The organism is Microbacterium hominis NBRC 15708, assembly GCF_001592125.1.
Classification (GTDB): domain Bacteria; phylum Actinomycetota; class Actinomycetes; order Actinomycetales; family Microbacteriaceae; genus Microbacterium; species Microbacterium hominis.
This window is the reverse complement of the sequence record NZ_BCWI01000021.1, coordinates 1-57245: the sequence shown is the minus strand read 5'-3', so window position 1 is coordinate 57245 and position 57245 is coordinate 1. Positions and strand designations below refer to the sequence as shown.

General features: G+C 71.0%; 54 protein-coding genes (1 of these 54 running past the window's edge). 36 read left to right on the top strand and 18 right to left on the bottom strand.

From position 1 onward, the window contains the following. The 4 genes from thrB to MHO01S_RS14170 form a co-directional block, all read left to right on the top strand. Positions 1-192: the 3' portion of a homoserine kinase gene (gene thrB / locus MHO01S_RS14185; RefSeq protein WP_060959191.1), read on the top strand. The gene continues 750 nt to the left of window position 1, outside the view; the window shows 192 of its 942 coding nt (coding positions 751-942); its start codon lies beyond the left edge, outside the window; it ends in the stop codon at positions 190-192. Between the two features lie 165 nt (positions 193-357). Continuing rightward, positions 358-2442 (top strand): transcription termination factor Rho, encoded by a 2085-nt coding sequence (gene rho / locus MHO01S_RS14180; protein ID WP_061782499.1) that lies wholly within the window; start codon positions 358-360, stop codon positions 2440-2442. Between the two features lie 8 nt (positions 2443-2450). Then, a complete protein-coding gene (gene prfA / locus MHO01S_RS14175; protein ID WP_060958901.1) occupies positions 2451-3527 on the top strand; it encodes a peptide chain release factor 1 in 1077 nt (358 codons plus the stop codon). 45 nt (positions 3528-3572) lie between these two features. Further along, entirely contained in the window at positions 3573-3977 is a 405-nt protein-coding gene (locus MHO01S_RS14170; RefSeq protein ID WP_060958900.1) for a phage holin family protein, read from the top strand. 7 nt (positions 3978-3984) lie between these two features. Here MHO01S_RS14170 and epsC read toward each other — a convergent pair whose 3' ends face one another. Then, on the bottom strand, positions 3985-4590 hold the full coding sequence (gene epsC / locus MHO01S_RS14165) for a serine O-acetyltransferase EpsC (RefSeq protein WP_060958899.1): 606 nt from the start codon (positions 4588-4590) through the stop codon (positions 3985-3987). Between the two features lie 8 nt (positions 4591-4598). Then, on the bottom strand, positions 4599-5537 hold the full coding sequence (gene cysK / locus MHO01S_RS14160) for a cysteine synthase A (protein ID WP_061782498.1): 939 nt from the start codon (positions 5535-5537) through the stop codon (positions 4599-4601). A 176-nt stretch (positions 5538-5713) separates the two neighbouring features. On the opposite strand from cysK, the gene prmC reads away from it, so the two are divergent. From prmC to MHO01S_RS14095, 13 genes are all read left to right on the top strand, one after another. Next, the gene (prmC, locus tag MHO01S_RS14155; protein WP_060958897.1) at positions 5714-6610 is read left to right on the top strand and encodes a peptide chain release factor N(5)-glutamine methyltransferase; all 897 of its coding nucleotides are present in this window, start codon (positions 5714-5716) and stop codon (positions 6608-6610) included. Between the two features lie 112 nt (positions 6611-6722). Next, positions 6723-7421, top strand: a complete 699-nt coding sequence (locus tag MHO01S_RS14150; RefSeq protein WP_061782497.1) for an L-threonylcarbamoyladenylate synthase — start codon at positions 6723-6725, stop codon at positions 7419-7421. Continuing rightward, a complete protein-coding gene (locus MHO01S_RS14145) occupies positions 7418-8605 on the top strand; it encodes an MraY family glycosyltransferase (protein ID WP_060958895.1) in 1188 nt (395 codons plus the stop codon). Before MHO01S_RS14150 ends, MHO01S_RS14145 begins: the two co-directional genes overlap by 4 nt. Next, a complete protein-coding gene (locus MHO01S_RS14140; protein WP_060958894.1) occupies positions 8602-9138 on the top strand; it encodes a Cg1360 family ATP-synthase-associated protein in 537 nt (178 codons plus the stop codon). The genes MHO01S_RS14145 and MHO01S_RS14140 overlap by 4 nt, the downstream gene beginning before the upstream one ends. Before the next feature lie 45 nt (positions 9139-9183). Next, complete coding sequence (gene atpB, locus MHO01S_RS14135) at positions 9184-10053, top strand: F0F1 ATP synthase subunit A (protein ID WP_082734090.1); 870 nt, start codon at positions 9184-9186, stop codon at positions 10051-10053. A gap of 49 nt (positions 10054-10102) precedes the next feature. Next, a complete protein-coding gene (atpE, locus tag MHO01S_RS14130; protein ID WP_060958893.1) occupies positions 10103-10336 on the top strand; it encodes an ATP synthase F0 subunit C in 234 nt (77 codons plus the stop codon). Between the two features lie 26 nt (positions 10337-10362). Further along, positions 10363-10899, top strand: a complete 537-nt coding sequence (locus MHO01S_RS14125) for a F0F1 ATP synthase subunit B (RefSeq protein WP_060958892.1) — start codon at positions 10363-10365, stop codon at positions 10897-10899. Then, positions 10899-11687, top strand: a complete 789-nt coding sequence (locus MHO01S_RS14120) for a F0F1 ATP synthase subunit delta (RefSeq protein ID WP_061782496.1) — start codon at positions 10899-10901, stop codon at positions 11685-11687. The genes MHO01S_RS14125 and MHO01S_RS14120 overlap by 1 nt, the downstream gene beginning before the upstream one ends. 15 nt (positions 11688-11702) lie before the next feature. Further along, a complete protein-coding gene (gene atpA, locus MHO01S_RS14115) occupies positions 11703-13343 on the top strand; it encodes a F0F1 ATP synthase subunit alpha (RefSeq protein ID WP_061782495.1) in 1641 nt (546 codons plus the stop codon). Positions 13344-13372: 29 nt separating this feature from the next. Beyond that, entirely contained in the window at positions 13373-14287 is a 915-nt protein-coding gene (locus MHO01S_RS14110; RefSeq protein WP_060958889.1) for a F0F1 ATP synthase subunit gamma, read from the top strand. A 24-nt stretch (positions 14288-14311) separates the two neighbouring features. Next, positions 14312-15766, top strand: coding sequence for a F0F1 ATP synthase subunit beta (atpD, locus tag MHO01S_RS14105; protein WP_060958888.1), 1455 nt, complete (start codon positions 14312-14314; stop codon positions 15764-15766). A gap of 1 nt (position 15767) precedes the next feature. Beyond that, positions 15768-16031 carry a F0F1 ATP synthase subunit epsilon gene (locus tag MHO01S_RS14100; RefSeq protein ID WP_060958887.1) on the top strand — a complete coding sequence of 88 codons (264 nt, stop codon included), beginning with the start codon at positions 15768-15770 and terminating at the stop codon, positions 16029-16031. Positions 16032-16119: 88 nt separating this feature from the next. Continuing rightward, on the top strand, positions 16120-16872 hold the full coding sequence (locus tag MHO01S_RS14095) for a YaaA family protein (RefSeq protein ID WP_061782494.1): 753 nt from the start codon (positions 16120-16122) through the stop codon (positions 16870-16872). A 14-nt stretch (positions 16873-16886) separates the two neighbouring features. On the opposite strand, the gene MHO01S_RS14090 is transcribed toward MHO01S_RS14095, so the two are convergent. After that, positions 16887-17357 (bottom strand): DUF4282 domain-containing protein, encoded by a 471-nt coding sequence (locus tag MHO01S_RS14090; RefSeq protein WP_060958885.1) that lies wholly within the window; start codon positions 17355-17357, stop codon positions 16887-16889. A 177-nt stretch (positions 17358-17534) separates the two neighbouring features. On the opposite strand from MHO01S_RS14090, the gene MHO01S_RS14085 reads away from it, so the two are divergent. The 5 genes from MHO01S_RS14085 to MHO01S_RS14065 all read left to right on the top strand — a co-directional run bounded on the left by MHO01S_RS14085 (position 17535) and on the right by MHO01S_RS14065 (position 25865). Then, a complete protein-coding gene (locus tag MHO01S_RS14085) occupies positions 17535-18218 on the top strand; it encodes a DUF5684 domain-containing protein (RefSeq protein WP_060958884.1) in 684 nt (227 codons plus the stop codon). A gap of 133 nt (positions 18219-18351) precedes the next feature. After that, positions 18352-20085 (top strand): ABC transporter ATP-binding protein, encoded by a 1734-nt coding sequence (locus MHO01S_RS14080; protein ID WP_061782493.1) that lies wholly within the window; start codon positions 18352-18354, stop codon positions 20083-20085. Between the two features lie 35 nt (positions 20086-20120). Beyond that, positions 20121-22070: an ABC transporter ATP-binding protein gene (locus tag MHO01S_RS14075; RefSeq protein WP_060958903.1), complete on the top strand. Its 1950-nt coding sequence runs from the start codon at positions 20121-20123 to the stop codon at positions 22068-22070. 21 nt (positions 22071-22091) lie between these two features. Then, a complete protein-coding gene (locus tag MHO01S_RS14070; RefSeq protein WP_060958882.1) occupies positions 22092-22880 on the top strand; it encodes a PP2C family protein-serine/threonine phosphatase in 789 nt (262 codons plus the stop codon). Positions 22881-22946: 66 nt separating this feature from the next. After that, positions 22947-25865, top strand: a complete 2919-nt coding sequence (locus tag MHO01S_RS14065) for an FtsK/SpoIIIE domain-containing protein (protein ID WP_157553795.1) — start codon at positions 22947-22949, stop codon at positions 25863-25865. On the opposite strand, the gene MHO01S_RS14060 is transcribed toward MHO01S_RS14065, so the two are convergent. Beyond that, positions 25746-26771, bottom strand: coding sequence for an asparaginase (locus MHO01S_RS14060; protein WP_061782492.1), 1026 nt, complete (start codon positions 26769-26771; stop codon positions 25746-25748). The two genes, MHO01S_RS14065 and MHO01S_RS14060, sit on opposite strands and share 120 nt — an antisense overlap. A 62-nt stretch (positions 26772-26833) precedes the next feature. On the opposite strand from MHO01S_RS14060, the gene MHO01S_RS14055 reads away from it, so the two are divergent. Next, positions 26834-27358 (top strand): OsmC family protein, encoded by a 525-nt coding sequence (locus tag MHO01S_RS14055; RefSeq protein WP_060960501.1) that lies wholly within the window; start codon positions 26834-26836, stop codon positions 27356-27358. Here MHO01S_RS14055 and MHO01S_RS14050 read toward each other — a convergent pair. Further along, complete coding sequence (locus tag MHO01S_RS14050; protein WP_060960507.1) at positions 27327-28160, bottom strand: lysophospholipid acyltransferase family protein; 834 nt, start codon at positions 28158-28160, stop codon at positions 27327-27329. The two genes, MHO01S_RS14055 and MHO01S_RS14050, sit on opposite strands and share 32 nt — an antisense overlap. Before the next feature lie 94 nt (positions 28161-28254). Here MHO01S_RS14050 and MHO01S_RS14045 point away from each other — a divergent pair, with 94 nt between their 5' ends. Then, the gene (locus MHO01S_RS14045) at positions 28255-29211 is read left to right on the top strand and encodes an FKBP-type peptidyl-prolyl cis-trans isomerase (RefSeq protein ID WP_061782506.1); all 957 of its coding nucleotides are present in this window, start codon (positions 28255-28257) and stop codon (positions 29209-29211) included. A 29-nt stretch (positions 29212-29240) separates the two neighbouring features. Beyond that, positions 29241-30323, top strand: a complete 1083-nt coding sequence (dxr, locus tag MHO01S_RS14040) for a 1-deoxy-D-xylulose-5-phosphate reductoisomerase (RefSeq protein WP_060960500.1) — start codon at positions 29241-29243, stop codon at positions 30321-30323. Between the two features lie 156 nt (positions 30324-30479). Here dxr and pflA read toward each other — a convergent pair whose 3' ends face one another. From pflA to MHO01S_RS14015, 5 genes are all read right to left on the bottom strand, one after another. Next, positions 30480-31406, bottom strand: a complete 927-nt coding sequence (gene pflA / locus MHO01S_RS14035; protein ID WP_060960499.1) for a pyruvate formate-lyase-activating protein — start codon at positions 31404-31406, stop codon at positions 30480-30482. A gap of 22 nt (positions 31407-31428) precedes the next feature. After that, entirely contained in the window at positions 31429-33690 is a 2262-nt protein-coding gene (gene pflB / locus MHO01S_RS14030) for a formate C-acetyltransferase (protein ID WP_060960498.1), read from the bottom strand. 194 nt (positions 33691-33884) lie between these two features. Continuing rightward, on the bottom strand, positions 33885-35534 hold the full coding sequence (locus MHO01S_RS14025; RefSeq protein WP_061782505.1) for a Mur ligase family protein: 1650 nt from the start codon (positions 35532-35534) through the stop codon (positions 33885-33887). Between the two features lie 130 nt (positions 35535-35664). Further along, complete coding sequence (locus MHO01S_RS14020; protein ID WP_061782491.1) at positions 35665-36366, bottom strand: DUF1775 domain-containing protein; 702 nt, start codon at positions 36364-36366, stop codon at positions 35665-35667. Between the two features lie 87 nt (positions 36367-36453). Further along, a complete protein-coding gene (locus tag MHO01S_RS14015) occupies positions 36454-37044 on the bottom strand; it encodes a hypothetical protein (RefSeq protein WP_255266105.1) in 591 nt (196 codons plus the stop codon). Positions 37045-37115: 71 nt separating this feature from the next. Here MHO01S_RS14015 and MHO01S_RS14010 point away from each other — a divergent pair, with 71 nt between their 5' ends. Then, positions 37116-38429, top strand: a complete 1314-nt coding sequence (locus MHO01S_RS14010) for a M50 family metallopeptidase (protein WP_060960495.1) — start codon at positions 37116-37118, stop codon at positions 38427-38429. 18 nt (positions 38430-38447) lie between these two features. Here MHO01S_RS14010 and MHO01S_RS14005 read toward each other — a convergent pair whose 3' ends face one another. After that, positions 38448-40364: a chorismate-binding protein gene (locus tag MHO01S_RS14005; protein ID WP_061782490.1), complete on the bottom strand. Its 1917-nt coding sequence runs from the start codon at positions 40362-40364 to the stop codon at positions 38448-38450. 231 nt (positions 40365-40595) lie between these two features. Between MHO01S_RS14005 and ispG the strand changes: the two genes are divergently transcribed. Together ispG and MHO01S_RS13995 are read left to right on the top strand one after the other, a co-directional pair. Then, positions 40596-41726 carry a flavodoxin-dependent (E)-4-hydroxy-3-methylbut-2-enyl-diphosphate synthase gene (ispG, locus tag MHO01S_RS14000; protein WP_060960504.1) on the top strand — a complete coding sequence of 377 codons (1131 nt, stop codon included), beginning with the start codon at positions 40596-40598 and terminating at the stop codon, positions 41724-41726. A gap of 112 nt (positions 41727-41838) precedes the next feature. Then, positions 41839-42906, top strand: a complete 1068-nt coding sequence (locus MHO01S_RS13995; protein WP_060960493.1) for a hypothetical protein — start codon at positions 41839-41841, stop codon at positions 42904-42906. A 19-nt stretch (positions 42907-42925) separates the two neighbouring features. On the opposite strand, the gene MHO01S_RS13990 is transcribed toward MHO01S_RS13995, so the two are convergent. Next, the gene (locus MHO01S_RS13990) at positions 42926-44122 is read right to left on the bottom strand and encodes a trans-sulfuration enzyme family protein (RefSeq protein ID WP_060960492.1); all 1197 of its coding nucleotides are present in this window, start codon (positions 44120-44122) and stop codon (positions 42926-42928) included. A 114-nt stretch (positions 44123-44236) separates the two neighbouring features. On the opposite strand from MHO01S_RS13990, the gene MHO01S_RS13985 reads away from it, so the two are divergent. Next, on the top strand, positions 44237-44764 hold the full coding sequence (locus MHO01S_RS13985) for an Lrp/AsnC family transcriptional regulator (protein WP_060960491.1): 528 nt from the start codon (positions 44237-44239) through the stop codon (positions 44762-44764). On the opposite strand, the gene MHO01S_RS13980 is transcribed toward MHO01S_RS13985, so the two are convergent. The 3 genes from MHO01S_RS13980 to MHO01S_RS13970 form a co-directional block, all read right to left on the bottom strand. Beyond that, positions 44718-45755 carry a 1-aminocyclopropane-1-carboxylate deaminase gene (locus MHO01S_RS13980; protein ID WP_060960490.1) on the bottom strand — a complete coding sequence of 346 codons (1038 nt, stop codon included), beginning with the start codon at positions 45753-45755 and terminating at the stop codon, positions 44718-44720. The genes MHO01S_RS13985 and MHO01S_RS13980 overlap by 47 nt on opposite strands. After that, the gene (locus tag MHO01S_RS13975; RefSeq protein WP_082808090.1) at positions 45752-46426 is read right to left on the bottom strand and encodes a GntR family transcriptional regulator; all 675 of its coding nucleotides are present in this window, start codon (positions 46424-46426) and stop codon (positions 45752-45754) included. The genes MHO01S_RS13980 and MHO01S_RS13975 overlap by 4 nt, the downstream gene beginning before the upstream one ends. A gap of 65 nt (positions 46427-46491) precedes the next feature. After that, complete coding sequence (locus MHO01S_RS13970; RefSeq protein ID WP_061782488.1) at positions 46492-47940, bottom strand: RNB domain-containing ribonuclease; 1449 nt, start codon at positions 47938-47940, stop codon at positions 46492-46494. A gap of 117 nt (positions 47941-48057) precedes the next feature. Here MHO01S_RS13970 and MHO01S_RS13965 point away from each other — a divergent pair, with 117 nt between their 5' ends. The 3 genes from MHO01S_RS13965 to MHO01S_RS13955 are packed head-to-tail and all read left to right on the top strand — an operon-like array spanning position 48058 to position 51517. Further along, a complete protein-coding gene (locus tag MHO01S_RS13965) occupies positions 48058-48537 on the top strand; it encodes an RNA polymerase sigma factor (RefSeq protein ID WP_060960487.1) in 480 nt (159 codons plus the stop codon). Further along, positions 48528-49730, top strand: coding sequence for a hypothetical protein (locus tag MHO01S_RS13960; protein WP_061782487.1), 1203 nt, complete (start codon positions 48528-48530; stop codon positions 49728-49730). The genes MHO01S_RS13965 and MHO01S_RS13960 overlap by 10 nt, the downstream gene beginning before the upstream one ends. A gap of 29 nt (positions 49731-49759) precedes the next feature. Beyond that, complete coding sequence (locus MHO01S_RS13955; RefSeq protein ID WP_060960503.1) at positions 49760-51517, top strand: proline--tRNA ligase; 1758 nt, start codon at positions 49760-49762, stop codon at positions 51515-51517. Positions 51518-51551: 34 nt separating this feature from the next. Here the strand turns inward: MHO01S_RS13955 and MHO01S_RS13950 are convergent, their stop codons facing one another. Beyond that, positions 51552-52901 (bottom strand): HNH endonuclease signature motif containing protein, encoded by a 1350-nt coding sequence (locus MHO01S_RS13950; RefSeq protein WP_060960485.1) that lies wholly within the window; start codon positions 52899-52901, stop codon positions 51552-51554. A gap of 97 nt (positions 52902-52998) precedes the next feature. Here MHO01S_RS13950 and MHO01S_RS13945 point away from each other — a divergent pair, with 97 nt between their 5' ends. After that, a complete protein-coding gene (locus MHO01S_RS13945) occupies positions 52999-54054 on the top strand; it encodes an LOG family protein (protein ID WP_060960484.1) in 1056 nt (351 codons plus the stop codon). Between the two features lie 18 nt (positions 54055-54072). Here MHO01S_RS13945 and MHO01S_RS13940 read toward each other — a convergent pair whose 3' ends face one another. Next, entirely contained in the window at positions 54073-54573 is a 501-nt protein-coding gene (locus MHO01S_RS13940; protein ID WP_060960483.1) for a pyridoxamine 5'-phosphate oxidase family protein, read from the bottom strand. A gap of 103 nt (positions 54574-54676) precedes the next feature. Further along, positions 54677-55339, bottom strand: a complete 663-nt coding sequence (locus MHO01S_RS13935; protein ID WP_082734237.1) for an acetate uptake transporter family protein — start codon at positions 55337-55339, stop codon at positions 54677-54679. Positions 55340-55447: 108 nt separating this feature from the next. Between MHO01S_RS13935 and nusA the strand changes: the two genes are divergently transcribed. The 3 genes from nusA to MHO01S_RS13920 form a co-directional block, all read left to right on the top strand. Next, positions 55448-56434, top strand: a complete 987-nt coding sequence (gene nusA, locus MHO01S_RS13930; protein ID WP_060960482.1) for a transcription termination factor NusA — start codon at positions 55448-55450, stop codon at positions 56432-56434. A 64-nt stretch (positions 56435-56498) separates the two neighbouring features. After that, positions 56499-56750 (top strand): YlxR family protein, encoded by a 252-nt coding sequence (locus MHO01S_RS13925; protein WP_060960481.1) that lies wholly within the window; start codon positions 56499-56501, stop codon positions 56748-56750. Positions 56751-56842: 92 nt separating this feature from the next. After that, on the top strand, positions 56843-57245 hold a 403-nt coding region (locus MHO01S_RS13920), incomplete at its 3' end, for a translation initiation factor IF-2 N-terminal domain-containing protein (protein WP_255266104.1).

The following is a 57245-nucleotide window of genomic DNA, read 5'->3' as shown; positions in this document are numbered from 1 at the left end:
GCCCGTGGCTTCGCGGCGGTGGTGTCGGGAGCCGGACCGAGCGTGCTCGTGCTCGCCGACGGTCCCGGTCAGCGTCTCGCGGCCGCGGAGGTGGCGGCCACCGTCACGGACACTCCGTGGGAGCCGCGCATGCTCGCCGTCGACGTCAGGGGTGGTACAGTGAGGAACCATACGGAGGGTGCCACGGCGTGACCGTGAATCTGGCCTCCGTCGCAATTCTGCGAACCACCGCATAACCCTCACGTTGCACCATCGCGCGTCTGAGCTAGACGTGCATGCGCGCACGAGAGCGGTAGCGCCTGTCGTGGACGGCGCGATGCGGACGGTCCCCGTCCACATGCCTACGAAGGAGAACTCGTGGAGTCCCTCTCCGAGATCCAGACCGAGAACATCGAGAACGTCGAGAACACGGAAGCCGCCGGCGACGCCGCCGCGACCGAGGTGACCGACGCCCCCACCGCCGAGGAGACCCCGGCGGAGGAGACCCCCGTCGAGGAGGCCGCCGCCGAGGAGGCTCCCACCGAGGAGGCTCCCGCGGAGGAGCCCGTCGCGCCGGAGGAGCCCGCCGCCGAGGCCGTCCAGAGCGAGGCCCCCGACGTCGAGGTGCCCTCGGATGCCGAGGCCCCCGCCGCCGCGAGCGAGGAGGCGCCGGTCGTCGAGAAGCCCGTCAAGGCGCCGCGCAAGCGTGCCCCGCGCCGTGCGAAGAGCACCGACGTGCCGGCCGCCGAGGCGACGGATGCCGAGGCCCCCGCCGCCGAGGCCCCCGCCGCCGAGACCGCCGCCGTCGTCGAGACCGCCGACGCGCCCGTCGCCGAGAGCGCGGACGCGCCCGCCGAGACCGCCGCGCCGGCGGAGACCCCCGACACCGCGGCTGCGGCGACCGACGCCGTCGCCCCGTCCGGTGAGGGCGAGACCGCTCCTGCCCAGGACGAGACGGGTGCCGACGCTGCAGCCGCCGACGCCACGGCATCCGGCGAGAACGCGGCCGAGGGCGAGACCCCCAGCCGCAGCCGCAGCCGTTCGCGCAGCCGCAGCCGCAACCGCGGCCAGCGCGGCGAGAACGCCCAGGCCGCGCAGAACGCCCCGGCCACGCAGGGCGGTCAGAACGCGCCGGCCGCTCCCGCGGCCCCCGCCGAGGACAACACGTCGAACGACGACGCCGACGAGCAGGGTCAGGGACGCGGTCGTCAGCGCAACAAGCGTCGCGGCGGACAGAACCAGAACGGCGACGAGTTCGAGACCGAGATCGGCGAGGACGACGTCCTCATCCCGATCGCCGGCATCCTGGACGTGCTCGACAACTACGCGTTCGTGCGCACGACGGGCTACCTGCCGGGCGCCAGCGACGTCTACGTCTCGCTCGGCCAGGTCAAGAAGTACAACCTGCGCAAGGGCGACGCCGTCGTCGGCGCCATCAAGCAGCCGCGCGAGGGCGAGCAGTCGAGCCGCCAGAAGTACAACGCGCTGGTGAAGGTCGACGCCATCAACGGCCTGTCGGTCGACGACGCCGCCGAGCGCGTCGAGTTCGGCAAGCTCACGCCGCTCTACCCGCAGGAGCGCCTGCGCCTGGAGACGGCGCCGGAGAAGCTCACGCAGCGCATCATCGACCTCGTCGCCCCGATCGGCAAGGGCCAGCGCGGTCTCATCGTCGCGCCGCCGAAGGCCGGCAAGACGATCGTCCTGCAGCAGATCGCGAACGCGATCGCGACGAACAACCCCGAGGTCCACCTCATGGTCGTGCTCGTCGACGAGCGCCCCGAAGAGGTCACCGACATGCAGCGCACGGTCAAGGGCGAGGTCATCGCCTCGACCTTCGACCGCCCGGCCGAAGACCACACGACCGTCGCGGAGCTCGCCATCGAGCGCGCCAAGCGCCTCGTGGAGCTCGGCCGCGACGTCGTCGTGCTGCTCGACTCGATCACGCGTCTCGGCCGCGCCTACAACATCTCGGCGCCCACCAGCGGCCGCGTGCTCAGCGGTGGCGTCGACGCGTCGGCCCTGTACCCGCCCAAGCGCTTCTTCGGTGCCGCCCGCAACATCGAGAACGGCGGATCGCTCACCATCCTCGCGACGGCGCTCGTGGAGACCGGCTCCAAGATGGACGAGGTCATCTTCGAGGAGTTCAAGGGCACCGGCAACAGCGAGCTGCGCCTGTCGCGTCAGCTGGCCGACAAGCGCATCTTCCCGGCCGTCGACGTCAACGCCTCGTCCACGCGCCGCGAGGAGATGCTGCTGAACCCCGACGAGGTCAAGATCACCTGGAAGCTGCGTCGCGCCCTCGCCGGCCTCGACCCGCAGCAGGCTCTCGAGGTGGTCCTCGGCAAGCTCAAGGAGACGAGCTCGAACGTGGAGTTCCTCTACCAGATGCAGAACGTGCAGATGAAGTCGGTGTCCACGACCGCCGGCGGCCACAGCCACGGACACGAGAACAGCATCCGCTGAGCGGGACCGTGTTCGAGTCCGTCCAGGCGCTGATCGACGAGCACCGCGCGGTCCAGGAGGAGCTCTCCGACCCCGCGGTGCACGCCGATGCCGCCCGCGCGAAGCGCGTCAACCGTCGCTACGCCGAGCTGTCGAAGATCGTCGCGGCGCACGACGCGTGGCGTGCGGCGGACGACGACCTCGCCGCCGCGCGTGAGCTCGCCCGTGAGGACGACGCCTTCGCCGACGAGGTCCCGGTCCTCGAGGAGCGGGTCGCCGCCGCGCAGGAGAAGCTGCGGCGCCTGCTCATCCCGCGCGACCCCGATGACGCGCGCGACGTGATCCTCGAGGTCAAGGCGGGGGAGGGCGGCGCCGAGTCGGCCCTGTTCGCGGCCGATCTCCTGCGGATGTACCTGCAGTACGCGGCATCCATGGGGTGGAAGACCGAGCTGCTGGAACGCAACGAATCCGATCTGGGCGGCTACAAGGACGTCCAGGTCGCGATCAAGGGCAGCTCGACCGACCCCGCGCAGGGGGTGTGGGCCCACCTCAAGTACGAGGGCGGCGTGCACCGTGTGCAGCGCGTCCCCGCGACCGAGTCGCAGGGGAGGATCCACACGTCGACGACGGGTGTCCTCGTCTTCCCGGAGGTCGACGAGCCCGAAGAGGTGCAGATCGACGCGAACGACCTCAAGATCGACGTGTTCCGCTCGTCGGGTCCGGGTGGACAGTCCGTCAACACGACCGACTCCGCGGTGCGCATCACGCACCTGCCGACCGGCATCGTCGTCTCGATGCAGAACGAGAAGAGCCAGCTGCAGAACCGCGAGGCCGGCATGCGGGTGCTGCGTGCCCGGCTGCTCGCCAAGCAGCAGGAGGAGCGGGATGCCGCGGCATCCGACGCCCGCCGTTCGCAGATCCGCGGCATGGACCGTTCCGAGCGCATCCGCACGTACAACTTCCCCGAGAACCGCATCGCCGACCACCGCACCGGCTACAAGGCCTACAACCTCGATCAGGTCATGGACGGGGCCCTCGGGCCCCTCATCGAGTCGGCCATCGCCGCCGACGAAGAGGCGCGGCTGGCGGCGCTCGGCGGCGACTGACCGCGTGGGTCGTCGCGCGCCGACGGATGCCGCTACGCTCGCGTCATGATCACGTTCCTCCTGCGCGCCCTCGTCTTCCTCGCGTCGGCGGCGGTCGGCCTCATCGTCGCCGACATCGTGCTGCCCGGCTTCACGATCGACTGGCGCAGTCCGTTCGGGTTCATCCTGGCGATCGTGATCTTCGCGGTGCTGCAGAGCGTCCTCGCCCCGTGGCTCGCGCGCGTCGCCCAGCGCAACGCGCCGGCCTTCCTCGGCGGCATCGGCATCGTGTCGACCTTCGTCGCGCTGCTCGTGACGGCGATCATCCCGGGGGCGGGGCTCACGATCGGATCGCCCTGGTGGACCTGGGTGGTCGCCCCGATGATCGTGTGGGTCGTCACCGCGATCGCGGCGTTCCTGCTGCCCGCGGTGCTCCTCAAGAAGAAGGTCGAGAGCCGCCGCGCGTCCTGACGATGCGTCAGATGTAGTACTCCGGCGTCGTCAGCAGCGCGCGGGTGTCTTCGCCCGCGCGGCGCGTGCGCGCCTTCGCGGGAACGCCGACCAGCACCGAGTCCTCCGGTGCGTCGCGCGTGACGACCGCGTTGGCCCCGATGACGGATCCGGCGCCGATGCGCACGGGGCCGAGGATCTTCGCGCCGGCGCCCACCGCCACGCCGTCGCCCAGGGTGGGGTGGCGCTTGCCCGCGTCGCGGGTGCGTCCGCCGAGGGTGACGCCGTGGTAGAGCATGACGTCGTCGCCGATCTCGGCGGTCTCGCCGATCACGACGCCCATGCCGTGGTCGATGAAGAAGCGGCGCCCGATGGTCGCGCCGGGATGGATCTCCACCCCGGTCAGCCAGCGCGTCAGCTGCGACAGGGCCCGGGCCGGGAAGCGCCAGCCGCGCCGCCACAGGGCGTTCGCCAGGCGGTAGGACCAGATCGCGTGCAGGCCGGAATAGAGCACGGCGATCTCCGCCGCGCCGCGGGCTGCGGGGTCGCGCAGCTTCGCGGCCGCGATGTCCTCGCGGACGCGGGCGAACGCCCCGAGTCGCGGCGCGGCGGAGGGGCCGGTGGTGCGGGTCACGTCGGGGATCAGTCCTCGCGCAGGTGCTCGTAGAGCGCCGTCGAGAGGTACCGCTCGCCGAAGGACGGGATGATCACGACGATGTTCTTGCCCTCGGCCTCGGGGCGGGCGGCGATCTGCAGCGCGGCCCAGATCGCGGCGCCGGAGGAGATGCCGACGAGGATGCCCTCCGTGGTTGCGACCTCGCGGGCGACGCGGATCGCGTCGTCGAACTCGACGTCGACGACCTCGTCGATGACGCCCTGATCGAGGATCTCCGGGATGAAGTTCGGTCCGATGCCCTGGATCTTGTGCGGCCCGGGCGTGCCCTTGGTCAGCAGCGGGGAGTCGGCCGGCTCGACGGCGATGACCTTCGCCTCCGGCACCCGCTCCTTCAGCACCTGGCCGACGCCGGTGATCGTGCCGCCGGTGCCGATGCCGGCCACGAAGTAGCCGATCTCGCCGTCGGTGTCGCGGAGGATCTCCTCGGCCGTCGTCTTGCGGTGGATGGCGGGGTTGGCCTCGTTGGCGAACTGCTTGGCGAGGATGGCGCCGGGCGTCGCGGCGGCGATCTCCTCCGCCTTCGCGACGGCGCCCTTCATGCCGAGCGCGGGCTCGGTGAGCACGAGCTCGGCACCGTAGGCCTTCAGCAGCAGACGACGCTCGACCGACATCGACGCGGGCATCGTGAGGATGACCTTGTAGCCGCGTGCGGCGCCGACCATCGCCAGCGCGATGCCGGTGTTGCCGCTCGTGCCCTCGACGATCGTGCCGCCCGGCTGCAGCGCGCCCGCCGCTTCGGCGGCGTCGACGATCGCGATGCCGAGGCGGTCCTTGACGGAGGACGCCGGGTTGTAGAACTCGAGCTTGGCGAGCACCGTTCCGGGCAGGCCCTCGGCGATGCGGTTCAGACGCACCAGGGGAGTGTTGCCGAATGCGCTCGTGATGTCGGGGTGGATGCCGGACATGGCCTGCCTTTCGTGCGGTCGGGTGCCGCCCGGTCGTGCGTGATCGCGTCGCCGTCGGCGTCTCGCACCAGCCTAAGCGCCCGATCTGCTCCGGAGTCGATTGTGACGATTCTTCACGGGTGCACGGGCCTCCCGCGCGGCATCCGCCGGCGGGCGCGACTAGGGTGGGAGGGCTCATGATCCCCCCGCACGATTCCGGCGCGCCCGCACGACGCGCTGCCACCGGCCTGTCCGACCTGCTCCGACGGGCGACGCAGACGCTCGCCGCCGCGGGGGTGCCGACGCCCGACGTCGATGCGGAGCTGCTGGCGGCGCACGTCTGGGGCCGCACGCGCGGAGAACTGCTCGCCGCGGCTCTGCGTGGCGACGACGTCCCCGATGACACGACGGCGTTCGAGGCGCTGATCGCCCGCCGCGCCGCCCGTGAGCCGCTCCAGCACCTCACGGGCACGGCTCCTTTCCGCCATCTCGAGCTGCGGGTGGGTCCGGGAGTCTTCGTGCCGCGGCCCGAGACCGAGATGGTCGCCCAGCTCGCCATCGACGCGCTGCGCGCCGTGCCGGATGCCGAGCCCGTCGCCGTCGACCTGGGCACCGGCTCGGGCGCCATCGCGTTGGCGATGGCCACGGAGGTGCCGCACGCGCAGGTGCACGCGGCGGAGAACGCGCTCGACGCGTTCGTGTGGGCGAAGGAGAACTTCGCCCGGCACGCGCCGCAGGCGCGCCTGGCGTTCATCGACCTCGCCGACGCGTTCCCGGAGCTCGACGGCTCGGTGGCCGTGCTCGTCTCCAACCCGCCCTACGTCCCCGACGCCGCCGTGCCGCGCGACCCGGAGGTGCGCCACTGGGACCCGCCGTCGGCGCTGTACGGGGGAGAGGACGGCCTGGACGTCGTCCGCGTGCTCTCCCGGGTCGGCCGGCGTCTGCTGCGCCCCGGCGGGACCCTCGTGATCGAGCACGGGGAATGGCAGGGCGGCCCCATCCGCGCGCTGCTGGAGGCCGACGGCTGGCGCGCGTGCGCCACGCATCCCGACCTCACCCTCCGCGACCGGGCGACGACGGCCCTCCGCCCCTGACCTTCCGGTCGTCGAGCGAGCGCAGCGAGTCGAAACGTCGCGTGCCTTCCGGTCGTTGAGCGAGCGCAGCGAGTCGAAACGTCGCGCGGGTCAAACGTAGACTGGACACGATATGTCTGAGTTCTTCGACGCCCGCGACACGGAGCAGCTGCTTCCGGGTCTGCGCAAGGCACGGCAGGCGATCGGGCGCGGTGAGCTCATCGTCATGCCGACGGACACCGTGTACGGCATCGCAGCCGACGCGTTCAGCGCCAGCGCCGTCGCCGCGCTCCTGGCGGCGAAGGGGCGTGGGCGCCAGTCGCCCCCTCCGGTCCTGGTCGCGGGCCTGTCGACGATGCGCGCCCTGGTCTCGGACGTTCCGGCTCCCGTGGAGCGACTGGTCGAGGAGTTCTGGCCGGGCGGGTTGACGATCGTGCTGCCGTCGCAGCCCTCCCTGTCGTGGGACCTCGGCGACACGGGCGGCACCGTGGCGGTGCGCATGCCCGCCGACCGCATCGCGCTCGAGCTGCTCGAGGACTGCGGCCCGCTGGCGGTCTCCAGCGCCAACCTCACCGGCAAGGCCGCGGCCGTCGACGTGCACAGCGCCTACACGATGCTCCGCGACAGCGTCTCCGTCTACCTCGACGGGGGACCGTCCTCGCACGGCGTCGCGTCGACGATCGTCGACGCGACGGGACTCGCCGTCCCGGGAGGGCGTCCCGTCCGGGTGCTCCGCGAGGGCGCCGTCCCGCGCGACCGGCTCCGCGAGGTGCTGGGCGAGCTGCTCGAGCCCGACCCCGAGCCGCTCGGCGACGACGCGCCCGCGCCATGAGGTTCTATCTGCTCACCGTCGCCGTGACGGCCGTGGCGACCCTCGGCTTCACCTGGGTCGTCTGGCGGATCGGGATGCGGCTCAAGCTGTACCCCGAGATCCGTGAGCGTGACGTCCACACCACGCCCAAGCCGCGCGTCGGCGGTGTGGCCATGTTCCTCGGCGTGCTGGTGGCCTTCGGCATCTCCTCGCAGATCGGCTACTTCCAGATCTTCTGGGCCGATCCGGCGGTCATCTGGTCGCTGCTCGGCGCGTCCGCCCTGATCGTCGTCGTCGGTGTGCTCGACGACCTGTGGGATCTGGACTGGATGATCAAGCTGGGTGCGCAGTTCCTCGCCGCCGGCATCGTGGTGGGCTTCGGCGGCATCCAGATCTTCTTCATCCCGTTCGGCCAGCAGTTCGTGGTGTCGAGCTTCGCGAGCTTCGCGATGTCGGTGATCGCGATCGTCATCGTCATGAACGCGGTCAACTTCATCGACGGACTGGACGGTCTCGTCGCCGGGGTCGCTCTCATCGCCAACGCGGTGTTCTTCGTGTACACCTACCTCGTCGCGCGCGACACGGGCGCATCGAGTTACTCGAGCCTCGCCTCGTTCATCGCCGTCGCCCTCATCGGTGTGTGCGTCGGCTTCCTGCCGCTGAACTGGAACCCGTCGAAACTGTTCATGGGAGACTCGGGGGCGCTCCTGCTCGGTCTTCTCATGGCGTCGTCGGCGATCGTGTTCACGGGCAACCTGCCGCCGGCGCTGCTCGGCGACAACGACGTGTTCGGCCGCTCGCAGCTGCTGGGTGCGTTCATCCCCATCCTGCTGCCCGTCGTCGTCGTGCTGCTGCCGCTGCTGGACTTCGGGATGGCGATCGTGCGCCGCATGGCGCGCGGGAAGTCGCCCTTCTCTCCCGATCGCAAGCACCTGCACCACCGCATGCTCGACATGGGGCACAGCGACCGCGACGCCGTCCTCATCTTCTACGCATGGACGGCCGTGGTGTCGGTGGGCGTGCTGCTCATGTACATCGGGACGACCCAGAACTGGCCGGGGGACTACGCGATCGGCGGGGTGTTCGTCCTCGTCGGCATCGCGGCCTGCCTCGTCGTCACCTTCATGCCGTCCCGGCGTTCCGCCCCCACCGCTGCCGACGGCGCCGCGGCGCCCCCGTCCGATCCGACCCCGAGGACCTCATGAGCTCCCTGTCCAGCACCACCGTCCTGCGCACGACCCTCCTGTGGTCAGCCCTCGCCACCGGCATCCTGGCCGTCGTCGGCGCGCTGATCGGCTTCGCCGTGGCCGGGACCTCCGGTCTGTGGAGCGCGCTGGTCGCGATCGTCCTCGCGGCGGTCTTCCTCGGGTTCACGGCGGTCACGATCCTCGTGTCCAACCGGTGGTTCGGCGATCCGCTGTACGTGCCGATCTTCTTCGGCGCCGTGATGGGCGGATGGCTGCTGAAGTTCGTCGTCTTCCTCGTCGTGCTGTTCCTGCTGCGGGGTCAGCCGTGGCTGAATGCCGGCGTGTTCTTCATCGCGCTCGTCATCAGCGTGGTGGTCTCGCTCGCGATCGACGCGATCGTGATGGTGCGCATGCGCGTGCCCGTCGTCAGCGACGCCTCGCTGCCCACGCTCGCCGACGTCATCGACGAAGCGCGACGCCCGGCGCCCCCGGAAAGGGGGGATGCCGAGGACGGTCCGCAGCCCGCGGACGATAACCCCTCCCGGGGCTGATAGGCTGTCTCTGCGCCCGTTCGCGCTCCGCGAAACGCGTGCGCAGTGACGCTCACACCGACCATCGTCGCACCGGTTGCATCCGGTGCCCCGAAGCTGGAGCCAGCGCTGTTTACCCAAGCTGCGACACTGATCGCCAAGACCGCCGAAGACGGCGGCTTCCACGGCCCGTCCATCGATGAGTTCTTCCCGGACGTCCTCTTCAGCGTCCTGGGCGTCCCCGTCACGCGGATCCACCTCATCCAGTTCGTCGCGACGATCGCTCTCGTGCTGTTCCTGTGGGCCGGAACCCGTCGCATGCGGATCGTGCCGGGCCGTTTCCAGAGCATCGCCGAGATGGGCCTGGACTTCGTCCGCGTGAACATCGCCGAAGACCTCCTGGGCAAGAAGGACGGGCAGCGCTTCCTGCCGATCCTCACCACGATGTTCTTCATGATCCTGTTCTTCAACATCACAGGCATCATCCCGTTCATGAACCTCGCCGGGACGAGCATCATCGCCGTCCCGCTGATGCTCGCGGTGATCAGCTACGTGACGTTCATCTACGCGGGTATGAAGAAGAGCCCGAAGAACTTCTTCAAGAACGCGCTGTTCCCCTCGGGCGTCCCGCCGTTCCTCTACATCATCGTCACGCCGCTGGAGTTCCTGTCGACGTTCATCATCCGCCCGGTGACGCTCACCCTGCGACTGCTGATGAACATGATCGTCGGTCACCTCATGCTCGTCCTGTTCTTCTCGGCGACGCAGTTCTTCCTCATCACCCTCGGCGGCTGGTGGTCGGCTCTGGCGGCGGGCTCGCTCGCCTTCGGTCTGGCCTTCACCCTGTTCGAGATCCTGGTGGCCTTCCTCCAGGCCTACGTCTTCACCATCCTCACCGCGGTCTACATCCAGCTCGCGGTGGCAGAAGAGCACTGAGCGGGCGAGGCTCCCGCCTCTCCCACCCAACCCCGAAAGGAAAAACCCCGTGGACGCAACTACGGTTCTCGCCGAGCTTTCCGGCAACGTCGCGACGATGGGCTACGGCCTCGCGGCCATCGGCCCCGCCATCGGCGTGGGCATCGTCGTCGGCAAGACGATCGAGGGCGTCGCCCGTCAGCCCGAGCTGGCCGGCCGCCTGCAGGTCCTCATGTGGATCGGTATCGCCTTCACCGAGGCGCTCGCCTTCATCGGCATCGCTGCCGGCTTCATCTTCGTCTGATCGCCCGCACCAGTTAAGGAGACAGGATGCGCAATCTTGTCGCGTACGCCGCGGAGGAAGCGGGCCACAACCCGCTCATCCCCGCCTGGTACGACATCATCTGGTCGGGTGTCTGCTTCATCGTCATCCTCGTCGTGGTGTGGAAGGTCGCCCTTCCCAAGATGAAGGTGCTGCTCGACAACCGTGCCGCCGCCATCGAAGGCAACATCGCGAAGGCCGACGAGGCGCAGCGCAAGGCCGAAGCCGCGCTCGAGGAGTACACGGCGCAGCTCGCCGAGGCTCGCAAGGAGGCCGGTGAGATCCGCGACGCCGCCCGTGAGGACGGCAAGAAGATCGTCGCCGAGGCGAAGGACACGGCATCCGCCGAGGCCTCGCGCCTGACCGCCGCCGCGCACACGCAGATCGAGGCGGAGCGCCAGACGGCGCTCGTGTCGCTGCGCAGCGAGGTCGGCACCCTGGCGCTCGACCTGGCCGGCGGCGTCATCGGCGAGTCGCTCTCGGACGACGCCAAGGCGAAGGGCGTCGTGGACCGCTTCCTCGCCGACCTCGAGAAGGCGAAGTAATGGGCAGCGCGACCACTCAGGCACTGGCGACGACCACGGCGGAGCTGACGGCAGCCGGCGTGGGCGACCTCACGGTCGCTCGCGAGCTGTTCGCGGCCGCGCGCGAGATCGCCGACTCGGCGCAGCTGAGCGGCGCGCTCTCCGCATGGGGCGCGCCTGCCGAGGCGCGCGCCCAGGTCGCCCGCGCCGTGTTCGCCGGGTACGGTCCCGTCGCCGTCCGCCTGCTGACCTCCGCGGTCTCGCAGCGCTGGTCGTCGACGCACGACCTCATCTCCGGCATCGAGGAGCTCGCGATCCGCGCCGCCGCGATCGGGGCTCCCGGCACGGACGTCGAGGGCGAGCTGTTCCAGGTCGCACGCCTCGTCGCGGCCAACCCCGAGCTCGAGCTGGCGCTCGGCAGCAGGCGGGGCGACGCGTCGGCCAAGGGCGCGCTGATCGAGAAGCTGCTCGGCGGTCGGGCGGGAGAGGCCACGGCCCTCATCGCCTCGCAGCTGGTGCAGCAGCCCCGGGAGCGCCGTGTGCGCTTCCTTCTGAACCGCGCGCTCCAGCTCGTCGCCGACCAGCGCGGCAAGAAGGTCGCCACCGTGCGGGTGGCCGGCGCGCTCGACGCCGCGCAGCAGGATCGCCTCGCGGCCGCGCTGAGCGCCCGCTACGACGCCGACGTCACCGTGAACGTCGTCGTCGACCCGGAGGTGCTGGGCGGAATGCGCGTGGAGATCGGTGACGACGTCATCGACGGGACCGTCTCCTCCCGAATCAACGACTTGCGCCAGCGCCTCGCTGGCTAGAACAGAAGGAACACCATGGCAGATCTGACCATCAGCCCCGACGTCATCCGTGACGCGCTGAAAGACTTCGTCGCCGCCTACGAGCCGGCCGGCGCCGCCGCCACCGAGGTGGGCACGGTCGTCGACGCCGCCGACGGCATCGCGCACGTCGAGGGTCTTCCCGGCGTCATGGCGAACGAGCTCGTGCGTTTCGACAACGGCGTGGAGGGCCTCGCGCTGAACCTCGACGAGAACGAGATCGGCGTCGTCGTGCTCGGCGAGTTCTCCGGCATCGAGGCCGGCCAGAAGGTCACCCGTACCGGTGAGGTCCTGTCGGTCGCCGTCGGCGACGGCTACCTCGGCCGCGTCGTCGACCCGCTCGGCAACCCGATCGACGGCCTCGGCGAGATCGCCACCGAGGGGCGCCGCGCCCTCGAGCTGCAGGCGCCCGGCGTCATGCAGCGCAAGAGCGTGCACGAGCCCATGCAGACCGGCATCAAGGCCATCGACGCGATGATCCCCGTCGGCCGCGGTCAGCGTCAGCTCATCATCGGCGACCGTCAGACCGGCAAGACGGCCATCGCGATCGACACGATCATCAACCAGAAGGCCAACTGGGAGTCGGGCGACGTCAACAAGCAGGTCCGCTGCATCTACGTCGCCATCGGTCAGAAGGGCTCCACGATCGCCTCCGTCAAGGGTGCGCTCGAGGACGCCGGTGCCATGGAGTACACGACGATCGTCGCGGCCCCGGCATCCGACCCCGCCGGCTTCAAGTACCTCGCGCCCTACACGGGCTCGGCCATCGGCCAGCACTGGATGTACGGCGGCAAGCACGTCCTGATCATCTTCGACGACCTGTCGAAGCAGGCCGAGGCCTACCGCGCCGTCTCGCTCCTCCTGCGCCGCCCGCCGGGCCGTGAGGCGTACCCCGGCGACGTGTTCTACCTGCACTCGCGTCTGCTGGAGCGTTGCGCGAAGCTGAGCGACGAGCTCGGCGCCGGCTCGATGACGGGTCTTCCGATCATCGAGACGAAGGCCAACGACGTCTCGGCCTACATCCCGACCAACGTGATCTCGATCACCGACGGCCAGATCTTCCTGCAGTCCGACCTGTTCAACGCCAACCAGCGTCCCGCGGTCGACGTGGGCATCTCGGTCTCGCGCGTCGGCGGCGACGCCCAGGTCAAGTCGATCAAGAAGGTCTCGGGAACGCTCAAGCTCGAGCTGGCCCAGTACCGCTCGCTCGAGGCGTTCGCCATGTTCGCCTCCGACCTCGACGCGGCATCGCGCCGTCAGCTCGAGCGCGGTGCGCGTCTGACCGAGCTGCTCAAGCAGCCGCAGTACGACCCGTACCCCGTCGAGGAGCAGGTCGTGTCGATCTGGGCCGGCACCAACGGCAAGCTCGACACGATCGCGGTCGAGGACGTGCTCCGTTTCGAGCGCGACCTGCTCGACTACCTCAAGCGCAACACGACGATCCTCGACACGCTCCGCGACACCAACGTGCTCGACGACGCGACGGTCGCCGAGCTCGAGAAGGTCACCGACGCCTTCATCCTCGAGTTCCAGGGCGGCAAGGGCCAGGCCATCAACAAGCCCGGTCACGAAGAGGTCGCCGCCGCGCACGAGGAGGACGTGAACCAGGAGCAGATCGTCAAGGGCCGCCGCGGCTGACGCCCGGCGCGATCTGAGACAGAGAATCCATGGGAGCACAACTCAGGGTCTACAAGCAGAAGATCTCTTCTGCTCAGACGACCAAGAAGATCACGAAGGCGATGGAGCTCATCGCGGCTTCGCGCATTCAGAAGGCGATGGCGCGCGTGCGCGCCTCCTCGCCCTTCGCGCGCGCCGTGACACGGGCCGTCTCCGCCGTGGCGACGCACTCGAACGTCCAGCATCCCCTCACGACGGAGCGGGAGACGATCCGCCGGTCGGCGGTCGTCATCTTCGCCTCCGACCGAGGGCTCGCCGGTGCCTTCAACTCGCAGATCCTGCGCGAGGGCCTGCAGCTCGGTGAGCTGCTGCGCTCCCAGGGCAAGGAGGTCGAGTACTTCCTCGTCGGACGCAAGGCGGTGGGCTACTTCCAGTTCCGCCGTATGGCGTCGGCCGGCGAGTGGGTCGGCGACACCGACACCCCGCACTTCAACACCGCCGAGCAGATCGCGGGCGCCGTGCTGGACGCCTACGACCGCGGCGGCGAGGAGGAGGGCGGCGTGGACGAGATCCATCTCGTCTTCAACCGCTTCGTCAGCATGATGACCCAGGAGCCGCAGACCGTTCGTCTGCTGCCCCTCGAGGTCGTCGAGGCGGACGAGGTCGTCGAGTCCGCCGGCGCGGGCACCCAGGTCTACCCGCTGTACGAGTTCGAGCCCAGCCCCGAGGTCGTCCTCGACGCGCTGCTGCCGGTGTACGTGCAGAGCCGCGTGTTCAACGCGCTCCTGCAGTCGTCGGCCGCGAAGCACGCCGCGACCCAGAAGGCGATGAAGAGCGCCAGCGACAACGCCGACAAGCTCATCACCGACTACACCCGCCTGCGCAACAACGCGCGTCAGGCCGAGATCACTCAGCAGATCGCCGAGATCGTCGGCGGTGCCGACGCCCTGGCATCCGGCAAATAACGCCCACACCGAAAGAGACAGACAATGACTGCCACCGCCACCGCCGAACAGGCCGAGACGACGGTCGTCGGGCGCGTCGCACGCGTCACCGGCCCGGTCGTCGACATCGAGTTCCCGCACGATGCGATCCCCGACATCTACAACGCGCTGAAGACGACCATCACGATCGGCGACGACGCGACGGAGATCACCCTCGAGGTCGCGCAGCACCTCGGCGACGACCTGGTGCGCGCCATCTCGCTCAAGCCCACCGACGGCATGGTCCGCGGCCAGGAGGTGCGCGACACCGGCGGCCCCATCACGGTCCCGGTCGGCGACGTCACCAAGGGCAAGGTGTTCAACGTCACCGGCGACATCCTGAACCTCGAGCCCGGCGAGACCGTCGAGATCACCGAGCGCTGGGGCATCCACCGCCAGGCGCCGAACTTCGACCAGCTCGAGTCGAAGACCGAGATGTTCGAGACCGGCATCAAGTCCATCGACCTGCTGACGCCCTACGTGCAGGGTGGCAAGATCGGCCTGTTCGGCGGCGCCGGTGTCGGCAAGACCGTCCTCATCCAGGAGATGATCCAGCGCGTCGCGCAGGACCACGGCGGTGTGTCGGTGTTCGCCGGTGTCGGTGAGCGTACCCGTGAGGGCAACGACCTCATCGGCGAGATGGAGGAGGCGGGCGTCTTCGACAAGACCGCGCTCGTCTTCGGCCAGATGGACGAGCCGCCGGGGACGCGTCTTCGCGTCGCGCTGTCGGCGCTGACGATGGCGGAGTACTTCCGCGACGTGCAGAAGCAGGACGTGCTGCTGTTCATCGACAACATCTTCCGCTTCACGCAGGCGGGCTCCGAGGTGTCGACCCTTCTCGGTCGCATGCCGTCGGCCGTGGGCTACCAGCCGAACCTCGCCGACGAGATGGGTGTGCTGCAGGAGCGCATCACCTCCACGCGCGGTCACTCGATCACCTCGCTGCAGGCGATCTACGTGCCGGCCGACGACTACACCGACCCGGCGCCGGCCACGACCTTCGCGCACCTCGACGCGACGACCGAGCTCTCCCGCGAGATCGCGTCGAAGGGCCTCTACCCGGCCATCGACCCGCTGACCTCGACCAGCCGCATCCTGGACCCGCGCTACATCGGCGAGGACCACTACCGGGTGGCGACGGCCGTGAAGCAGATCCTGCAGAAGAACAAGGAGCTGCAGGAGATCATCGCGATCCTCGGTGTCGACGAGCTGTCCGAAGAGGACAAGATCGTCGTCTCGCGTGCCCGCCGCATCCAGCAGTTCCTCTCGCAGAACACCTACATGGCGAAGAAGTTCACCGGTGTCGAGGGCTCCACGGTCCCGATCAAGGAGACCATCGAGTCGTTCGACGCCATCGTCAAGGGCGACTTCGACCACGTGGCCGAGCAGGCCTTCTTCAACGTCGGTGGCATCTCCGACGTCGAGGAGAAGTGGGCGAAGATCCAGAAGGAGAACAGCTGACATGGCGCTGACCGTCACCCTCGTCTCCGCGGAGGAGGAGGTCTGGCACGGCGAGGCGAATCTCGTCGTCGCCAAGACCGTCGAGGGCGAGATCGGCTTCATGACCGGTCACGAGCCCGTGCTCGCGATCCTCGCCGAAGGTCAGGTGCGCATCACGCAGCCCGACGGGACGAAGGTCGTCGCCAGCGCGCAGGATGGATTCCTGTCGATGGAGGGCGACGAGCTCACCATCGTGGCCGGCCACGCCGCACTCGCGTCTCGCTGAAAACCTCGAGAAACCACTTCCCTCTCGACAAACCACCGCTCCGGTGGTTCGTCGGAAGGGGAGTGGTTTCTCACTGTTGGGAGGCGTGATGCTGATCCTGCTGCCGCCGTCGGAGACGAAGCGTCCCGGCGGACGGGCGTCCCGGCCGTTGGATGTCGGGTCGCTGGCCCTGCCCGCGTTGACTGACGCCCGCGAGGCCGTGATCGATGCGCTGATCGCCCTCAGCGCGGACGAGGAGGCGGCGGCCGCCGTGCTCAGACTCTCCGCGCGCCAGCGCGGCGACATCGCCGACAATGCCGCACTGCGCCGCGCGCCGACGATGCCGGCGATCGATCGCTACACGGGCGTCCTCTTCGACGCCCTGGATGCCGCGACGCTGGAGCCCGCGGCGCGCCGCTGGCTCGGCGCGCACGTCCTCATCCACTCCGCGCCGTTCGGCCCGGTCGCCGCGCTCGACGCGATCCCCGCCTACCGTCTCGCCGCGGGCACCGCGCTCCCCGGCATCCCGCCGCTGCGTCGCCACTGGGCCGGCGCCGTGTCGTCCGCGCTGGCGGCCGAGGCTCCCGCGTTCGTCCTCGACCTGCGCTCGGAGGCCTACGCGGCTCTGGGCCCGGTCCCGTCCGGACTCCGCTGCGCCTACCTGCGGGTCGTGACCGTCGGCGACGACGGGACCGCTCGGGCCCTCAACCACTTCAACAAGGCCGGCAAGGGCGCCCTCGTACGCGCCCTCGCCCGGACCCGGCCGCGTATCTCCACGATCGACGCGCTACTGCGCTGGGCGACGGCGAACGACGTCGTCCTGCGCGAGGGTGCGGCGGGCGAGATCGAGCTCGTCGTCTGACCTCCCTCGTGGCGTCAGTCGCGTGAGGTGTTCGCGGCCGTGCGCTCGGTGTTCTCGGCGATCGCGACCAGCGCGACGCCGGCCTCGATGACGAACCGCAGCACGACGACCGCGAGGAACGCGAGCACGGGGACCACGATGAGCGTCGAGAGGATCAGGGCGATGCCGCCGCCCGGGTTCCACCACAGCGAGCCGATTCCCGAGATGATCCCGCCGAGGAAGCTCGCGATGAAGGCGATGCCGATGGCGACCAGCCCCACGAGGTAGAAGACGCTCGCGAGACGGCGGGTGATGAACCGCGTGAACGACAGGTCGAACAGGGCGGAGAGGAAGCCGCGGCCGATGTCGTCGAGATCGCCCACGAGCCGGGGCACCCCCGTGTCGTCGACGCCGGCGATCCCCTCGGCGCGGGGCATCTCGCGGGCGGCCTCCTCTGCGGGTCGCTCGGGCAGGGGCGGCGGTGTGGGTGCGAACGGATCGGTCATGGCGTCTTCCTCCGGATGGCGGTGGGCGGGATGGGGACAGGCTATCGATCGGCGCGACCGCCCCGGGAAGACCCACCGCAACAGACGTCGCGCTCGTCGGGGCACTACCAATACGATGTGAGCCGAGCGGGCCAGGGTGGTCGTGCTCGACGGCGAGACTCGCCGGGGGAGGTTTTCATGGATGACTACTCGGGAGGCAGCGCGGCTGCGGCTGCGGCTGCCCTGATCGCGCTCGCATTCTTCATCTTCATCTTCGCGGTGATCGGCTACGTGATCAGCGCTTTCTTCTTGATGAAGATCTTCGACAAGGCCGGTGTCCAGGGCAAGTGGCGCGCCTGGGTCCCGATCTACAACTTCATGGTGTTCGCCAAGCTCGGCGACGTCAGCCCGTGGGTGATGCTCGGGGCCATCCTGGCGTCGGGCCTGCTGAGCCAGATCCCCGTCCTCGGATGGATCATCGCCCTGCTCCCCATCGTCGTCGGGGCGCTGGCCGCGTGGCGCGTCGGCCTCAAGCTCCAGAAGGAGACCCCCTGGGTCATCCTCTACGTGCTCCTCGGCATCGTCTGGCTCGGCATCCTCGCGTTCGACAAGTCGCGCTGGAACCCGAGCGTCGCACCGGCACCGTGGGCCGCGAACGGCTTCCTCGCCGACCGCACCGTGTGGCAGGGCGTTCCCGTCCAGGCCACCGGCGCCGCTCCGGCCGGGTACCAGCCGCCGGCCTACCAGCCGCCGGCACCGCCCGCGGGATACCAGCCGCCGGCGCCGCCCACGTACCAGCCGCCCGCGGCCACGCAGCCGCCCGCGGCGCCCGAGCCTCCGACGACGGAGCCCCCCGCGGCTCCGGAGCCGCCGCGCTCCTGATCGCACCTTCTCACCTCGACCGCCCGGGTTCGCTCACAGCGCACCCGGGCGGTTGAGCGTGGACGGCGCGCGGGCGTAGCGTCGTCTCGCGCTCATCTCACGCTCATCTCGTGGGGCGCGGGAAGGTGGTGCCGTGCTCGGCAGGATCCTGGTGCGCTACATCGCACCGTCATGGCCGCTGCTCGTGCTGGTCGTCGTCTTCCAGCTCGGCCAGTCGGTCGCCTCGCTGCTGCTGCCCACGCTCAACGCCGACATCATCGACAAAGGTGTCATCACCGGCGACATCGGCTACATCTGGCAGACCGGCGGCGTCATGCTCGGCGTGAGCCTGGTGCAGATCGTGTGCTCGCTCATCGCCGTGTACTTCGGGTCGCGGCTCGCGATGGGACTCGGCCGGGCGCTGCGCGCGGACCTGTTCCATCGCGTGGTGGCCTTCTCGCAGCGGGAGGTGGGCCAGTTCGGCGCGCCGTCGCTGATCACCCGCAACACCAACGACGTGCAGCAGGTGCAGATGCTCGTGCAGATGTCGGCGACGGTCATGGTGGCCGCTCCCATGCTGGCGATCGGCGGCATCGTCATGGCGGTGCGACAGGATGCCGGGCTGTCCTGGCTCGTCGCGGTGTCGGTCCCCGTGCTCCTGGTGATCGTGTCGCTCATCGTGGTGCGGATGGTGCCGGCCTTCACCAAGATGCAGGCCCGCATCGACCGGATCAACCAGATCATGCGCGAGCAGCTCACCGGCATCCGCGTGGTCCGCGCCTTCGTGCGCGAGGACGAGGAGCGCGCCCGGTTCACCCGCGCGAGCGACGACGTCATGGAGACGGCGCTTCGCGCCGGCAACCTGATGGCGCTGATGTTCCCCGCGGTCATGCTCGTGATGAACCTCTCCTCCGTCGCCATCATCTGGTTCGGCGCCGCGGAGGTGCAGGACAACGGCGTGCAGATCGGCACGCTCTTCGCGTTCCTGAGCTACATGATGCAGATCCTCATGGGCGTCATGATGGCGACCTTCATGTTCGTGATGATCCCGCGCGCGGCGGTGTGCGCCGACCGCATCGGCGCCGTGCTGGACACCGAGCCCTCGGTCCGCGCCCCGCAGACGCCGGTGCCGGCCGCGCACGGCGGCGGTCGGGTCGTGTTCGACGACGTGGAGTTCACCTACCCCGGTGCCGAGGCGCCGGTGCTGCAGGGCATCAGCTTCCAGGCCGAACCGGGCACCACCACCGCGATCATCGGCTCGACCGGGTCGGGCAAGTCCACGCTCGTCGGGCTCATCGCGCGCCTCTTCGACGTGACCGGGGGCAGTCTCACGGTCGACGGGGTGGACGTGCGCACGATGGATCCGGACGATCTCTGGGAGCGGGTGGGGCTGGTGCCGCAGCGGGCGTTCCTGTTCGCGGGCACCGTCGCCTCCAACCTCCGCTACGGCGACGAGGACGCCACCGACGACCAGCTGTGGCGGGCGCTGGAGCTCGCCCAGGCGAAGGACTTCGTGACGGCGCTCCCGGGAGGGCTCGAGGCCCAGATCGCGCAGGGCGGCACGAACGTCTCCGGCGGCCAACGTCAACGCCTCGCGATCGCCCGCGCGCTCGCCAAGCAGCCGGAGATCTACATCTTCGACGACTCGTTCTCGGCGCTCGACCTGCAGACCGACGCGGCGCTGCGCCGGGCACTGGACATGCATCTGCCCGGCGCCACGCGCATCGTCGTCGCCCAGCGCGTCTCGACGATCCAGAGCGCCGACCAGATCATCGTCCTCGACCACGGTCGCATGGTCGGCATCGGCGCGCACGAGGAGCTCCTGGAGACCAGCGAGACCTACCGCGAGATCGTCGAGTCGCAGCTCGCCGCGCAGGAGGCATCGTGAGCGGCCCGGGGCCCCGCGGCCCGCGCGGCGGCCCGATGGCCGGGGGCGCGCCGGTGCAGAAGGCGCAGAACTTCGGCCCGAGCGCGCGTCGCCTGCTCGCCACCCTGCGCGTGGACAACGCGAAGCTCGTGGTCGTCCTGATCCTGGGTGTGCTGTCGGTGGGGCTGTCGGTGCTCGGACCGAAGATCCTCGGCGAGGGCACGAACGTCGTGTTCGCCGGATTCATCTCGATGCAGGTGCCGGCCGGGGCGACCAAGCAGCAGGTCATCGACCAGCTCGTCGCCAGCGGCAATCAGCAGCAGGCCGACATGCTCTCCGCGATGGACTTCACGCCCGGCGCCGGCATCGACATGGGCCGGCTCGGCACCATCCTGCTCGCCGTCCTCGCGATCTACGTGTTCGCGGCGGTCTTCAACTGGCTCCAGGCCCGCCTGCTCAACGGCATCGTCCAGCGTGCGATGCACCGGCTGCGTGTCCGCGTGGAGGAGAAGATCCACCGCCTGCCCCTGTCGTACTTCGACGGCGTGCAGCGCGGAGAGCTCCTCAGCCGCGTGACGAACGACGTCGACAACATCGGCCAGACGATGCAGCAGACGCTGTCGCAGGTCATCATGTCGCTGCTCACCGTGGTGGGCGTGCTGGTGATGATGTTCGTGATCTCGCCGCTGCTCGCCGTCATCGCGCTCGTCACGATCCCGCTGACCGTCCTGGTCACCGTGCTCGTGGCCCGCCGTTCGCAGAAGCTCTTCGTGGCCCAGTGGAAGGCCACCGGCATCCTGAACGCACGCGTCGAGGAGACCTTCTCGGGCCATGCCGTCGTGAAGGTCTTCGGGCACCAGCGGGCGGTGGAGCAGGACTTCGCGGTGGAGAACGAGGAGGTGTACCGCGCGAGCTTCGGCGCGCAGTTCCTCTCCGGCGTGATCATGCCCGCGATGATGTTCATCGGCAACCTCGTCTACGTCGGCATCGCCGTCGTCGGCGGTCTCCAGGTGGCCGCGGGACTGCTCTCGATCGGCGATGTGCAGGCCTTCATCCAGTACTCGCGCCAGTTCACCCAGCCGCTCAGCCAGCTGGGGTCGATGGCGAACCTGCTGCAGTCCGGCGTCGCCAGCGCCGAGCGCGTGTTCGAGCTGCTGGACGAGCCCGAGCAGGAGCCCGATCCCGATCCGGCGGCGACCGCGCCCGCCGACGCCGCTCACCTCGAGTTCGACGACGTGAGCTTCCGCTACGTGGCCGACAAGCCGCTCATCGACGGGCTGACCCTCGAGGCGCAGCCGGGCAGCACCGTCGCGATCGTCGGGCCCACGGGTGCGGGCAAGACCACGCTCGTGAACCTCATCATGCGTTTCTACGATGTGGATGCCGGGGCGATCGCGCTCGACGGGGTCGACACCCGGCGGATGACCCGCGACGACCTGCGGGCGCGCACCGGCATGGTGCTCCAGGACACGTGGCTGTTCTCGGGCACCATCCGCGAGAACATCGCGTACGGGCGTCCGGAGGCGTCGGAGGAGGAGATCGTCGCGGCGGCCACGGCCGCCTACGTCGACCGGTTCGTGCACGCCCTGCCGGAGGGCTACGACACGGTGCTGGACGACGAGGCGACGAATCTGTCGGTCGGTGAGCGCCAGCTCATCACGATCGCCCGCGCCTTCCTCGCCGATCCCCGCATCCTCATCCTCGACGAGGCGACCAGCTCGGTCGACACCCGCACCGAGCTGCTCATCCAGCGGGCGATGTCGCGCCTTCGCACCGACCGGACCGCGTTCGTGATCGCGCATCGGCTCTCGACCATCCGCGACGCGGACCTGATCCTCGTGATGGAGGAGGGCTCGATCGTCGAGCAGGGCACCCACGAGCAGCTGCTCGCCGCGCGCGGTGCGTACCGCCGGCTCTATGACGCGCAGTTCGAGGCGCCCGTCGACGACGAGGGGATCGCCGACCTTCCGCCGAGCGGTGCGCCTGTCGGCGGGGTGCGGGGCTGAGGCGTCCACTAGAGTGGGACCGTGCCCGAAGCCGCGACCCATTCGCGCACCATCCCTCTCGCGGACGGTGTGCTCGAACTGCAGTGGTCGGAACTGACCCACCGCGGTCGGCGGCGCGAGGTCAATCAGGATGCGGTCCTCGCCGAGTATCCGCTCTTCGTCGTCGCCGACGGCATGGGCGGGCACATCGGTGGGGAGATCGCCAGCAGCAGCGCGGTCGCGCGCCTGGAGTCGATCGCCGCCAAGGGCGAGGTGACCCCCAAGAGCATCGAGAAGGCGCTCGCACGGGCCGTCGCCGACATCGCCTCGCACCCCGATGCGACCGACGACGGGACGGGCACGACCGTCACCGGCGTGTACCTCGACATCTCGACGCCCGAGCCGACCTGGGTCACCCTCAACATCGGCGACTCCCGGGTCTACCTCTTCCGTGACGGCGGCCTCGCCCAGGTGACGACGGACCACTCCGTCGTGCAGGAGCTCATCGCCGCGGGACGGCTGAGCCCGGAAGAGGCGGAGAACCACCCCTACGGCAATGTGATCACCCGCGCCGTGGGCCCCTCCGACGGCGTCGCGCCCGACTACGTCCGCCTCGAGGTCATCGACGGCGACCGCTTCGTCATCTGCAGCGACGGGCTCACCAAGGAACTCACGGACTACGGCATCCTGCATTTCCTCCTGCAGCACGACGACCCGAGTGCGGCGGCCGACGACATGCTCGAGGCGGCGCTGGAGAACGGCGGCCGCGACAACATCTCGATCATCGTCCTCGACGTCCACCGCACCGGTTCCTCCCCGGCAGCCGACTGACGCCTTCCCTCCACCGATCGTCCGCATCCGCGGTCGGCGCTGTCCACGGGCCGGTTGACTGCCGGCATGAGCGATGTCGCCGCCCGTGAGCACGATCTCCTCCGCCTGCCGTCGGTGCCGCCTCCGCCGGTGCGCGCACCGGTGCCCGTGCTGGCGGCGATCGTCCCGGTCGTCGGCGCACTCGTGCTGTGGCGGGTGACGGGATCGACGTACGCCCTGTGGTTCGCGGCGCTCGGACCGCTGCTGGCCGTCGCCTCCTTCGGTGACGGGCTGCGCGCCGCGCGCCGCGCGCGACACGCGGCCCGTCGCGCCGCACGCGGCGAGCTGACCCGCCTGGGCCGCGAGGTCGAGACGCGCCATGCCGAGGAACATGCGCGCGCGTGGGGCCGCACTCCCGACGTCGCGGCGCTGTGCGGCGACGACGCCGAGATCTGGCGGGCGGTCCCCGGCCGCGAGAGCTGCCTCGTGGTCGGGCGCGGAGCCGGTGTCAGCGGTCTGCGCATCGAGGGCGACGCCGCCGACGAGGCGGCGCGTGCGCTGCGCCGTCGCGCCCGCGAGATCGAGGACGTGCCCGTGACGATCCCGCTGGACGCGGGCATCGCCGTGCGCGGGCCGGCCGTGCTCGCGGCATCCGTGGCCCGGGCGCTGCTGCTGCAGGTGTGCCTGGTCCACCCTCCCGGTCGAGTGCGGGTCGCCGACCCCGTGGCGCTGAGCACGGTCCTCGCGGTCGCCGGCGAGCTGCCCCACGCCCACGCGACGGCGGGGGCGGCCGTCGTGGTGACGGATGCCGCCGCGCGCGTTCCCGCCGGCGCCGACATCCCCATCGTCGTCATCGGTGAAGACGATCCCGTGCCGCCGCGGTGCGCGGCGGTGCTCACGCTCGCCGGGGGAGACCGGGGGCGGCTGGATCACGACGGGAGCACCCGCTCGGTGCAGGTCGAGGCCGTCTCGGCCGCCCAGGCCGCCGAGATCGCGTCGGCGCTCGCGGCGCGGGCGCACGGCCTCGGACACCGCACGGACGAGGCGACGCTCGTCGACGACCTCGCCGTCGACGAGCCCCGTCCGGGCAGCTTGCGCTGTCCGCTGGGAGTGAGCGCGGGCGAGGTCGTCTCCCTCGATCTGGTGACCGACGGTCCGCACGCCGTCGTGATCGGCACGACCGGCAGCGGCAAGAGCGAGCTGCTGTGCACGTGGGCAGCCGGCATGTGCCGGGGCCGTGATGCGACCGAGGTGGCCCTGCTCCTCGTGGACTTCAAGGGAGGGCGCGCATTCGACGCGCTCGCGGCCCTCCCGCACGTGACGGGCGTGCTCACGGATCTCGACGAGCAGGCCGCGGTGCGGGCGGTGGAGAGCCTTCGTGCCGAGATACGGCATCGGGAGCGGACGCTCGCCGCGCACGCGGCGAAGGACATCGACGAGGCGGTCGGTGCCCTCCCGCGCCTCGTCATCGTCGTCGACGAGTACGCGGCCCTCATCAACGCCCATCCCGAGCTGCACGAGCTCTTCGCCGATGTGGCGGCGCGCGGGCGGGCGCTCGGGATGCATCTCGTGCTCGCGTCGCAGCGGGCGACCGGCGCCTTCCGCGACGCCGTCCTGGCCAACGCGCCGCTGCGGATCGCTCTGCGCACCACCGACGCGGCCGACTCCCGCCTCGTCCTCGGCACCGACGACGCGGTGCGGCTGTCGGGGCGCCCGGAGGGGCGGGGGATCGCGCTGATCCGCGGCGCGGCGGACGATGAGCCGCGGCGCCTGCGCGTCGCCCGCTGCACCGCGCGCGCCCTGGAGGCGATCCGGCTCGGGGCGGGAGCGCAGCGTGCGCGGGCGCCCTGGCTTCCGCCGCTCGCGGCATCCGTGCCTCTCGAACGGGTCGCCCGCCCGGGACGGATCGTCCTGGGGCTCGCGGACGAGCCGGACCGGCAGCGTCAGGAAGCGGTGGTCCTCCCCGAGGATGCCGCGGGTCTCGCCGTCGTCGGGGCCGCCGCGAGTGGGCGCACGGGGGTGCTCCGGACGGTCGCGCGCCAGCTTCGCGTCGCTCCGCTGTGGGTTCCGGCGGACGCGGAGGGCGCGTGGGACGCGGTCGACGCTCTGCTGCGCACCGCGACCGGCGGCGCCGTGTTGATCGACGACCTCGACGCCCTCGTCGGCCGGTTCCCCGCGGAGTACGCCGTCGAGTTCGTCGCCCGTCTGGAGCGCATCGTCCGTGACGCGCGCCGGGCGGGCCGGCTCGTCGTCGTCTCCGCGGCCCGGATCTCGGGCCCCTCGGCGCGCATCATCGAGCTCCTCCCGCATCGCGCGCTGCTGTCGCTCGCGACGCGCGCCGACCACGTCGCCGCCGGCGGCGACTCCGCCCATTTCCTTCCCGATCAGCCGGTGGGGCGCGGACGCTGGGGCCGGCTCCTCGTCCAGTTCGCCCACACCGAGGCGCCGGAGATGCCCGCGCCGGGCCCCGCGCCGCCCCTGTGGTCACCGGCGGGCGCCGTCGGCGGTGTCACCGCCGTCGTGGCGGGTCCGGGCGCCGACCCGCGCGGCCTCGCCGCGGCCTGCGCCGCCCGCGGAGCGCGTCTGCTGACCGTCGCCGAGGCGGCCGCATCCGACCTGATCGACCCGGCGGCGGCGCCGCCGGGTGCCCCGCGCGAGACCCTGGTCGTCCACGGCGCCGCCGACGAGTGGCTCGCGCAATGGCGTCTGCTGGCGCGCGTCAGGTCGGCGCACGAGCTGCTGATCGGCGCGGAGTGCCTCCCCGAGTTCCGCGCCGTGACGGGTCGGCGAGAGCTGCCGCCGTTCGCCGCGTCCGCAGCCGGGCGCGCGTGGCGGGTCGTTCCCGGACGGGAGTGCGTGCGGGTCCGCCTGCCGCCGGGGCGCCGATCAGACGGTCGGGCGGATGCGTCCCACCTCGCGGCCCCCGCCGGTGATCTCGAGGGGGAGCTGCGCCATCGTGGCGGCGGCGTCCTCCGCGGTCAGGGCGCCGACGCGGGCGAGCAGTGAGAGGGCCACCGCCGTCGCCACCCGGCCGCTGCCGTCGAGGGTCTTGAGCGCGACGGTCGTGCCGTCGGGAGCCGTCATGATCATGACGCCCTCGGCGCCGCCCTTGGCGAACACTCCGAGGCGCTCGATCGCGATCGTGTCGGGCCGCCCCGGGCCGTCGATCGCCCACGGGTTCTCCCGCACTGCGCGCACGAGCGCGCCGGCCTGGCGATGCAGCGCGAACGGGGATCGCTCCGACGCCGTGCCGATCCGGTGCGCCGCGCGCGCCAGGGCGGTCAGGCTCATGGCGTACACCGGCGCCCCGCACCCGTCGATGGCCATGGTCGACACCTTCGTGCCCGTCAGGCGCTCGATCACCTCACGGATATGCACCTGAAGCGGATGCTGCGGGTCGAGGTAGCTGCCCGGGTCCCACCCGTTCGCGGTGCAGGCCAGCAGCATCGTCGCGTGCTTGCCCGAGCAGTTCATCCGCACCCGTTCGGGCTGGCCGAGCTCGCGCACGAGCTCGTCTCGCGTCGCGGTGTCGCCGGGCCATGCCGGAGGGCATTGCAGGCTGTCCTCGCCGAGGCCGGCCCGTCCCAGGATCTCCCGGACCACCGCGGCGTGCCGGTCGGTGCCGCTGTGGCTCGCCGTCGAAAGCGCGAGCTGCTCGCCCTCGAGCGTCACGCCCGCCGTCAGGCAGCCCAGGGCCTGCAGCGGCTTCATGCTCGAGCGCGGCAGGATGGGCGCCTCGACGTCGCCGAGGCTCAGCCGGACGACGCCTTCCGCGTCGAGCACGATCGCCGCGCCCGCGTGCCGCGACTCGACGAAGCCGCTGCGCTCGACGACGGCGAGCTCGACGGCGTCGCCGACCGCGATGGTTCCGTTGCGCGCGGACGATCGGGCGGAGGCGTGAGGATCTGACACGCAGAAGAGCCTACTTCCCTGCGCGCATCGGCCGCGGCGGTCGCGGATGGCAGACTGGCCGCATGAACGGTGAGCATCGCTACGCGCTGCACAGCAGGTGGACCGGCAACCGGGGCACCGGCACGAGCGGATACCGGGACTACGACCGCTCGGTCACGATCTCGGTCGACGGCAAACCCGCCCTCGACGCCTCGAGCGACCGGCCGTTCCGCGGCGACCCGGCGAAGTGGAACCCCGAGGACCTGCTACTGGCGGCGCTGTCCGAATGCCATTTGCTGTCGTACCTGCACGCGTGCGTCCAGGCCGGCGTCGTCGTCGTGTCCTACGAAGACAGCGCCACCGGCCTGATGACGGAGGACGGCCGCGGCGGGGGGTCGTTCTCCGAGGTGACCCTGCACCCCCGGGTCGAGGTGGCCGCGGCATCCATGGTCGCCGCCGCCGAGGCGGCCCACGCGCAGGCGCGCGAGTGGTGCTTCATCGCGAACTCCGTCAACTTCCCCGTGCGGCACGAGGCCGTGGTCGTCGTCGCGGGTGTCAGCGACGCTCGCGCGGGGGTCAGCGACGCTCGTGGGGAAGGACCTGCTTGAGCCGCTCGACGGGATTCGACGCGGGAGCCTCGTTGTAGGCACCCGCCAGCTCCTGGCCGGAGAGGGCGTGGATGGCCGCCATGATCTCGTCGGTGGCCTGCCGTCGGGCGCGGCCCGAGTCGGCCGAGCCGTGGTGCGACAGATCGAGCGGCTCGCCGAAGCGCACGGTCACCCGCGGCCGCAGACGCGGGAACTTCGCGCCGACCGGCATGATCTCGTTGGTGCCGACGAGGCCGACGGGGATGACGGGCGCTCCGGTCTGCAGGGCGAGGAAGGCGACGCCCGTGCGGCCCTTGTAGAGGCGTCCGTCCAGCGAGCGGGTGCCCTCCGGGTACAGCGCGGTCGACCAGCCCTCCTCGAGCATGCGGCGCTGCTGATCCAGGGCGTCCAGGGCGGCCTGTCCCGCGCCGCGCTGGACGGGGAACGCGCCGACGGCGTAGAAGAACTGCCGCGAGAACCATCCCTTGATCCCGGTGCCGTCGAAGTAGCTCGACTTCGCGAGGAACCGCACCGGGCGTGGGGCGGCCATCGGGATGACGAAGGAGTCGATGAACGACAGGTGGTTGCTCGCGATGATGACCGCGCCCTTGCGGGGGAAGTTCTTGCGGCCCTCGATGCGCGGCCGGTACACGAGGCGGGCGAGCGGCGCCACGACCCAGCGGCCGATGACGTAGGTCGGGCCGATGCCGGTCACGTCGTGGGGGCCCGTCTCGGTCGGCGCCTGTTCGCCGGCGGCGTCGGGGGCGGGCTCGGCGGATGTCACCAGATGAGGGTACTCCCGATCGCATGCCCGATCACGCATGCCCCGCCAGGGCTCGCCGACGATCTCCCAGCGCGCACAGAACAAAGTGCGAGAGGATGGGCGGGTCCCGTCTCCCATCTGTGAGGTCCTCATCGTGCGCCTGCGCCCGCTCGCCGCTCTGTCCATCGCCGCCGTCTCCGCCGTCCTTCTCGTGGGATGCTCCGGTTCGGGCGGCGACGCCGCCACGCAGAGCCCCAGCGCCGACGCTGCGGCCGACCTCTGCTCGGCCCAGGTCGCCGCCGGCACCGCGGTCGACGCGGTCACCGTCAGTGGAGACGCGGGTACGTCTCCGACCCTGTCCTTCACCGCCCCGCTGCAGATCGACAAGCTCGAGGCGAAGACCATCGACAAGGGCACCGGGACCCCCGTCGCCGCGGGCGACTTCATCTCCTACGCGATGACCGCCTACGACGCCGAGACCGGCGAGAAGATGGGCGACATCGGCTACCAGGCCGGTCAGCTGCTGCCCGCCCAGATCTCCGCGTCGAGCCCGCTCGGCCAGGTGCTCGGCTGCGGCGCGCCGGGCGAGCGCGTCGTCGCGACCTTCCCGGCCAGCGAGCAGGGCGCGGCACAGGTCTACGTCGTCGATCTGCTCTCGGTGGTGCCGAGCGCCGCGTGGGGGGCCTCCCAGGAGCCCGTCGCGGGCATGCCCACCGTCGCGCTGGCCGACAACGGCGCCCCCACGATCACGCTGCCCGGCGGGAACCCGCCGGCCGAGACGCAGATCGCGACGCTCAAGAAGGGCGACGGCGCGACCGTGCAGAGCGGCGACCAGGTGCTGGTGCAGTACACCGGCGTGCGCTGGTCGAACGGCGAGACCTTCGACTCCACCTGGGACAAGGGCGGTGTCCCCACGAGCTTCAGCACGACGGGGGTCGTCGAGGGCTTCCGCAAGGCGCTCGAGGGTCAGACCGTCGGCTCGCAGGTGCTGGTCGTGATGACCCCCGCCGACGGGTACGGCGAGGGCGAGATCAACACGACCGACCTGAAGGGCGAGACGCTCGTGTTCGTCGTCGACATCCTCGGCGCGCAGACCTCGCAGAACCAGTAGCCCCGATCGGTCGCCGGTAGGCTGACGGGATGCGCCGCATCCTGATTCTCGGCTCCACCGGCTCGATCGGCACGCAGGCGCTGGACGTGATCCGCGGACGGCGCGACAGGTTCGAGGTCGTCGGGCTCGCGGCCGGCAGCAGCGCCGACGCGCTCGCCGCGCAGGCGGCGGAGTTCGGTGTGGAGCACACCGCGCTCGGCGCGGTCGAGGCCGAGCAGCTCGTCCGCGACGTGGATGCCGATGTCGTGCTCAACGGCATCACCGGATCCGTCGGGCTGGGTCCCACTCTCGCGGCGCTGGAGTGCGGGCGCACGCTCGCGCTCGCCAACAAGGAGTCCCTCATCGTCGGCGGCGAGCTCGTCACCGCGCGGGCGGCTCCCGGGCAGATCGTCCCGGTCGACTCGGAGCACTCGGCGATCGCGCAGGCGTTGCGCGCCGGCGCGGCGGACGAGGTGCGCCGGCTCGTGCTGACCGCCTCGGGCGGTCCGTTCCGCGGTCGCAGCCGCGCCGACCTCGCCGACGTCACCCCGGCGCAGGCGCTGGCGCATCCCACCTGGGACATGGGCCGCGTCGTGACGACGAACTCCGCGACGCTGGTCAACAAGGGCCTGGAGGTCATCGAGGCGCACCTGCTGTTCGGCATCGACTACGACGCCATCGACGTCGTCGTGCATCCGCAGTCGATCGTCCACTCGATGGTCGAGTTCGTGGACGGATCGACGATCGCGCAGGCGTCTCCGCCCGACATGCGCCTGCCGATCTCGCTCGGCCTGGACTGGCCGCACCGGGTCGGCGGCGTCGGCGTGCCGCTGGACTGGACGCGCGCCGGCTCGTGGACGTTCGAACCGCTCGACGAGGACGCGTTCCCCGCCGTCGCGCTCGCCAAGAGCGTCGGCCGCGCCGGTGCGACGTATCCGGCCGTGTTCAACGCGGCCAACGAGCAGGCCGTCGACGCGTTCCACGAGGGGCGGCTCTCGTTTCCCGGCATCCTCGACACCGTGCGACGGACCGTGGAGGCGCACGAGGCGCCGTCGATGCTGTCGCGCGACGCCCTGACGGAGGCGGAGGCGTGGGCGCGCAGGAGCGCCGACCGGATCATCGCCTCCGCGTGAGGTCGCAGCCCCGGCCGTGCGCCCGGGCGGAGAAGAGGACCGGACCGCCCACAGGGGATGGGGGAGAGCGGTCCGGTCCGGGGCCCGGTCGTCGATGACCCGGCCGCGCGGCCGCGGAGGGGAAGCAGCGGTCCGCGTTCGCGAGAGGAGCCGACGTCAGTAGGTCACCAGGCCGTGCGCGCGGAACTGCGCGCGCACCCGTTCCACGAGGGCGACGGAGGGCGGCTCGGTGTCGGCGAGACGGTACTCGCGGCCGAGGGCGTCCCACTTGTCGCGGCCCATCTGGTGGAACGGCAGCACTTCGACGCGCGTCACGGCGCCGGGTCGGATCTCGTTGAGGGATGCCGCGTAGGCCGCGACCGCTTCGATGCCCTCGACGTCGTCCGTCAGGCCCGGCACGAGGACGTACCGGATCCAGATCTCGGGGCCCTCGGGGCGGGTGGCCAGGCGCCGACCGAAGGCGAGGGTCGGTTCGAGATCGCGACCGGTGATCTCCCGGTAGGCCTGCGGGTCGCCGCTCTTCACGTCGAGCAGGACGAGATCGACGTCGTCCAGCATCGCGTCCGACGCCGCCGCGCCGAGGTAGCCGGAGGTGTCGATCGCCGTGTGGATGCCGCGCTCCTTCGCGCCACGGAGGATCCGTGCGGCGAAGGCGGGCTGCATGAGCACCTCTCCGCCGGAGAGGGTGATGCCGCCGCCGGTGGCGCGGAAGACCGCGGTGTACCGGGAGATGCGGGCCAGCAGCTCATCGCTCGTGACGGGCTGGCCGTCCTTCATCGCGAGCGTGTCGGGGTTGTGGCAGTACAGGCACTGCAGCGGGCATCCGCTGAGGAACGTGGTCAGTCTCGTCCCCGGTCCGTCGACCGCCGTGACCAGCTCCCACGAGTGCACGGAGCCGAGGCGGCCCTCGCGCATCGCCGTGAGGCGTTCGTGACGGTCGACGTCGGAGACCTCGAGGCCGTCGACGCCGGCGCCCGTGCGCCGATGGGCGGGCGCCTGGAGGGGGACCTCCAGGCGCACCGCGTCATCGGGGAGGGAGGCCGGTACCGTGTTGCACGGGTGGCGGAGCATCGCCCTGGCCATGGTCCTCAGCTTCTCTCGGGGGTCACATCGAGCCGTGGAAGGTCCGCGACAGGACGTCCAACTGCTGCTCACGGGTGAGGCGCACGAAGTTGACGGCGTAGCCGGAGACCCGGATGGTCAGCTGCGGGTAGTTCTCCGGGTGCTCCATGGCGTCCTCGAGCGTCTCGCGGTTCAGCACGTTGACGTTCATGTGGTAACCGTGCGAGCCGACGTAGGCGTCGAGGAGGCCCGCCAGGTTGCGCACCTGCTCGTCCGTCGTGCGTCCCAGCCCGCTCGGCACGACCGTGTTGGTCAGCGAGATGCCGTCCTGCGCCTGCGCGTACGGGATCTTGGCGACCGACAGTGCCGACGCCAGCATGCCGTGCGTGTCGCGACCGTTCATCGGGTTGGCGCCCGGGGCGAACGGCTCGCCGGCGCGGCGACCGTCGGGCGTGTTGCCCGTCGCCTTGCCGTAGACGACGTTCGAGGTGATCGTGAGCACCGACTGCGTGGGCAGGGCGCCCCGGTACATCGGGTGACGGCGGATCTTCGACATGAAGCTCTCCACGAGGCCGACGGCGATCTGGTCGGCCCGGTCGTCGTCGTTGCCGTAACTCGGGAAGTCACCCTCGGTGAGGTAGTCGACGACGATGCCGCGCTCGTCGCGGACGGGGGTCACCGTGGCGTACTTGATCGCCGCCAGCGAGTCCGCCGCGACCGAGAGTCCGGCGATGCCGCAGGCCATCGTGCGCAGCACGTCCTTGTCGTGCAGGGCCATCTCGATCCGCTCGTACGCGTACTTGTCGTGCGACCAGTGGATGCAGTTGAGGGCCTCCACGTACGTCTCGGCCAGCCAGTCCATCGTCTTGTCGAAGCGTTCCATGACGTCGTCGAAGTCGAGGGGGCCGTCGCCGACGGGCGCCGCGACCGGCGAGACCTGCTTGCCGGTCACCTCGTCGCGTCCGCCGTTGATCGCGTACAGGAGCGTCTTGGCGAGGTTCACGCGGGCGCCGAAGAACTGCATCTGCTTGCCGACGCGCATGGGGCTCACGCAGCACGCGATGGCCGCGTCATCCCCCCACGCCGGGCGGATGATCTCGTCGGACTCGTACTGCACGGCCGAGGTGTCGATCGACACGCGGGCGCAGTAGTCCTTGAACCCCTGCGGCAGCTCGGGGCTCCAGAACACGGTCATGTTGGGCTCGGGGGCCGGGCCCAGGTTGTAGAGCGTCTGGAGGAAGCGGAAGGAGTTCTTCGTGACGAGCGGGCGCCCGTCCTCGCCCATGCCGCCGATGGTCTCGGTGACCCATGTCGGGTCGCCCGAGAAGAGGCTGTCGTACTCGGGGGTGCGCAGGAAGCGGACGATGCGCAGCTTGATGACGAAGTCGTCGATGATCTCCTGGGCCTCGGACTCGGTGATGAGCCCGGCTTCGAGATCGCGCTCGATGAACACGTCGAGGAACGTCGAGGTGCGCCCGAGCGACATCGCGGCGCCGTTCTGCTCCTTCACGGCGGCGAGGTAGCCGAAGTACAGCCACTGCACGGCCTCGCGCGCCGTCGTCGCCGGACCGGAGATGTCGTAGCCGTACGACGCGGCCATCTGCTTCAGCTCGCCGAGCGCGCGGATCTGCTCCGCGTGCTCCTCGCGCATGCGGACGACCTCCTCGCTGAACGGCGTCGTGTCGAGCCCGAGCTTGTCGACCTGCTTCGCGGCGATGAGCTGGTCCACGCCGTAGAGCGCGACGCGGCGGTAGTCGCCGATGATGCGTCCGCGGCCGTACGCGTCGGGCAGTCCGGTGATCACGTGCGAGCTGCGGGCGGCGCGGACGTTGGGGGAGTACGCGTCGAAGACCGCCTCGTTGTGCGTCTTGCGGTACGTCGTGAAGATCTCCTTCAGCGTCTCGTCGACCTCGTACCCGTACGTGTTCAGCGCGCCCTCGACCATGCGCCATCCGCCGTTGGGCATGATGGCGCGCTTGAGCGGCGCGTCGGTCTGCAGGCCGACGATGACCTCGTCGTCCTTCGCGATGTAGCCGGGACCGTGGGCCGTGATGCCGGCGGGCGTGTGCGCGTCGACGTCGTAGATGCCCTTCTCACGCTCGACGGGGAACATCGCCGACAGCGTGTCCCAGACCCGGGTGGTGCGCGCCGTCGCTCCCGTCAGAAACGAGGCGTCCCCGAGGTAGGGCGTGTAATTGCGCTGGATGAAGTCGCGCACGTCGATCGCGTCCTGCCAGGGGCCGGTGGTGAAACCGTTCCAGGCGGCGGGCTGCGTGTCCTGTGCGGAGGGGGTGACGGTGGTCATGATTCGCTTCCTCAGATCCTCGTGGGAGCGGCCCGTCCACCCATCCGTGGTCGGGTCGTGACCCCAGCATACGACCTGTGGTCAGACCACAACGGGACTGTGGAGGAAGTCGACAGGAGAAGCGCGCGAGGCGCCGCCCGCAATGTGGTCAGGCCACAAAGGGGAAGCGCCTCGCGAGAGAGCCCGAGCGGAGCTCAGAACGGCCGCGTCGGATCCGATGGTGTGATGGAGTCGGCGGGGTAGGGCACCGTCCACGTCGGTGCGGGGGCGGGCCAGCCCGCCGCGTCGAGCGCTCGGCGGGCGAGCTCGCGCGCCGAGTAGGGCGTGCGGACGCCGCGGATGTCGCGGTAGTCCTGGTGGCCGGGCCCCGCCCAGAGGATCGCGTCGCCGTCGCCGACCCGGCTCACGGCCTCGACGATCGCGCGCTCGGGCGGGGAGATCTCCAGGATCTCGGCGCGGGACATCGCCGCCCGGGCCCCCGTCAGCAGCGCCGCGCGGATCTGGTCCGGATCCTCGTGACGCGGATGGTGATCCGTGATGATGAGGATGTCGCTGCCCAGCGCCGCCGTGCGGCCCATGTCGAAGCGCTTGGTCGTGTCGCGGTCGCCGTCGGCGCCGAACAGCATCAGCACCCGCCCGGGGGTGACCCTCCGGACCGCGGCCAGCGTCTTGTCGAAGGCGTCCGGGGAGTGCCCGAAGTCGACGTAGACCGCCGGCCCGGCATCCCCGGAGACGCGCTGCGTGCGTCCGGGGACGGCGGCCTCGATGCGGCGACCGTCGAGCGCGGCGTGGATCCGCGACCATTCGTACCCGGCCTCGACGAGCATCACGATCGCGAGCCCCGCGTTGGACGCCATGTGCCGCCCGATCACCGGCACGGTCGTCTCCAGCGCCTGCCCGCCGGGACCCCGCAGCGAGAAGGTCGTGCCGTTCTGGCGTTCCGCGGAGATCTCCACGGTCCAATCGGCGGATGCCGGCACGGCCGCGATCGCCGGCGTCGTGATGGTCGTCGTCGGCACCGTCGCGGCGGCGACCAGCTGCGGCCCGTACTCCGAGTCGAGGCTGACGACCGCCCTCCGGCTGCGCTCCGGGGTGAACAGGGGAAGCTTGGCCTGGAAGTAGGTCTCCATGTCGCCGAAGTCGTCCAGGTGGTCGTGGGTCAGGTTGGTGAAGCCCGCGACGTCGAAGACGATGCCGTCCACACGGTGGCGGTCGAGGGCCTGAGCGCTGACCTCGTCGGCCACGGCCTCGACGCCGCGCTCGCGCATGAGGGCGAGGAGGGCGTGGAACTCGCTGGCCTCGGGCGTGGTCAGGCGCGACGTGATCACCTCGGGGCCGATGTGGCGCTCGGCGGTGGACGACAGTCCGGCGACCACCCCCATCTGCTCGAGGATCGCTTTCAGCAGGTGCGAGACGCTGGTCTTGCCGTTCGTGCCGGTGACGGCGAGGAGGGTCGGCAGGTCGCGGTCGGTGCCGTAGACCCATGCCGACATGGCACCGAGGGTGCCGCGGGGATCGGGGAAGACGGCCACCGGCAGCGTGGGAGACAGCGCCGCATCGCGGACGAGGCACGCACCCTCCTCGTCGGTGATGATCGCCGCCGCGTCGAGGGAGGCCGCCGCGCTCGTGAACTCGGCACCGTGCTGATGGGTGCCGGGCAGGGCGACGAACGCCTCACCGGGGCGCAGATCGTTGGTGGACAGCGTGATCCCGCGCAACACGGTGTCGCCGTCTCCGGCGCGCAGCTCTCCGCCGAAGCGATCGACGAGGTCGATCAGTCTCCTCTGCGGCGGCTGATCGGGGCGAAGCGTCGGGGGCAGGGTGCTCTCGATGTCGGGTGTCATGATCCCCCCATGCTCGCGCATGGAGTTATGTGAAAACTATGTGCCCTCTATCGCGGCTCGTTGAGAGCGGCCGGGCAACGGGGTCGAATCCGCCGCCCGGCCGCGGGTGAGAGGTCGCGCCGACCGGGGGTCAGGCGCGGCGTCGGAAGAGGGCCACGGCGAGGGCCGCGAGCGCCGCGACCAGGGCCCCTCCGCTCAGCCAGCGGGCGACGGGATCGGCGTCTGCCGGTGCCGCGGCATCCGTCGACGCGTGCGTGTCGGCGTCGGCGTGCTCCTCGGTCGTCGAGGCGTCATGGCCGTGCTCTCCGCCGTCCGCGGAGACGGCGCCGACCGCGACGACCGGTGCCGGGGCGGCCAGGTCGTCCTCGGTCTGTCCCTCGGCGGCGACCTCCGACCAGTCGGTCGATCCCGTCGCGCAGGTCTGCAGGACGGGGAAGGCGACCGACGTGTTCGCGGCGCTGGAGGAGAAGATCACGTCGAGGGCGACGGATGCCGCGACGCCCGACTCGACGGGGGTCACGGCCGTGAACGTGACGCTCGTGGGGATGCCGTCGGTGTTCAGCTCACGGGAGATCGTCCAGGCGCCGTCCAGCACGGGCTTCACCCCGTCGATGCCCTGCGGCACCGTGATCTTCACGGCGGTGGTCGGGGAGTCCTCGCAGCCGTGGCTGAAGGAGAACGCGAGGCGGGTGGTCGTGCCGGCCGACGATTCGTCGGGGGTCACGTGGACATGCGCGGACGCGGCCAGCGGGGCGGCGAGGACGAGGGCTGCGCCGGCGATGAGGCCGGCGGCGAGGCGGGTGCGACGGCGCGAACGGGTGGTGACGGTCATCAGGGTGCTCTTTCTGTACGTGGTGCGGCGGGATGCCGCGGTGACGGGGCGGCGCGTGCGCCGCGGGTGCCGCGTGTGCGGCGGTGCTCAGCGTGCGAACGCCGGCGGCCCCCGTCGACGAAGAGCGGACAGCAGGAAGAGCGGGAGGGCGATGCGCCGGTCGGTCGGGGCGGCGTGCGCGCGGGGACGCGGTCCGGGCGCCGTCACGCCGGTCCGGGCGAGGAGGCGACGGACGCCGCGCGCGATCATCGCGAGCAGTCGTTCGCCGTAGGCGACGAGCGCGATCGTCACGAGGGCGGCCACCAGGTGGCCGATCAGCATGGCGGCCGTCAGATGCCCGCCGGCGTGGGTCGTCGCGACCCCGATCGCGACGCCCGGCATCACGTGCTCGTGCCCGGCGGGGGTGACCGGTGCGGCGCCGCCGACGACGGCGAACGCCGTGTGCAGGGCGATCTGGGCCGTCGCGATGGCGGCCGCCAGCCGCGGAAGGCTGCGCCGTCGTCCGACCATCGCGACCGCGAGCGGCGCCGCCAGGACGGTCACGGCGACCAGCAGCCACAGCGACGGCGCGGCCCCGCCGCCGAACGTGTGCCCGGTCGAGGCGAGGGTCGTCGCGATCGCCGCCGCCGCCGTCCCGCGCAGGGCCCGCAGCCGGCGGGTCATCGGGCGTTCGGGCACACGTCGAGCCTACCGGGGGCCGGGGCGCGGACTGAGCAAACTCAAAGCGGTGGCGGGTAGCCTGTTCGCTCGTGACCGTCATCGCCTTCATCGTCGGCGTCCTGCTGCTTGTCGTGGGACTCGCCGCATCCATCGCCCTGCACGAGATCGGTCATCTCGTTCCCGCGAAGCGCTTCGGCGTCCGCGTCGGGCAGTACATGGTGGGCTTCGGACCGACGCTGTGGTCGCGTCGCATCGGCGAGACCGAGTACGGCGTGAAGGCCGTGCCGTTGGGCGGCTACATCTCGATGGCGGGGATGTACCCGCGGTCGCGTGCCCGCGCCGCGGTGGGCGGTGCCGCGGGCAAGGCGGGGGGCGGGTTCTTCGCCACGATGGTGCAGGACGCCCGCGCCGCCAATGACGAGACGATCGCCGGAGACGACAGCACGGGCACGTTCCACGCGCTGCCCGTGTGGAAGCGGGTCGTCATCATGCTGGGCGGCCCCGTCATGAACCTGCTGCTCGCGATGCTGCTGTTCGCCATCGTGTTCAGCGGGATCGGGGTGCAGACGGCCACCACGACGGTCGCCGCCGTCAACGAATGCGTCCTGCCGGCCGGCTCCACCCAGACCGCCTGCACCGCGGACGACCCGCAGTCGCCGGCCGCGGCGGCGGGCCTTCGCCCCGGCGACGAGCTCGTGTCGGTCGACGGGACCCCCGTCGCTACCTTCGAGGAGGCGTCGGCGATCATCCAGGCCGCCCCGAACCGCACGATCGACGTCGTCGTCCGTCGCGACGGCGTCGAGCAGACCCTGCGTGTGACGCCGATGCTCGCGCAGCGCCAGATCGCGGGTCCGGACGGCACGGCGGTGACCGCGGAGGTCGGCTTCGTCGGGATGACGGCCGCGACCGCCTATGTGCGCCAGCCGCTGTGGGACGGGCCCGCCGCCGCGCTGCAGCAGGCCGGCCAGGTCGCCGGCATCATGTGGCAGCTCCCGGTCCGGGTCTACCAGACGGCGTCCGACCTGGTCACGGGGGCGCCGCGCGATCCCAACGGCCCGCTCTCGGTCGTCGGCGTGGGCCGGCTCGCCGGAGAGGCGGCGGCCATCGACGCGCCCGTCCTCGACCGGGTGGCCACGATCCTCGGTCTGCTCGGATCGCTCAACCTCGCGCTGTTCGTCTTCAACCTCATCCCGTTGCTCCCGTTGGACGGCGGGCACGTCGTCGTCGCGCTCTGGGACGGACTCAAGCGGGCCTGGGCGAAGCTGTGGCGGCGGCCGCCGCCCGCTCCCGTCGACGCGACACGGCTCGTGCCGGTCACCTTCGTCGTCGTCATCGCGCTCATCGTGATGGGCGGCATCCTCATCCTGGCCGACATCGTCAACCCGATGAAGATCTTCGGCTGAGCGTCCTCGCGCCCCGGTTCAGGACAGCGCGTCGGCGATGAGGCTCTCGAGGGTCCGCAGCCCGTCGCGCGACAGGATCGACTCGAGGTGGCCCTGCACCGAGGCGTAGCCCGGCCCGCGGAGCGCGTAGACGTCGCCGGATGCCGGGTCGGCCGAGATCCGCGTCCGGCCGATCTCGTCGGTGCCCGGCTCGACACGCGCCGTGAAGGTGTTGTAGAAGCCGATGGACGCCGGCACCCCGAAGACGTCGACCGTCTTCTGCAGGCCCTGATGCGGCGCGTCCAACGGGGCCAGGGAGATGCCGAGCCGATCGGCGAGGATCTGGTGGCTCAGGCAGACGGCCAGCAGGGGGCGGCCGCTCTCCAGCCGGTCGGCCACGACGGCGCGCATCGTCCGGATCCGTGCGTTGGCGTCGTCACGCGGGTCGCCGGGTCCGGGCCCGGCCACCACCAGGTCGGCGGCCGCGAGGGCCGCGGCATCCGCGTCGTTCCACGGGAGGATCGAGACCGCGAAGCCGAGGTGGCGCAGCTGGTGCGCGAGCATCGTCGTGAAGCGGTCTTCGGCGTCGACGACGACCGCGGTGCGCCCGGAGTACGGTCCCGCGATCTCGCCGGCTTGCGGCTCGAGCCAGAACGACGCGAGGCGTTCGTTGCGCGCGGCCAGCAGTGCGGCGATCTCGGGCACGTCGGCGAGGCGGGGAGGCCGGGCGGCGGGCGCGTCTTCGTCGAGCGCGCTCGCCTCCGCGACGACGTCGCGGGCGACCGCGCCGATGGCGCCCAGCACGCCCGCGGCCTTTCCATGGGTCTCACCGACCTCGCCGTCGGGATCGGAGTGACGCACGAGCGTCGCGCCGACCGGCACGCGCAGCGTGCCGTCGACGAGATACGCCGTGCGGATGAGGATCGGCGCGTCGAGGTCGTGTCCGCCGCCGGGCGTGGGCGTGAACAGTGCGGCGACGCCCGAGTAGTAGCCGCGCGGAGCGCGTTCGTGTCGCTGGATGACGGTGCACGCGTTCTGCATGGGCGATCCGGTGACCGTCGGGGCGAACATCGTCTCGCGCAGGATGTCCCGCGGATCCATCGTGCTCGTCCCGCGCAGCATGTACTCGGTGTGCGTCAACCGCGACATCTCCTTGAGATGCGGACCGGTGATGCGGCCCCCGTCGCTGCAGACGGCGCTCATCATCTTGAGCTCCTCGTCGACCACCATGAAGAGCTCTTCGGTCTCCTTGGTGGACGAGAGGAACTCCGTCAGGGTCTCTGCCGTGGCCCCGCCGGCCGGGTGGCGGAACGTGCCGGAGATCGGGTTCATCGTCACCGTGCTGTGGCCGGGCCCGGCGGGAGCCCCGGCCTGCGCGCTCACGTGCGCCTCCGGGCTCGCCCCGACCGCGAGGTGGCCGGGGGTGGAGACGAGGAAGGTCCAGTAGGCGCCGCGCTCGTGTTCGAGCAGAGCGCGGAACCAGGTCAGGCCGGCGGTGAGGGCATCGGTGTCGACGGATGCCGTGAAGTCGCGCCGGATGACGAAGTTCGCGCCCTCGCCGCGACCGATCTCATCGGCGATGACGGTGCGCACGATCGCGGCGTACTCGTCGTCGGAGATGTCGAACCCGGCGTCGGCCAGCGGCACCGCCGCGGTGGGCAGCGCCGCCAGCACGTCGGCGCGGGGGAGCGTGGTGTGCTCCTCGACGACGAGGCAGCGCAACGGCGCGCCGTCGTCGTGGCACGCGAAGCCGCGCTCGACGACCTGCCGGTAGGGCACCAGCGCCAGCACCTCTCGCGGGACGCCGGTCGCATCCCTCAGCGGGATGTCGGCGAGCAGGGCGACGTCGACGACATCGCCGACGAGCAGCTCGACGGTGTCGGGATCCCGCGCGATCAGGGCGAAGGGGCGATCCGCGCGCAGCACGGACTCCAGGAGGGCGGGGCTCGGGGTCATCGCCGGGCCTTTCTTCAGGTCGGGCGGGCTGGGTTCGTCCGGGAACGAAAAGACCGCCTCGAGGGCGGTCTGTGGTCGTGGGTCGCGAGCACACCGCCTCAGCGGGTGGGCCACCAGGAGGTGTTCGCGAACATGCGGTCACGATATCAGAACCAACGGTGCGCCTCTTCGCACCGCCCCCGCGCGGCCCGTGCGGCGTAGGCTGGTGCAGTGCCAGCAGTGAACATCGGGATGCCGCGTGTGCCGGACGTCCTCGCCCCGCGCCGCAAGAGCCGTCAGATCAAGGTCGGGAAGGTGCTCGTCGGAGGCGACGCGCCCGTGAGCGTGCAGTCGATGTGCACGACGCCCACGACCAACATCAACGCCACGCTCCAGCAGATCGCGGAGCTCACGGCATCCGGCTGCGAGATCGTGCGCGTCGCCGTCCCGAGCCAGGATGACGCGGATGTGCTGCACATCATCGCGAAGAAGAGTCAGATCCCCGTGATCGCCGACATCCACTTCCAGCCCAAGTACGTCTTCCAGGCCATCGACGCGGGCTGCGGCGCGGTGCGTGTGAACCCGGGCAACATCCGCAAGTTCGACGACCAGGTCGGCGCGATCGCGAAGGCGGCGAAGGATGCCGGTGTGTCGCTGCGCATCGGCGTGAACGCCGGCTCGCTCGACAAGCGGCTGCTGGAGAAGTACGGCAAGGCGACTCCGGAGGCGCTCGTGGAGAGCGCCGTCTGGGAGGCCTCGCTGTTCGAGGAGCACGACTTCCACGACTTCAAGATCTCGGTCAAGCACAACGACCCGATCGTCATGGTGAAGGCCTACCGCATGCTCGCCGAGCGGGGCGACTGGCCCCTGCACCTCGGTGTGACCGAGGCCGGTCCCGCGTTCCAGGGCACGATCAAGAGCGCGACCGCCTTCGGCATCCTGCTCGGCGAGGGCATCGGCGACACGATCCGCGTCTCGCTGTCGGCGCCGCCGGCCGAAGAGGTCAAGGTGGGTCACCAGATCCTGCAGTCGCTGAACCTCCGCGAGCGCAAGCTCGAGATCGTCTCGTGCCCGTCGTGCGGGCGGGCGCAGGTCGACGTCTACACCCTCGCCAACGACGTCACCGAAGGCCTCAAGGACATGACCGTGCCGCTGCGCGTCGCCGTCATGGGCTGCGTCGTCAACGGCCCCGGTGAGGCGCGCGAGGCCGACCTCGGCGTCGCGTCCGGCAACGGCAAGGGACAGATCTTCGTCAAGGGCGAGGTCATCAAGACCGTCCCGGAGGCCGAGATCGTGGCCACCCTGATCGAAGAGGCCAACCGCATCGCCGACGAGATGGGCCCCGACGCCCCGCTCGGAACGGCGCAGGTCGTCACGGCCTGACGGCGGTCCCCCTTCCTCGGCGGCGCACCATATGCCGCCATCGGCATGGGCGTGACCAGATCGTTGTGGGCTCCGTTCGAGCGACGAATCGTGCGCGTGCCACGATGGGTTCATGGCCCCCCTTCCTACGTTTACCAAGGACGTCGTCCGGCGCGCGGCACTTCTGATCGCGCTGGCGGCGACCGTCGTGTCGCTGCCGGCTTGTGCGTCCGGCGGCTCTGTCGCGAGCTCCCCTTCGACCAGCGAGGCTGCGGCCTCCGCGCCCGAGAGCCCCACCCCCAGCTCGGCGATCGACACGACCGCGCGCCCCGCTTTCGGAGGCGACTGCGCCTCCGTCGTGGACGCGGCGCGGCTCTCCTCGATTCTGGGCAGAGAGCTCGGGCAGGCTTCCGAGGAGACCTCGACCGGCGTGCGTACGCTCGGGGGCCTGGAATGCGTCTGGCGGACGGGGAGCGGTTCGGCCGTGCGCAGCTTTGCCGCTCCCGTCGATGTCGTCCCGGAAACCACCCAGTCCCGCTACGGCAGCGTGGTCTGCGAGGGATACCTCTACGACGGTTGGGGGTGCCGGATCGCGGTCCGCAACGACACGACCTGGCTCCTGGTCACGATCGACGGCGAAGTGGGCGTCGAGGGGTCGGCGTCAAAGGCTCAATTGAGCGAGGACGCCGGAAAGCTCGCCCCGCTCTTCCAGGAGTCCCTGGCGGCATCGCCCGCTCCGCGAGCTGCGACCCCGAGCGCGGGATGGTGGGCGGCGCCCACCTGTGAGGACCTGGGGAGCCGACTCGATCTCGCGGGCATTCTCGACTCAGCCGATTTCGAGTCCGGGTATCCGTCGGGATTCGCCACCGACATCGCGTCGGAGCTGGCGATCGCGCGCGGGACGATGATCGACTGCAAGTGGTATTCCTCGTCCGCAGAGGGGATGACGGCGATCGTCATCACCGCCTATCCCGGCGCCGCGGATGAGTGGGAGCAACTCGAGAACGACCTGTCGTCGCGGACACCGGTGACGCCCGTCGTCGTCGCAGGTGCGCAGCAGGCGATCGAGGGCACCGGCGCCATTCGTCCGGAGAGTTCGTTCGTGGCCGCCACCGACGGGATCAACCTCATCCAGGTCGCGGAGGCGCCCCGCACCGCCGACGCGACGGCGTCCGTGATCGCCGCACTGAGCCAGGGCTGAGCGCGGCCGGCGGGCGGCGTCAGCGCGCGACGCTCACCGCCCGCAGGCCCTCGCGCGTCCGCGCCAGGGCCCGCGACAGGTCGGCGATCAGGTCGTCGACGTGCTCGAGTCCGATCGACAGTCGCAGGATGTCGGCGGCGGGGCGCGCCTCGGGCGCGACGGGGCGGTGCGTGAGCGCCGCGGGATGCTGGACGAGCGAGTCGACGCCGCCCAAGGACACCGCGTGGGTGAACAGGCGCAGGGATGCCGCGACCTGTGCCGCCGCGTCGTAGCCGTCCCGCAGGCGCAGAGCGAGCATCGCGCCGCCGCCGTGCTGCTGGCGCGTCAGGAGTCCCTGCGGATCACCGTGCAGTCCGGGGTAGAAGACGTCGACGACCGCATCGTCCTCATGCAGATGCCGAGCGATGTGCGCCGCCGACGCCTGCTGGGCCCGCATGCGCAGCGGCAGCGTCGGCAGCCCGCGGTGGAGGAGATATGCGCCGAGCGGATGGAGGATGCCGCCGGTGATGGCGCGCACGCGCCGCAGGGCTGCCGCGGACTCCGGGCCGCAGGCGATGACCCCGCCGACGACGTCGCCGTGGCCGCCGAGGTACTTCGTCGCGCTGTGCAGCGACATCGCCGCGCCGTGGTGGAGCGGCTGCTGCAGCACCGGGGTGGCGAAGGTGTTGTCCACGAGCACCGGCACGCCGTCCGCCTGCGCGACCACGCTGGCGATGTCGACGAGGTCCAGGGTGGGGTTCGCGGGCGTCTCGACGATCACCAGACCGGTGTCCGGTCGCAGCGACGCTCCGACCTCGTCCGCGGAGCAGAAGGTCACGTCGGTGCCGAGCAGGCCCGTCGCCAGCAGATGGTCGCTGCCGCCGTACAGCGGTCGCACCGCCACGACGTGCGGGCGACCGACGGACACCGTGTGCGAGAGGACGGCGGCGGTGAGTGCGGCCATCCCGGACGCGAACGCGACAGCGGCCTCGGCGTGCTCGAGTGCCGCGAGGGCTTCCTCGAAGCGCGCCACGGTGGGGTTCCACAGCCGCGCGTACACGTGGCTGCCCCCGTCGATGGGCGTGCCCCCGGTGGCCAGCGCCTCGTAGGAGTCTCCGCCGCGCTCGACGTCCGGCAGGGGGTACGTGGATGACAGGTCCAGCGGCGGAGTGTGCACGCCGAGGGCGGCGAAGTCGTCACGACCGGCGTGGACGGCGAGTGTGTCGGGGTGCGTCATGCCCGCGAGTATGAAGGAAAGAGCGGCAGACCGCCTGCGTGATTGCGGAAAGAGCAATCGGGTGATCGAATTGTGCCGCTGTCATCAATCCCGCGCGACCGTGAGGAGCCGCCCTTGCCGGAATCACAAGGCGCCGCATCCGCTCTGGACGAGCTCGACCTCCGTGTGCTCGCGGCGATCGTGCGCGCTCCCGGGCGCTCCAACAAGGCGCTCGCCGATGATCTCGGCATCGCCGAGTCGACGTGCGCGTACCGCGTGCGGACGCTGCGTTCGCGCGGCGTGCTCACCGGCGTGCGGGTGCTCGTCGACCCGGCATCCCTCGGTCTGCCGCTGCAGGCGGTCATCCGCGTCCGGCTCGGCCGTCACACCCGCGAGGGCGTCGGCCGGCTCTTCGATGCGATCGTCGCGACCCCCGGAGTGATCGAGGCGTTCCACGTCGCGGGCGAGGACGACTTCCTCGTGCACGTCGCGGTCGAGGATGCCGCGGCGCTGCGTGACATCGTGCTGCAGCACATCACCGTGCACGAGTCGGTGCGCACGACCGAGACCCACCTGGTCTTCGAGCGGCGCGAGGGCGTCGGGCCGCTCGCTCGCGTCACCGGGGAGCGACCGTCGGGTCCCACAGCGAGTGATAGGCGTTGATCGCCGGCTGTCCGCCCAGGTGCGCGTAGAGCACGGTCGACGACGCCGGGATGTCGCGCGAGCCGACGAGATCGATGAGTCCCGCGAGAGACTTCCCCTCGTAGACGGGGTCGGTGATCATCGCCTCCAGCTGCGCGCCGATGGCCATCGCCTCCATCGTCGAGTCGACGGGGATGCCGTACAGCTCGCCCGCCCAGCCCTCCAGCACCTGGATCTCGTCGTCGCGGAGGTCGCGGCCGAGCTCGATGAGCTCCGCGGTGTGGCGGGCGATGCGCGCCACCTGGTCCCGGGTCTTCTGGAGCGTGGCGGACGCGTCGATCCCGAGCACGCGGCGCTTCACTCCGGTGGCCTCCTCCAGCGCCGCGAACCCGGCGATCATGCCCGCGTGGGTGGAGCCGGTCACGGTGCACACGATGATCGTGTCGAAGAACACCCCGAGCTGCTTCTCCTGTTCGGCGACCTCGAACGCCCAGTTCGCGAAACCGAGGCCGCCGAGCGGGTGCTCGCTCGCGCCGGCCGGGATCGGATAGGGCGTTCCGCCGCCCGCCTCGACCTCGGCGAGGGCCTGCTTCCAGGAATCGCGGATGCCGATGTCGAACCCGGCGTCGTCGAGGCGCGAGTCCGCGCCCATCATGCGCGAGAGCAGGATGTTGCCGACCTTGTCGTTGGTGGGGTCGTCCCACGGAACCCACTTCTCCTGCACGAGCCGCGCCTTCAGCCCGAGGTGCGCCGCGACGGCCGCGACCTGTCGGGTGTGGTTGGACTGGTAGCCGCCGATCGAGACGATCGTGTCGGCGCCGGAGGCGAGGATGTCGGGGACGATGTACTCGAGCTTGCGTACCTTGTTGCCGCCGAACGCGAGGCCGCTGTTCACGTCTTCGCGTTTCGCCCAGATCTGCGCACCGCCGAGGTGATCGCTGAGCCGCGCCAGGTGCTGCAACGGGCTGGGGCCGAACGTGAGCGGGTGGCGCGGGAACTCGTGCAGCTTCATGCGGGGTCCTGTTCGATCGGGGTGGTCCGGGTGGTCGGGATGCCGAGGCTCTGCCACGTCTGCTCGGCCAGGCGGGCGGCGCCGTCGGCGTCGCCGTCGGCGCACAGCGCGATGAGTCGTTCATGCCGAGCGGCCGACTCTGCGCCTTCGTGCGAGGCGAACCGCAGCCGCTCCACGCGACGCAGGACCGGCTCGTACTGGGCGATGACCGCGACGGCGGCCGCGTTGCCGCTGGCATCGAGCGCGACGCGATGGAAGCGCTCGTCCGCGGCGAGGGCGGCGTCGGTGTCGCCGGCCCGCTGCGCGGCGGTGAACGCCGCGTTGGCGTCGCGCATGGCGGACAGATCCGCCGCCGTCAGCAGCGGCACGGCCGTCCGCACGGCGAGGGCGTGGAGAGCGCCGACGACGGCCTGAGCATCGCGGATCGCTCGGGGGTCGAGGGGGGCGACGACGGTGGAGCGGCCGGGCGTGGCCGTCACGAGTCCGGCGCGGGCGAGCTCGAGCAGCGCCTCGCGCACGGGCGTCCGGCTGACGCCGAGCCGTTCGGCCAGCTCGACGTCGCGCAGCTGTTCGCCGGGCGCGAGCGTGCCGTCGACGATGGCGTCGCGCAAGCGGGCGTGCACGTCGTCGCGCAGGAGGGCGCGCGGTACGGGCGTGAGCGAGAGAGACACGATATGCAATATATCGCATGGCGGAATGGAGCAGGAGTCGAGAGGCGCGCGGATGACCGCGGGTCTCAGGCGGGGGCGAACGCGATGGTCCCGTCCGGGACGGATGCCGCGAGAAGCCGGAGCGCGGCGCTCGTCCCGGGGGCGGCGTCGAGGCCCGTGACCGTCGCCTCGACCGGGGGGCGATCGATCTGGACGCGGGCCGTCGTGCCGCGGACGTTCAGCACGAGCGCGTCGAACACCTCTCCCTCGTGCCCGGCGAGCAGCGCCGCCTCGACGCGATCGATCGACCCCGCGTCCAGACGGCCCGCGACGGCGGCGCTCCGCGCCATCGCTGCCGGCAGCCCGGCCAGCGACGAACGCGCCCAATCGGGCACCTCGCGGCCGTTCGCGAGCGCGTCGCAGATGACCAGCGACCAGCGGTCGACGAGGCGCCGCAGCGGCGCGGTCGTGTGGGCGTACGGAGCGCCGATCGCCGCCTGCATCGTCTCGGTCGGCACGTCGCCGTCGAACGTCGTGTAGCCCGCGCCGCGGAACAGGGCTGCCGCGTACTCGCGGACCACCCGCGCGGCGGGGGAGCGGTCGAGACCGCGGAGATAGTCCCCGTACGCCACCTCCGGTGCCCATGGCATCCCGAGCGCGACGGTCTGTGACCGGAAGGACGCCACATCCTCCGCGGCGGCGGGCGGCATGGTCCGCAGGATGCCGATGCGACCGTCGATCATGATCTGCGCCGCGGCCATGCCCGTCAACAGCGACACGTCGGCATTCCAGTCCTCGAGCGGTACCCCGTCGCTGCGATCGAGGGCGTACTCCCCGGGCTCTCCGGCCGGTGGCGAGACGACGCGGGTCTCGGGCAGGTTCAGGCTCGCGCCGCCGCGCTCCCGCTCGCGGTCGGCGCGCGCCGCACCGAACCAGGGGAGCGCCAGGAGCGTGGCCGGCGCGTCGCCCGCATCGATCGCGCGTTGCGCGTCCACGTACGACCATTGCCGCCTCGCGCGCACCACCGCGCGGGTGAGGGTCGTCTCGACGGGCCGCGCGCCGTCGTCGAGGACGAATCGCCAGACGAACGCGCGGCGATCTCGCCCCGGAAGCAGCGAGGCGGCGCCGTCGCCGAGCACCGCCGGATGCAGCGGGATGCGGCCGTCGGGAGCGTAGAGGGTCTGGCCGCGGCGGCGGGTCTCGGCATCCAGAGCGCCGCCGGCGCTCACGAATGCGGGGACGTCGGCGATCGCGTAGTGCAGGATCGCCCCGCTCGCGGTGCGTTCGAGGTGCAGCGCCTGGTCGAGGTCGGTGGAGCCGGCGGGATCGATCGTGAGGAAGGGGATGTCGCGGAGGTCGGCCAGCCCGGATGCCGAGGGCGCGACCGGCACGGTGTCGGCGGCACGCTCGGCCTCGGCCTGCGCATCGGCGGGGTAGCCGTCCGGGAGATCGAGCGCGCGGCGCAGGGCTTGCAGCGACGCGGCGAGCTGACCCCCGATGGAGCTGCCGATGATCCGGGAGCGACGCTGGACCACGCGCCCAGTGTAGGTGGAGACGGGCGCGAACCTTTCGGCCGGTGCTGGACACTACACAGTGTGAGCAATGACGATGCGGACGCATGGCGGAGGCTGTGCGCCGGTGACGATACGGCGATGCGCGACCTCTTCGATCTCCACGAGGCCCGTCTCTTCCGTCAGGCGTGTCGTCTGCTCGCCGATCGGGAGGACGCCAAGGATGCCGTGGCGATCGCCTTCCTCGAGGCGTGGCGGAAGAAGGCCGCCGTGCGCCTCGTCGACGGCTCTCCGCTGCCCTGGCTGTTGACCACCGTCGTCAACACCTCCCGGAACGTGGAGCGATCTCGCCGGCGCTACCGTGCGTTGCTGGCACGGACGCCCGCGGCGGCGGCCGTCGATCCCCCCGTGGCGCCGGATGAGAGCGGCGTGCTCGCCTCTCTCGCCCAGCTCCCGGGCGTGGAGCGCAGCGTCGTGGTCCTCGTGGTGCTGGAGGGCTACTCGGAGCGTGAGGCGGCGGATGCACTCGGCATCCCCGTCGGCACCGTCAAATCGAGGCTGTCTCGCGCGAAGGGCCGACTGCGGGACGGGATGGCGGCACTGGAGGCATCGTGGACCTGAACGAAGAACTCACCCCGCGCGAGCACGCCGAACTCCGCGAGAGTGTCGTCACCGGCGTCGGTCGTCTGCGGGCAGCACGCGCGCGGCGGTCGCGCATCGTCGCCGGCGTCGCCGCCGCCGCTCTGGTTGCCGTCGTCGTCACGGCGGTCGCGTTCACGACGCTGCGGCAGCCCGACCGGGTGACCACGCCGATCGAGACCATGTCGCCCTCGCCCTCGCCCTCGGCGACGCGTGCGCCGACGCCGGAACCGTCGCCGTCGGCATCGGGCAGCATGCCACCCGTTGCTTCATCGTCGCCGTCCATCGCTTTCGATGACGACTGCGCCGCGGTGATGAGCACCGTCGCCCTCTCGGCTGCGTGGGGGTCCGAAGCCACCGCGGAAGCGCGCAGCTACTTCTTTGTCGACGTGCGAACGGCTGGGGGGATCACGTGCGACTGGCGCTTCGCTGACGGCACCACTCTCCGCGTCTCGGCAATGCCGTCTTCGGTCGTAGATAGCAGTCTCCGGAGCACGTACGAATCGGCTCTTTGTGAGCCGGTGCCGTGGCTTTCGACAGGATGCCGAAAAGCCGTGGAGGATGACAAGACCTGGCTTCTGGCTACAGTTTCGGGCGATGTGTACCAGTTCGTCGACGGAGAGTTCGATGAGGCCGCTGTGCGTCAACGGCTCGACGCGCTGACGCCGTTGCTGTTCGACGCACTCGCGCGCGCCGGAGCCCCGTCTGCGGCGACGAGAACCGACGAGTGGTGGCCACAAGTGACGTGCGACGATCTTGCAACGAAGATTCCGTTGGCTCAGCTCCTGGGATCATCCGGCTATCAGACGGGATTTGGTGGCGAGGCAAGCGCCGATGTCGACTCTCGGGTTGCCGGTGCGCAGGGTTTTGGCCTCCAATGCGGTTGGCGGCCCTCTGATGACTCGGCATCGGGATCGAGCATGATGATCATGCTGTATCCGGGCGGCGCCTGGGATTGGGAGCGGATCGCGACCGCGACGGATCCGGTCGGTGATGTCGTGCCGGTGAACGTCGACGGTGCTCGCGCCGCAGTGGCGACGCGGTCGGAGACCACCTCTCCGCTGAGCAACGTCTACGCGTCGGACGGTGTGAACGTCGTGAGGGTCTTCAGCGCACCAGATCCGCTGGCCGCCGCCGCCGCCCTCCTGGCAGCGATGAAGGGTGCGAGGGGATAGCCAGTGGCTGCGGACTAGGCTTGACGCTCGTGGTCACCCGTCTGTCGAACTTCTTCCTCCGCACGCTTCGCGAAGACCCCTCGGATGCCGAGGTCACGAGCCACCGTCTGCTCGTGCGCGCCGGCTACATCCGCCGTCAGGCGCCGGGGATCTTCGCGTGGCTGCCGCTGGGCCTGCGCGTGAAGGCCCGCATCGAGACCATCATCCGCGAGGAGATGACGGCGGCCGGAGCGCAGGAGGTCCACTTCCCGGCGCTCATGCCGCGCGACCCCTATGAGGCGACCGGGCGCTGGGAGGAGTACGGCGACGGCATCTTCCGACTCAAGGACCGCAAGGGCGCCGACTACCTGCTCGCCCCCACCCACGAAGAGGCGTTCACGCTGCTGGTGAAGGACCTGTACGGCTCCTACAAAGACCTGCCGCTGACGATCTACCAGATCCAGGACAAGTACCGCGACGAGGCCCGCCCGCGTGCGGGTCTCCTGCGCGGCCGCGAGTTCACGATGAAGGACGCCTACTCCTTCGACTACACCGACGTCGGGCTCGACACCAGCTACATGGCCCAGCGTGACGCCTACGAGCGGATCTTCCAGCGCCTGGGGCTGGAGTACGTCATCGTCCAGGCGGATGCCGGGGCGATGGGCGGCTCGCGCAGCGAGGAGTTCCTGCACCCGACGGCGATCGGCGAGGACACGTTCGTGCGCTCGGCCGGCGGCTACGCGGCCAATGTGGAGGCGTTCGAGACCCTGGCGCCCGAGCCCATCGCGTTCGACGGGTTCGGCGAGCCGGTGATCTTCGACTCCCCGAACACGCCCACGATCGACACGCTCGTGGCGCACACCAACGCCGTGCTCGACGGTGAGTACACCGCCGCCGACACCCTCAAGAACGTCGTCCTCGCGCTCACGCACCTCGACGGCACCCGCGAGCTCGTCGTCGTCGGCCTCCCCGGCGACCGCGACGTCGACGACAAGCGCGTCGAGGTGGCGTTCGCGCCCGCCGAGGTCGAGCCCGCCACGCCCGAGGACTTCGAGAAGCACCCGCTGCTGGTCAAGGGGTACATCGGGCCGTGGTCGCCCCAGGGCGCGATCCTGGGCGAGGAGTCGGCCACCGGCATCCGCTACGTCCTCGACCCCCGCGTCGTGGACGGCACGCGCTGGATCACCGGCGCGAACATCGACCAGAAGCACGTGCACTCGCTCGTCGCCGGTCGCGACTTCGCCGCCGACGGGTACGTCGAGGTCGCGACGGTGCGCGCCGGCGACCCGGCGCCCGACGGCTCCGGCCCGGTCGAGCTCGCCCGCGGCATGGAGATCGGCCACGTCTTCCAGCTGGGGCGCAAGTATGCGGACGCGCTCGGTCTCAAGGTGCTCGACGAGAACGGCAAGCTCGTGACCGTCACGATGGGCTCCTACGGCATCGGCGTCACCCGCATCCTCGCGATCATCGCCGAGCTCAACAACGACGACAAGGGCCTCATCTGGCCGGCATCCGTGGCGCCGTTCGACGTGCAGGTCGTGGCGACGGGGCGGGATGCCGTGGCCTTCGAGCTCGCCGAGAAGCTGTCGGCCGACCTCGAGGGTGCGGGACTCGACGTGCTCTACGACGATCGGCCGAAGGTCTCGCCGGGTGTGAAGTTCGGTGATGCCGAGCTCGTCGGCGTTCCGCAGATCGTCATCGTCGGCCGCGGGGCGGCCGACGGCGAGGTCGAGCTGTGGGATCGCCGGTCCGGAGAGCGCACGCTCGTCTCGGCGGCCGACGCCGTCGCCCGCCTGTCGGTCCGCTGACGGCGCGCCGACACCACCCCGCCGCGGCCGCGGGTCAGAACGGTGGTGGTCCGGCGTCGTCCGCACGCTCGGCGACGGGGCGGAACACCGGGGTTCGACGCTCCGGCTCCACGAGGTAGCGTCGGCCGTACGGCGAGGTCCACTCCAGGACGCCTCCGCTGTCGGGAACCTGGACCACCGTCCACCCGCCGTGATGCTTCACCTTGTGATGGCCCGGGCACAGGGGAGCGAGGTTGTCCGCCGCGGTCGCTCCGCCCTCGGACCAGGCGAGCGTGTGGTCGATCTCGCACCGTGAGGCCGGCATGACGCACCCGGGTGCCATGCAGCGCTCGGCCCGCCACCGTACGAGGCGCCGGAGCTCGGGCGGCGGGTCGTACCTGCGGCGCCCGACGGACAGCACGGCGCCGGTCTCGGGATGGGTGAGCACGCGCATCCAGCCCCTGGCGCCGCCGCTGAGCTCGCGGGCCCGCTCGATCGGGATCGGACCGAGGCCCTCGACCTGCGCCGGTTCTCCGGCGCCGTGCGCGTCTTCCCGCAAGGACAGCGCCGGAACGGTCACGACCACGGTCGGACGGATTCCCCGCGCCGAGGGGGAGTGGCCGTCGCAGCGACCGTCGATCAGCAGATCGCAGAGGACGTCGGCACGCACCTGGTCGAGGGAACGGTCGTCGGCGGGTGGGGGCGTGGCGTCGGCGGACGCGTCGGGGACGGCCCGGCGCCCGGTCATCGCCGCGGCCATCCGCGTCAGCCGGTCGAAGATCGCGTGGGCCTCGACGCTGGGCAGATGCGCGGTCAGGACGGACATGCCGTCGGCGGCCGGGACGACGTGCACGCGGCGCTGCGCGAGGGCGCGCTCGTGCGTCTCGGCGAGGGTCTGCACCGCCTCGGCCGCGACGAGGTCGCGCAGGCGACGCCGGAACGTCCCCGCGGGGAGGTCCTCGGCCAGCCGAACCGCTCGATCGACGAGCCGTGCGCGCACCGCCGGATCCGCGGCATCCAGCACGTCGACGAGGAATCGCGCGTGCTGATCGGTGATGCGCGCCGCCCCCAACGCCTCGAGCGCCCGCGGGTAGCGCTCGACCAGCGCCGTCGAGCGCGCCATCAGGTCGCCCGCGGCGTACTCGGTGATGCGCAGCGCGGCGGCGAGCTCGAGGCGCAGCGAGCGGTCGATCATCTCGTCGGCGCAGGCACGGGAGGAGGCCGTCGCCATCGCATCGCGGCGGGCGGCCGCGACGCACACGTATTGCTCGGCCGTGTGCACCGCCACGAGAGTGGCGATGTCGGCCACCTGATCGACCGGATCGCGGGGGAGGAGTGCCGTCTCGAAGGCCGCGACATCCGACCAGTACCCGGGATAGGGCTCCGTCTCGATGTCATCGTCCATACGTCGATCCTAGAACAAAGATTCGAATGTGGGAAGAGGGAAGGAGACGTTCTCGCCGCGTTCACCCGAACTGCGTCCGGGATGTCAGGCTGGAGCCATGTCAGATCGCTCCACGCTCCCGTCCACCGTCACCGACGGCATCCGCCGGCTGCTCGACGACGCCGGCATCACGACCGACGCCGATCTCATCGCCCGCATCCTCGCGACGGGCGTGGGCATGGGGCTCGACGGCGCCGACCGCCTCGACCTCAAGATCACCTCGGCCGCCCTCACCGAGATGCGCGCGGCCTTCGAGCTGTTCGCGCCCTTCCGCGGTGTGCCCAAGGTCACCGTGTTCGGTTCGGCCCGCACCGCCCCCGACTCGCCGCTCTACCGCCTGACCGTCGAGCTCACCGCGGCGCTCGCCGCCCGCGGATGGATGACCGTGACGGGGGCGGGCCCCGGGATCATGCAGGCGGCGGCCGAAGGCGCGGGCCCGCAGCACTCCCTCGGGGTCTCCATCCGCCTGCCGTTCGAGGAGAAGCCGAACGCGATCATCGCCGCGCACGCCCGCAATGTCGCGATGAAGTACTTCTTCACGAGGAAGCTCATGCTGGTCAAGGAGTCCAGCGGCTTCGTGTGCATGCCCGGCGGCTTCGGCACGCTCGACGAGATGTTCGAGCTGCTGACGCTGCAGCAGACCGGCAAGGCCGCGCCCACGCCGATCGTCCTGCTGGACCGTCCCGGCGGCGGCTTCTGGCACGGGCTGCAGCGTTTCGCCGACGACCAGCTCATCCCCGAGGGCGTCATCTCTCCGGACGACCTCGACCGGGTGGTCGTGACCGACTCCGTGGATGCCGCCGTGGACGAGCTCACGGGCTTCTACCGCAACTACGTCTCGCTGCGGTGGGTCGGCCGACGGCTCGTGCTGCGCCTGCGTGCGGAGCCGACCGACGGGGAGGTGGATGCGCTGAACGCTCGCTTCGGCTCGCTGCTGGCCGAGGGCGTGATCGAACGCCGCGGTCCCTTGAAGGCCGAGCGGGAGGACGACGACGACGTCACCGCGCCCCGCCTCGTCATGCGCTACGCGCAGCGGCGCGTGGGTGAGCTGCACCACCTCATCCGCGCCGTCAACGCGCTGCCGAGCGCCCCCGCCGAGGCGCGCCCGGCCTGAGTCGGCCCGAGGTGCGCGTCAGCGGACCAGCCTGCCGTGGTTCATGGTGTCGTCCGGCGTCTCCCGCGTGACGAGAGCCTTGAGCATGCCCGCGGCCATCGCGAGCGTGCCGTGCGCCGGTTCCCAGAACTCGGTCACGATCGGCGTCACCGTCAGCAGTGCGATGTCGGGGGTGTCCAGGCCCTCCTCGAACCAGATGTCCAGCGACGGCGACCACAGCTGTTCCATCCGTGCGCGGTCGTGCACGATCGTCGCGCGACCGGCCACCGACACGTAGCGCATGCCCTTGGCGTCGCAGTAGGCGAGGTTCACGTCGTGGTCCGCCTCGACCTCGTCGGCCTTCTTCGTCTCGTCGGAGGTGAAGAACCAGATCACGCCGTCGTCGTCCATCTCGCGGGTGCTCATCGGACGGCTGACGAGGCGCCCGTCGGCGTCCACGGTCGTGAGCATGGTGATGTCGATGTCCTCGACGAGTTCCTTGACGCGGTCGCGCGCCTCGATTCCAGTGAGTTCGGTCATGACTCGACCCTGCCCGTCGCCGGGATGTCGCCCCAGGGCCTTGACAGACGCGGCGGCCCGGCTCACAGGCGGGCGTAGCGCGCCCGGAAACCGGCGGCGACCGTCAGCAGCACCCCGAGGATGCCGAGGGCCGCGACGCCGATCCCGGGTCGCCGTGCCCGTCCGGACGACGGATCCACGCGGGGCCGAGCGGCACCACGTGGCGCCCCATCGTGCGCCACGCGAACTTCTCGACGAGCAGGTAGAAGGCCAGCGCGGACGCGCCCAGCAGGAACCACGCGCCCACGGTGCCGACCGCGGCGGTCCCGGCGAACGAGCCGACCGATTCGAGGCCCAGGCCGAGGGCGACGCACACGAGCGTGAGCGGAAGCGCGGTGTTGTGGGTGGCGCCCGCGAAGACGAACCCCAGGGCGATGACCGCGAACATCATGGAGAAGAGCGGCCGGGCCGGTCCCGACACCTCGAAGAAGCCCAGCTCCCCGCCGAGGAGGAACCCCGGCATGCAGATCCAGTACCACCCGAACGCGTTGTACACGATGAAGTGGAAGTCGTCGCCGATGAAGTACGAGAGCATGCCCGCGGTGACCTGCACGACGCCGCCGAAGACCGCGCCGACCCAGAACACGGCGCTCTCGTTCTGAACGCCGAGGTGCGCCAGCTGCGCGGTCAAGGTCGCGATCACGAACCCGAGCAGACCGATCAGACCGGGATCGGCGCGCCGCGGCTGCGGGATCGCTCGGTCGACGGCGGGTGAAGCGGCATCCATCTGGCAAGTATGCACGTCCGCGCACGTCCGCCGCCGCGGGACGATCGGCTAAAATCGTGCAGATGACCGAGGGTGACCTCGCGTCGAGAGCTGAATAGGGAGGCACCTGTGGACATCGATCTGGGACTGCTGCGAACGGTCGAGCGCGAGAAGGAGATCCCGTTCGACGAACTCGTCGGGATCATCGAGCAGGCGATCCTCACCGCCTACGCCAAGCACACCTCGCCCACCGGCGAACTGCCCGAGGGCGCCCGCGCCGAGCTCGACCGCAAGACGGGGCACGTCGCCGTGTTCATCCCGCTCCGCGACGAGGAGGGGGTCGTCATCGGCGAGGAGGAGTCCACCCCCGAGGACTTCGGACGCATCGCCGCGTTCGCGGCCAAGCAGGTGATCGGCCAGCGTCTGCGCGACATCGCCGACGATGCGATCCTGGGCGAGTTCCGCGGCAAGGAGGGCGACATCGTCGCCGGCGTCATCCAGCAGGGCCCCAACCCGCGGATGGTGCACGTCGACCTCGGCACGGTCGAGGCGATCCTTCCGCCCGAGGAGCAGGTCGCGGGCGAGCAGTACCCGCACGGCTCCCGGCTGCGCGTTTACGTCACCTCCGTGTCCAAGGGCACCAAGGGTCCGCAGATCACGGTCTCGCGCACCCATCCGGGTCTCGTGCGCAAGCTGTTCGCGCTCGAGGTCCCCGAGATCGCCTCCGGTCTGGTCGAGATCACGTCGCTGGCGCGCGAGGCCGGTCACCGCACCAAGATCGCGGTGACGGCGAAGGATCCCGCCATCAACGCCAAGGGCGCCTGCATCGGCGAGCTCGGCCGGCGTGTGCGCGCGGTCACGGAGGAGCTCGGCGGGGAGAAGATCGACATCGTCGACTACGACCCCGAGCTGGCGAAGTTCGTCGCGAACGCCCTGTCGCCGGCGAAGGTCACCTCCAGCTTCGTGCTGGATGCCGGCACCAAGGCGGTCCGCGCCCTCGTCCCCGACTACCAGCTGTCGCTCGCCATCGGCAAGGAGGGGCAGAACGCCCGCCTCGCGGCCAAGCTCACGGGCGCCAAGATCGACATCCAGCCGGATTCGATCCTCGAGTCGTGACGCGAGGGTGAGCGAGGGGGCGCCGCGACCGCGTCGAAATCCCGACGCGGCGAGTGGGGGTAGGATGGAAGCCGTTCGAACGTGCGTGGGATGCCGCGCGCGCGACCTCCGGTCCGCCCTCCTGCGAGTGGTGGAGCGAGACGGTGTCCTCATCGCCGATGAGAAGGCCGTCCTTCCCGGGCGGGGCGCGTGGGTGCACGACACGCACGGGTGTGTGGATACCGCCATCCGGCGCCGCGCCTTCGGACGAGCATTGCGTGTGTCGGGCCCGCTCGACACGCAGACCTTTCAGAACACCCACCAGCGAAACGGCTGAACGGCTATGGACACAAAGTGAACGGCTCGAAATGAGACCCGTCCGCAAGTAACGGTCTGCCCTGTCCGGGGGAGACCTCAGACAGGAGAATTGTGGCAAACCCACGCGTGCACGAAATCGCCTCCGAGATCGGCGTCGACAGCAAAGTCGCCCTCGCGAAGCTGAAGGAGCTCGGCGAATACGTCAAGAGCCCGTCATCCACCATCGCGCCCCCCGTGGCGCGCAAGCTCCGTGCGGCCCTCGAGGCCGACGGCGCCGCCAAGAAGTCCTCTGACGCCGCCCCGGCCGCCCCTCGTGCGGCCTCCGGTGCGCCGACCCCCGGCGCGCGCCCCGCGGCGCGTCCCGGCCCGGCGAAGCCGGCGGCTCCCGCTCCGGCGGCGCCCGCGGCATCCGCTCCGGCGGCACCGGCGCCCAGCGCGCCCGCCGCGCCGGCCGCTCCGGCTCCGGCGGCCCCCGCCGCAGCGGACGCTCCGACGCCCGCCACGCCGGCCGCCG

Bases quoted from the DNA above. Each gene is read 5' to 3' on its own strand.
- atpD (WP_060958888.1), top strand. From the start codon at position 14,312: ATGACTGCCACCGCCACCGCCGAACAGGCCGAGACGACGGTCGTCGGG.
- MHO01S_RS13940 (WP_060960483.1), bottom strand. From the start codon at position 54,573: ATGACCGAACTCACTGGAATCGAGGCGCGCGACCGCGTCAAGGAACTC.
- pflB (WP_060960498.1), bottom strand. From the start codon at position 33,690: ATGACCACCGTCACCCCCTCCGCACAGGACACGCAGCCCGCCGCCTGG.
- MHO01S_RS13925 (WP_060960481.1), top strand. From the start codon at position 56,499: ATGGAAGCCGTTCGAACGTGCGTGGGATGCCGCGCGCGCGACCTCCGG.
- dxr (WP_060960500.1), top strand. From the start codon at position 29,241: ATGCGCCGCATCCTGATTCTCGGCTCCACCGGCTCGATCGGCACGCAG.
- MHO01S_RS14020 (WP_061782491.1), bottom strand. From the start codon at position 36,366: ATGACCGTCACCACCCGTTCGCGCCGTCGCACCCGCCTCGCCGCCGGC.
- MHO01S_RS14145 (WP_060958895.1), top strand. From the start codon at position 7,418: ATGAGGTTCTATCTGCTCACCGTCGCCGTGACGGCCGTGGCGACCCTC.
- MHO01S_RS14090 (WP_060958885.1), bottom strand. From the start codon at position 17,357: ATGACCGATCCGTTCGCACCCACACCGCCGCCCCTGCCCGAGCGACCC.
- MHO01S_RS14050 (WP_060960507.1), bottom strand. From the start codon at position 28,160: ATGCGTGATCGGGCATGCGATCGGGAGTACCCTCATCTGGTGACATCC.
- MHO01S_RS14055 (WP_060960501.1), top strand. From the start codon at position 26,834: ATGAACGGTGAGCATCGCTACGCGCTGCACAGCAGGTGGACCGGCAAC.
- MHO01S_RS14140 (WP_060958894.1), top strand. From the start codon at position 8,602: ATGAGCTCCCTGTCCAGCACCACCGTCCTGCGCACGACCCTCCTGTGG.
- MHO01S_RS14110 (WP_060958889.1), top strand. From the start codon at position 13,373: ATGGGAGCACAACTCAGGGTCTACAAGCAGAAGATCTCTTCTGCTCAG.
- MHO01S_RS13995 (WP_060960493.1), top strand. From the start codon at position 41,839: ATGGCCCCCCTTCCTACGTTTACCAAGGACGTCGTCCGGCGCGCGGCA.
- prmC (WP_060958897.1), top strand. From the start codon at position 5,714: ATGATCCCCCCGCACGATTCCGGCGCGCCCGCACGACGCGCTGCCACC.
- MHO01S_RS13945 (WP_060960484.1), top strand. From the start codon at position 52,999: ATGTCAGATCGCTCCACGCTCCCGTCCACCGTCACCGACGGCATCCGC.
- MHO01S_RS14085 (WP_060958884.1), top strand. From the start codon at position 17,535: ATGGATGACTACTCGGGAGGCAGCGCGGCTGCGGCTGCGGCTGCCCTG.
- MHO01S_RS13990 (WP_060960492.1), bottom strand. From the start codon at position 44,122: ATGACGCACCCCGACACACTCGCCGTCCACGCCGGTCGTGACGACTTC.
- pflA (WP_060960499.1), bottom strand. From the start codon at position 31,406: ATGGCCAGGGCGATGCTCCGCCACCCGTGCAACACGGTACCGGCCTCC.
- MHO01S_RS14005 (WP_061782490.1), bottom strand. From the start codon at position 40,364: ATGACCCCGAGCCCCGCCCTCCTGGAGTCCGTGCTGCGCGCGGATCGC.
- MHO01S_RS14095 (WP_061782494.1), top strand. From the start codon at position 16,120: ATGCTGATCCTGCTGCCGCCGTCGGAGACGAAGCGTCCCGGCGGACGG.
- MHO01S_RS14150 (WP_061782497.1), top strand. From the start codon at position 6,723: ATGTCTGAGTTCTTCGACGCCCGCGACACGGAGCAGCTGCTTCCGGGT.
- MHO01S_RS14120 (WP_061782496.1), top strand. From the start codon at position 10,899: ATGGGCAGCGCGACCACTCAGGCACTGGCGACGACCACGGCGGAGCTG.
- MHO01S_RS14065 (WP_157553795.1), top strand. From the start codon at position 22,947: ATGAGCGATGTCGCCGCCCGTGAGCACGATCTCCTCCGCCTGCCGTCG.
- ispG (WP_060960504.1), top strand. From the start codon at position 40,596: ATGCCGCGTGTGCCGGACGTCCTCGCCCCGCGCCGCAAGAGCCGTCAG.
- MHO01S_RS14125 (WP_060958892.1), top strand. From the start codon at position 10,363: ATGCGCAATCTTGTCGCGTACGCCGCGGAGGAAGCGGGCCACAACCCG.
- MHO01S_RS13935 (WP_082734237.1), bottom strand. From the start codon at position 55,339: ATGGATGCCGCTTCACCCGCCGTCGACCGAGCGATCCCGCAGCCGCGG.
- MHO01S_RS13980 (WP_060960490.1), bottom strand. From the start codon at position 45,755: ATGAAGCTGCACGAGTTCCCGCGCCACCCGCTCACGTTCGGCCCCAGC.
- MHO01S_RS14170 (WP_060958900.1), top strand. From the start codon at position 3,573: ATGATCACGTTCCTCCTGCGCGCCCTCGTCTTCCTCGCGTCGGCGGCG.
- MHO01S_RS13965 (WP_060960487.1), top strand. From the start codon at position 48,058: ATGCGCGACCTCTTCGATCTCCACGAGGCCCGTCTCTTCCGTCAGGCG.
- MHO01S_RS14025 (WP_061782505.1), bottom strand. From the start codon at position 35,534: ATGACACCCGACATCGAGAGCACCCTGCCCCCGACGCTTCGCCCCGAT.
- MHO01S_RS14100 (WP_060958887.1), top strand. From the start codon at position 15,768: ATGGCGCTGACCGTCACCCTCGTCTCCGCGGAGGAGGAGGTCTGGCAC.
- cysK (WP_061782498.1), bottom strand. From the start codon at position 5,537: ATGTCCGGCATCCACCCCGACATCACGAGCGCATTCGGCAACACTCCC.
- MHO01S_RS13950 (WP_060960485.1), bottom strand. From the start codon at position 52,901: ATGGACGATGACATCGAGACGGAGCCCTATCCCGGGTACTGGTCGGAT.
- atpA (WP_061782495.1), top strand. From the start codon at position 11,703: ATGGCAGATCTGACCATCAGCCCCGACGTCATCCGTGACGCGCTGAAA.
- MHO01S_RS14075 (WP_060958903.1), top strand. From the start codon at position 20,121: ATGGCCGGGGGCGCGCCGGTGCAGAAGGCGCAGAACTTCGGCCCGAGC.